Raw genomic sequence first — 43,807 nt, 5'->3', positions numbered from 1 at the left:
GGGCGGGGATAATCCGCCCCCATCATGTCTGCCGTGTTCAACCAGCCCTCCCTGGCGCGTCGCATTGCGCCCATCTTCCAGGGCTTCGACGGCTTCCTGGCCTTTGCCGTGATGCTGCTCGCCTTTGCCGGGCTGCTCACCATGTATTCCTCCGGCTACGACCATGGCACGCGCTTTCTCGACCATGGCCGCAACATGCTGCTGGCCGGCGGCATCATGTTCGTGGTGGCGCAGGTGCCGCCGCAGCGGCTCATGGCCTTCGCCGTGCCGCTGTATGCGGCCGGGGTGGCGCTGCTGATCGCGGTGGCGCTGTTCGGCATCACCAAGAAGGGCGCCCAGCGCTGGATCAACGTGGGCGTGGTGATCCAGCCCAGCGAAATCCTCAAGATCGCGATGCCGCTGATGCTGGCCTGGTGGTTCCAGCGCCGCGAAGGCCAGTTGCGCCCGCTCGACTTCGTGGTGGCGACGCTGCTGCTGGCGGTGCCCGTCGGGCTCATCATGAAGCAGCCCGACCTGGGCACCTCGCTGCTGGTGCTGGCGGCCGGGCTGGCGGTGATCTTCTTTGCCGGGCTGCCGTGGAAGCTGATCGTGCCGCCGGTGGTGCTCGGCGCGGTGGCCATCACGCTGATCGTGGGTTTCGAGTCGCAGCTGTGCGTCGACGGCGTCGACTGGCGCGTGCTGCACGACTACCAGAAGCAGCGCGTGTGCACGCTGCTCGACCCCAGCAAGGACCCGCTGGGCAAGGGCTTCCACATCATCCAGGGGATGATCGCCATCGGCTCGGGCGGCGTGGGCGGCAAGGGCTTCATGCAGGGCACGCAGACGCACCTCGAGTTCATTCCCGAGCGCACCACCGACTTCATCTTCGCGGCGTACTCCGAGGAATTCGGCCTGATCGGCAACCTGGCGCTGATCGCGGCCTTCATCCTGCTGATCTTCCGCGGGCTGACCATCGCGCTGAACGCGCCCACGCTGTTCTCGCGCCTGCTGGCCGGGGCGGTGACCATGATCTTCTTCACCTACGCCTTCGTGAACATGGGCATGGTCAGCGGCATCCTGCCGGTGGTGGGCGTGCCGCTGCCGTTCATCAGCTACGGCGGCACCGCCATGGTCACGCTGGGGCTGGGGCTGGGCATCCTGATGTCGATCGCGCGGGCCCGCAAACTCGCCCAGAACTAGAGTCCCCCGGGGCGGCACGGACGGGGGCGGCTGCCTAGAATGGCAGCCATGATCTCTCGCGAACCCACCATCGAGCGCTTGGCTATAGCGCAACAGCTCCTGCTCACGCCGTTCGGCCTGGACGAATCGCACCTGAGCAAGGCCCTGGCCGAGATCACCGCGCACCGCGTGGACGATGCCGACCTGTACTTCCAGTACACCCGCAGCGAGGGCTGGAGCCTCGAGGAAGGCATCGTCAAGACCGGCAGCTTCAGCATCGACCAGGGCGTCGGCGTGCGCGCCGTGAGCGGCGAGAAGACCGCCTTTGCCTACTCGGACGACATCTCCGAGGCCTCGTTGCTCGACGCGGCGCGCACGGTGCGCTCCATTTCCTCCGCCGGGCGCACCGCGCGCGTGAAGACGGTGCCGCGCAAGATCGCCTCCAGCCGCTCGCTCTACGGCGGCATCGACCCCATTGCCACGCTCGACAGCACGGCCAAGGTGAAGCTGCTCGAGAAGGTCGAGCAGCTCGCCCGCTCGCGCGACCCGCGCGTGGCGCAGGTCATGGCCGGCCTGGCCAGCGAATACGACGTGGTGATGGTGGCGCGCGCCGACGGCACGCTGGCGGCCGACGTGCGGCCGTTGGTGCGGCTGTCGGTCACCGTGATCGCCGAGCAGAACGGGCGCCGCGAGGTCGGCTCGGGCGGCGGCGGCGGGCGTTTCGGCCTGGCCTACTTCACCGACGCGCAGATCGCCGAGTACGTCGACCACGCCGTGAAGGCCGCGCTGACCAACCTCGACGCCCGTCCGGCCCCGGCCGGCGAGATGACCGTGGTGCTCGGCTCGGGCTGGCCCGGCATCCTGCTGCACGAAGCCATCGGCCACGGCCTGGAGGGCGACTTCAACCGCAAGGGCTCGAGCGCGTTCTCGGGCCGCATCGGCCAGCGCGTGGCGGCCAAGGGCGTCACGGTGCTCGACGACGGCACCATCGCCGACCGCCGCGGCTCGCTCAACGTGGACGACGAAGGCCACGCCAGCCAGCGCAACGTGCTGATCGAGGACGGCATCCTCAAGGGCTACATCCAGGACTCGATGAACGCCCGCCTCATGAAGGTCAAGCCCACGGGCAACGGCCGCCGCGAGAGCTACGCCCACGTGCCGATGCCGCGCATGACCAACACCTACATGCTCGGCGGCGACAAGGACCCGCAGGAAATCGTCGCCAGCATCAAGAAGGGCCTGTACGCCACCAACTTCGGCGGCGGGCAGGTCGACATCACGAGCGGCAAGTTCGTGTTCTCGGCCAGCGAGGCCTTCTGGGTCGAGAACGGCAAGATCCAGTACCCGGTGAAGGGCGCGACCATCGTAGGCAACGGCCCCGACGCGCTCACCCGCGTGACCATGATCGGCAACGACATGGCGCTCGATTCGGGCGTCGGCACCTGCGGCAAGGAAGGCCAGAGCGTGCCTGTGGGCGTCGGCCAACCGACCCTTCGCATCGACGGCCTGACGGTAGGTGGAACGGCTTAGGACTTTCGGCACTTGCCGGTTGTTTCATTCGGTTGCTAAGCTGCGCTCCTTTTTGCGAACGACGAATCAAGGAGCATTTCAATGGGGAACAGGATCAATTCGCCCGCCGTGCTGTGGGCCGCGACCGCCGTGGTCGCGCTGGCCACAGCCGGTTGCGCATCGCGCGGCGGTTCGGGCAGCCAGCCCGCCGCCGCACCGGCACCCGCCCCGGCCGCCGCCGCGCCTGCGGCGCCCAGCGGTTCGAAGGCCGGCATGGACGCACGCGGCAACGTGGTGGATTCTTCCAAGGTCGAGGCCGGCAGCGGCCGCACGGTCAAGGGCCTGAACGGTTTCGAAGGCGAGATCACCGGCAACCCGGCGCGCAACAGCAAGTTCACGCGCCTGCAGATCGGCATGAGCACCAAGCAGGTCACCGACCTCGCCGGCCAGCCCACCGACCAGGGCGCCTACATCACCGGCAAGGCCTGGATTCCCTTCTACTTCGGCAGCGACCGCCATCGCTTCGAGATGACCTACAAGGGCCAGGGCCGCCTGATCTTCGCAGGCGGCGGCATGGGCGATTTCAGCAGCGGCAACCTGATCTGGATCATTCACAACGCCAACGAATCGGGCTACAGGTAAAAACAACACCGACCCGGCCGCCTGGCCGGTTTTTTGTTTTCCGTGCTACATTCCGCCCACATGTCCGCCCTCCGCGCTTACTTTTTTGCCTACTTTTGGTTCCCGGTTTCCGGCGGACGAGAGGCGAGCGCGTAAAGCAAACGAACACCCTCCCAGAACCGCCGGTGGCTTCCAGCCCCCGGCGGTTTTTTTATGCCCTGACGATTTTTCATTCACACCAACAAGGAAGAGAACCATGAGCACGAACACCCCTCCCGCCGGCGACAGCTGGTATGCGAGCGTCGAAAAAACCAGCAAGACCGACGACGAACGCATCAAGGACATCAACGTGCTCCCCCCTCCCGAACATCTGATCCGCTTCTTCCCGATCCGCGGCACGCCGATCGAAACGCTGATCACCGGCACCCGCCGCGGCATCCACAACATCATGGCCGGCAAGGACGACCGGCTGCTGGTGATCATGGGCCCGTGTTCGATCCACGACCCGGCCGCAGCCCTCGAATACGCCCGCCGCCTCAAGGCCGAGCGCGACAAGTACGCCGGCACGCTGGAAATCGTGATGCGCGTGTACTTCGAGAAGCCGCGCACCACGGTCGGCTGGAAGGGGCTCATCAACGATCCGTACCTGGACGAGAGCTACCGCATCGACGAAGGCCTTCGCATCGCGCGCCAGCTCTTGATCGACATCAACCGCCTGGGCCTGCCGGCGGGCAGCGAGTTCCTCGACGTGATCTCGCCGCAGTACATCGGCGACCTGATCGCCTGGGGCGCCATCGGTGCGCGCACCACCGAAAGCCAGGTGCACCGCGAGCTGGCCTCGGGCCTGTCGGCGCCCATCGGCTTCAAGAACGGCACCGACGGCAACATCCGCATCGCCACCGACGCCATCCAGGCGGCGGCGCGCGGCCACCACTTCCTGTCGGTGCACAAGAACGGCCAGGTCGCGATCGTGCAGACCAACGGCAACCGCGACTGCCACGTGATCCTGCGCGGCGGCAAGACGCCGAACTACGACGCCGCCAGCGTCGAAGCGGCCTGCAAGGACCTCGAAGCCGCCAAGCTGCCGCCCACGCTCATGGTCGACTGCAGCCACGCCAACAGCTCCAAGCAGCACCAGAAGCAGATCGACGTGGCCAAGGACATCGCCGGCCAGATCGCCGGCGGTTCGAAGCGCGTGTTCGGCGTGATGATCGAAAGCCACCTGCAGCCGGGCGCCCAGAAGTTCACGCCGGGCAAGGACCAGCTCGCGGGCCTGGAGTACGGCAAGAGCATCACCGATGCCTGCATCGGCTGGGACGATTCGGTGCAGGTGCTCGAGACCCTGTCTCAAGCCGTCAAGCAGCGCCGGGGCTGAAGCGTAGTTAGTTAGAGCATGCTGGCCAGGTCGGGCCAGTGGTGCCGCATCGACGCCGCTTCGTCGCTGTCGGGCGGCACCAGCGAGAAATCGCTGAAGTCGAAGCCCGGCCCGACCATGCAGGCGGCCAGCGTGTAGTCGCCGCTCGCGTGGCCCTGGATCGGGCGCGCGGCCTGCCACTGGCCGGCAGGCACCACGTGCTGCGGCCGGGTGCCGTGCACATCGACCGGGCCCAGCTTCACGTGGGCCGGCGCGGTCCGCATCGTGGCATCGCAGGTCCACAGCGCCAGCGGCACGCCTTCCAGGTGCACCCAGACTTCGTCCGACAGCACCCGGTGCCAGCGCGAATGCTGGTGGGCTTCGAGCAGGAAATAGATGCTGGTCAGCGCGCTGCGCGGCGCGCGGCCGTCGGCGGGCGTCACGCTCGCGGCCGACCGGAATACCTCGGCATACCAGCCGCCCTCGGGGTGGGGCTGGAGCTTCAGGGTATCGATCAGCTCACGCGCGCGCATGCCGTTCATCATCCGTGGGCGGCGCGCAGGGCGTCCAGCAGTTTCTCGTGCACGCCGCCGAAGCCGCCGTTGCTCATGCAGACGATGTGATCGCCGGGCCGCGCCGCGGCCACGACCTGCTGCACCAGCGGCTCGATGGCGCCGGCGACCTGGGCGCGCGCGCCCATCGGCGCCAGCGCAGCGGCCGCGTCCCAGTCGAGACCGGCGGTGTGGCAGAACGACAGGTCGGCCGACTCCAGGCTCCACGGCAGCTGCGCGGCCATCACGCCCAGTTTCATCGTGTTGCTGCGCGGCTCGAAGGCTGCGAGGATGCGCTCACTTTGCTTGCCGGCGTCGTCGAGCTTCTTGCGCAGTCCGTCGAGCGTGGTGCGGATCGCGGTGGGATGGTGCGCGAAGTCGTCGTAGACGGTGATCGCGCCGCCCTGGCCCTCGACCGTGCCGCGCAGCTCCATGCGGCGGCGCACGTTGCGAAAGCGTCCGAGCGCGCGGGCCGCATCGGCCGGCGGCACGCCCACGTGGTCGGCCGCCGCGATGGCGGCCAGCGCGTTCATCTGGTTGTGCAGGCCCGAGAGTTCCCACTCGACCCGGCCGACCACCTCGCCGCGGTGCAGCACGTCGAAGGCGTCGTGCGTGCCGCGCGCCTGCCACTCCGTGGCCGGACCGCCATCGCCGAAGCGGGCGAGTTCGCTCCAGCAGCCCTGGGCCAGCACGCGCTGCAGGCTCTCTTCGGTGGCGTTCACCACCAGGCGCCCGGTGCCGGGCACGGTGCGCACGAGGTGATGGAACTGGCGCTCGATGGCGGCCAGATCGTCGAAGATGTCGGCGTGATCGAACTCCAGGTTGTTCAGCACCGCGGTGCGCGGCCGGTAGTGAACGAACTTGCTGCGCTTGTCGAAGAAGGCGGTGTCGTACTCGTCGGCCTCGATCACGAAGGCCGGGCCGTCGCCGAGGCGGGCCGAAACGCCGAAGTCCAGCGGCACGCCGCCGACCAGGAAGCCGGGTGCCTTGCCGCCCTGTTCGAGCACCCAGGCGAGCATCGAGGTGGTGGTCGTCTTGCCGTGCGTGCCGGCCACCGCCAGCACATGGCGGCCCTGCAGCACGTGCTCGGCCAGCCACTGCGGGCCGCTGGTGTAGGGCTTGCCGGCGTCGAGGATGGCTTCCATCAGCGGGAACTTGGGGCTGCCGTCGGGCAGCCGGGCCCGCGAGACCACGTTGCCGACCACGAACATGTCGGGGGCGAGGGCCAGCTGGTCGGCGCCGAAGCCTTCGATCAGGTCGATGCCGAGCGCGCGCAGCTGGTCGCTCATCGGGGGGTACACGCCGGCGTCGCAGCCCGTGACCCGGTGGCCTGCTTCGCGTGCGAGGGCGGCCACACCACCCATGAACGTGCCGCAGATACCCAGAATATGAATGTGCATCGGCCAATTCTAGGGAGGCGCTGCGGGTGCCCCGGCGGCTTCGCCCCGGGCGCCGTACTGATGTTCATGTGAGGGACGTCCGCAGCGGGCAAAATGCCCCGATGGACACGTCCAAGCGTGAAATCGCCGCCGTTGCCGCCCGACTCGTCGTCGAGGAGGGGCTTGAGTACGGCCCGGCCAAGCGTCGGGCGCTGCGCGAACTCGGCCTCCCGACGCGCACCGCGCTGCCCAACAACGACGAGGTCGAGGCCGAGGTGCGCGACTACATCGCGGTCTTCTGCGCCGACACCCAGCCCCAGGAACTGCACGCGCTGCGCCTGCTCGCGCTCGAGTGGATGGAGCGCATGGCCGTGTTCCGGCCGCATGTGGGCGGCGCCGTCTGGCACGGCACGGCCACACGTTTGTCAGACATTTATATTCAATTGTTCTGCGATGATTCCAAGTCGGCCGAAATCGCCCTGATCGATCACCACGTGGACTACGAGCCGCGCATGGTGACCGGCTTCCATGGCGAGCAGGTCGAAGCCCTCAGCGTCCACGCGCCGAGCCGGGCGCTGGGCGAGGAAATCGGGGTCCACCTGCTGGTGTACGACCTCGACGACCTGCGCGGCGCCCTCAAGCCCGACGCCCAGGGGCGCGCGCCGCGCGGCGACCTGAACGCGCTGCGCCGACGCATTGAACAAGAAAAGGACCAGTAATGACTTCAACGCCCACACGACGCGGCATGCTGTATGCCGGCGTGGCGGCAGTCGCTGCCGCGGCCGGCATTGCCGGCGCCTGGTGGCGGGAGCGCAATGACAGCGGCGTCGCGGCCACCGGCGGCGAAAAGCTCGATGCCGCCATGTTCTGGGACCAGCGCTTCGAGCGCCCCGAGGGCGGCGAGCTGGCCCTGTCGAGTCTGCGCGGCAAGCCCGTGCTGCTCAACTTCTGGGCCACCTGGTGCCCGCCCTGCGTCGAAGAAATGCCGATGATCGACGCCTTTTTCCGCGAACATAGCGTCAACGGCTGGCAAGTGGTGGGATTGGCCATCGACCAGCCCAGTGCGGTGCGCAAGTTCATGCAGCGCACGCCGGTCACCTACCCGACCGCATTGGCCGGTTTGCAAGGCATGGAACTGGTGAAGAATCTAGGCAACACCGGGGGCGGCCTGCCGTTCACCTTGGTGCTCCATGCCGACGGTTCGGTGCTGGCTCGTAAAATGGGCAAGCTTGAAACGACCGACCTGGACGCTTGGCGACGCCAACTTGTTCACGGTTAGAATTTAAATACACAAGCTGGCGTTAGACGCCAAACGCCGAAAATCGACGGTTTTCGGTCAAGTTCTTTCCTAAAGACCGGCAAAGCTGGCACTGGAGTCCCATGGATCTGCGCAAACTCAAGACACTGATCGATCTGGTGTCCGAATCGAATATTTCCGAACTGGAAATCACCGAGACCGAAGGCAAGGTCCGCATCGTCAAGGGTGGCGGTGCCGCCCCCGTGCAGTACGTGCAGACCCTGGCCGCCGCGCCCGCCGTGGCAGCGCCCGCCGTGGCCGGTGCCGCCGCTCCGGCTGCCGCGGCCCCCGCCGTCGAAGCCGCACCGAGCGGCCATGCCGTGAAGTCGCCGATGGTCGGCACCTTCTACCGTTCGTCCAGCCCGGGCGCTGCGGCTTTCGTCGAAGTCGGCAGCAAGGTGAACGAGGGCGACACGCTCTGCATCATCGAGGCGATGAAGATCCTCAACGAAATCGAGGCCGACAAGGCCGGCACGGTCACGCAGATCCTCGGCGAAAACGGCCAGGCGGTCGAATACGGCCAGCCGCTGTTCATCATCGAGTAAGCATGTTCAAGAAGATTCTGGTTGCAAACCGGGGGGAGATCGCCCTTCGGATCCAGCGCGCTTGCAGCGAAATGGGCATCAAGGCCGTGATGGTCTATTCCGAAGCCGATCGCGAAGCCAAGTACGTCAAGCTGGCGCAGGAAGCCGTGTGCATCGGCCCGGCGCCTTCGGGCCTGAGCTACCTCAACATGCCGGCCATCATCTCGGCCGCCGAGGTGACCGATGCCGAAGCCATCCACCCCGGCTATGGTTTCCTGAGCGAGAACGCCAATTTCGCCGAACGCGTGGAGCAAAGCGGCTTCCAGTTCATCGGCCCGACGCCCGACAACATCCGCACGATGGGTGACAAGGTCTCGGCCAAGCAGGCCATGATCAAGGCCGGCGTGCCCTGCGTGCCCGGCTCGGAAGGCGAACTGTCCGACGACGCCGCCACCAACAAGCGCATCGCCCGCGCGATCGGCTACCCGGTCATCATCAAGGCGGCAGGCGGCGGCGGTGGCCGCGGCATGCGCGTGGTGCACACCGAGGCGGCGCTGGTCAACGCGATCCAGATGACCAAGGCGGAAGCCGCCGCGGCCTTCAACAATCCGGCCGTGTACATGGAGAAGTTTCTCCAGAACCCGCGCCACATCGAAATCCAGATCCTCGCGGACAAGCACAAGAACGCCGTCTACCTGGGCGAGCGCGACTGCTCCATGCAGCGGCGTCACCAGAAGGTGATCGAGGAATCGCCGGCCCCCGGCATTCCGCGCAAGCTGATCGAGAAGATCGGCGAACGCTGCGCCACCGCCTGCAAGAAGATCGGCTACCGCGGCGCCGGCACCTTCGAGTTCCTGTACGAGAACGGCGAGTTCTACTTCATCGAGATGAACACGCGCGTGCAGGTGGAGCATCCGGTCACGGAGTTCACCACCGGCATCGACATCGTGAAGACGCAGATCATGGTCGCCGCCGGCGAGAAGCTGCCGTTCACGCAGCGCCAGATCGAGATGCGCGGCCACGCCATCGAGGTGCGCATCAACGCCGAAGACCCGTGGAAGTTCACGCCGTCGCCGGGCCGCATCACCATGTGGCACCCGCCGGGCGGCCCGGGCGTTCGCGTCGACTCGCACGTGTACACCAACTACTTCGTGCCCCCGAACTACGACTCGATGATCGGCAAGATCATCGTGTACGGCGACACCCGCGAACAGGCCATGGCGCGCATGCGCACGGCCCTGAACGAGACGGTGATCGAAGGCATCCAGACCAACATGCCGCTGCACCGCGAGCTGATGGTCGACGCCAAGTTCATGAGCGGCGGCACGAACATCCACTACCTGGAAGAGTGGCTCGCGGCGCATAAGCGTTGAACACCCCCAGGCTGTGCGCACTTCGTGTCGCGACGCCAACCCCCTTGCAGGGGGCAACACCAGAGGCCCGGCAAAGCCGGTTCCTCGGTGTTCCTGATGAAGAGGGACCTTTGTAATGTTTGAACTCCGCCTCATGGCGCCGGAAGACCGGGTCGAAATGCTCGGCGATGCGCTCGACGCACTCGATGCGTTGAGCGTGTCGGTCGAAGACGCCGATGCGCAGACCGATGCCGAGCAGGCCCTGTTCGGCGAGCCCGGCATGCCGCCGCCCAAGGAGGGCTGGCAGCGTTCGCGCGTGATCGCGCTGTTCCCCGACGAAGCGGCCGCCCACGAGGCGGCCTCGGTGCTCGCGCTGCAGGACTTCTTCGAAGGCTGCGCGGTGCTCGGCGTGGCGCCGGTGCCGGACCAGGACTGGGTGCGGCTCACGCAATCGCAGTTCGCGCCGGTCGAGATCACGCCCGAATTCTGGATCGTGCCCACCTGGCACGAGCCGCCCGCGCAGGCCAAGCAGGTGATCCGGCTCGACCCGGGCCTGGCCTTCGGCACGGGCACGCACCCGACCACGCGCATGTGCCTGCGCTGGATCGCGACGCAAGGCGAGGGCGCTTTTGCCGACCAGCGCGTGCTCGATTACGGCTGCGGTTCCGGCATCCTGGCCATCGGCGCGGCCAAGTTCGGTGCGCGCAACATCGACGCCGTCGACATCGACGAAGCCGCGGTCTCCTCGACCCGGCTCAACGCCGAGGCCAACGGCGTGCAGCTGAACGCCGGCCTGCCCGAAGCAGCGAAGGGCGAGTACCAGACGGTGCTCGCCAACATCCTCGCGACGCCGCTCAAGGTGCTGGCGCCGCTGCTGCGCAGCCATGTGGCCGCTGGCGGTTCGCTGGTGCTGGCCGGCATCCTCGAGCGCCAGGCCGACGAGCTCAAGGCGGCCTACGCGCCGTACGCCGCGCTCGAAGTCAGCGACACCGAGGACGGCTGGATCCTCATGACCGCGCGCTGCTGAAGCGCGCGGCCGGGCGCTCGCACCGCGGGCGCCCCGGGCGCCTGCCTGCACGGCGGGGGCCCAACCCTACAATCGCCCGGTCATGAGCCTCGTCACGCGTTGCCCCGCCTGCACCACCACCTTCAAGGTGGTGCGCGACCAGCTTCGCATCTCGGACGGCTGGGTGCGCTGCGGCCGCTGCAGCCATGTGTTCGATGCCACGCTCGACCTGCAGGAGGCGCCCGACGGTGCGGTGTCCGCACCCGCCGCGCCGGCGCCCGCACCCACGTCGGCAGCTTCGCCGATGTCTTCGATGGCCGCACTGGTGGCGTCTTTCGACGACGCACGCCTCGACCTGGCGGCCGCACGGCCGGCGGTCGAGGAGGCCGACTTTCTCGACGACGAGTCCGAGCCGCAGGCACCACCGCCTGCCCCGCAAGACGAAGCCGGACTGTCGACCGCTGCCACCAACGTCGCGCCGGCTGCGTCCCCGCTGCCTTTCGAGCTGACGCTGCCCGCACACGGCCTCGCCGCGGACGAGCCCTGGTCCGACCTCGACGCCACCGAACCCGCATGGCGTCCGCCCGCGAGTTCGCTGCCGCCGTTTCCGAACATCGACCTGAACCTCGGCGCACCGCCGCTCGCATCACCGCCGCCTGCGCCGCCCTTGCCCGACCTGCCGCGCAGCTCGGCGCTGCGCGGGCTGGTTGCAGCGACCGGCGAGAACGACGACGGCGCGGCCGCGGAGCGCGAGCAGGAAGAGAAGGACCACGACCAGCTCCTGATCCAGAAGGCGCTGCGCCGTGCGCGCGCCAAGTCGGCCAAGATCGCGAACGCCAAGGCCCGCGATGCGCAACACGAAGAGGCTGCCGCACCGCTGCCGGGTCCCGGCGTGCGGGCCGAAGGCGAGCCGGACTTCTCGCTCTCCGCGACCTTCGAGGCGCCTGAAGAGCATCCCTTCGCCGAAGAAGACGAGCCGACCGAAAAGGCTGTCGGCTTCTGGCAGCGCAAGGGCGTGCGTCGTCTGCTCGTGCTGCTGGCCGTGCTCGCGGCGTTGGCCCTCATCGTGCAGATCGTTCGCCACGAGCGCGACGGCATCGTGGCGCGCCAGCCGAACCTGCGGCCCGCGCTGTCGGCGCTGTGTCAGTACACCGGTTGCGAGCTCGCGGCGCTGCGCCAGATCGGCGACATCGTGATCGAGGGCGCGGCCTTCGCGCGCGAGAAGAGCGGCGGCAACGACTACCGTCTGAGCTTCACCTTGCGCAATGCGGCGACCGTGCCGCTCGCGATGCCGGCCATCGAGCTGTCGCTGCTCGACACGCAGGAACAAGCTGTCGTGCGGCGCGTGCTGACGCCCACCGACTACGGCGCGCCGGGCGTGCTGGCGGCGCGTGCCGACCGCGCGGCCTCGCTGCCACTGACCCTGTCGGCCAGCGAAGCGGCGGCACTGCCGCCGATCGCGGGCTACCGCGTCGAAGCTTTCTATCCCTGAGCGGAGCGCCGACACGCGCGCCGTTCGTTTCCTTTCTCATCCAACCTACGGTCCACCCATGGCAGCAGTGATTTGCGGTTCCCTCGCGTTCGACACCATCATGACTTTCGAAGGCCGGTTCGCCGACCAGATCCTGCCGGACCAGCTGCACATCCTGAATGTGTCGTTCCTGGTGCCGGGCCTGCGCCGTGACTTCGGCGGCTGCGCCGGCAACATCGCCTACAGCCTCAACGCCCTGGGCGGCACGGCGCTGCCGATGGCCACGCTGGGCAGCGATGGCGCCGACTACGCCGAGCGCATGCGCACGCTGGGCATCAGCACGGAGTTCGTGCGTCAGCTCGACGACACCTTCACCGCGCAGGCGATGATCATGAACGACACGGACAACAACCAGATCACGGCGTTCCATCCCGGCGCGATGCAGCAGGCGCACATCACGAAGGTGGTGCCGCGCGAGGACATCAAGCTCGGCATCATCGCGCCCGACGGCCGCGAGGCGATGCTGCAGCACGCCGAGCAGTTCGCCGCCGCCGGCATTCCCTTCGTGTTCGATCCGGGCCAGGGCCTGCCGATGTTCGACGGCGACGCGCTGCGCCACTTCATCGAGCTCGCGAGCTGGGTCGTCGTCAACGACTACGAAGGCAAGATGCTGTCGCAGCGCACCGGCTGGAGCCTGGCCGAGATCTCGCAGCGCGTGCGCGGCCTCGTGGTCACGCTGGCGGCCGAGGGCTGCGAGGTGTGGACCGGTGGCGAGCGCGAGCACGTGCCCGGCGTGACGCCCACGGCCGTGGTCGAGCCCACGGGCTGCGGCGATGCATGGCGCGGTGGCCTGCTGTACGGCCTGGAAAAGGAATGGCCGCTGGCGCGCTGCGCCGCGCTTGGCAACCGCATCGGTGCGCTCAAGATCGCGCAGCGCGGACCGCAGAACTACCAGATCGATCGCGCGACGCTCGACCTGTGATTCGCTGACGACCCGCCCACATCGCTTCGGCGATTCGGCGACAGCGGGCGCCCATGAAAAAAGCCCGGCACCTTGCGGTGCCGGGCTTCGTGCCTTTCAAGGCCGCTGAGAATTCACTCAGGGCTTGCTGGCCGTCGGAAACGGCCAGGCTGCCTGGGGATTCAGCGTCGTTTGCGCCGCAGGGGCAGGCGCTACGGCAGCCTTCGCAGGCGCGGCGGCCTTCTTGGCAGCAGGCTTCTTGGCAGCAGCGGCAGGCTTGGCAGCGGGCTTTTTCGCGGCTTTCTTGGCCGCGGCCTTCTTGGCAGGGGCCTTCTTGGCGGCAGCCTTCTTCGCAGGGGCCTTCTTGGCAGCAGCCTTCTTGGCAGGCGCCTTCTTCGCTACGGCCTTCTTGGCAGGCGCCTTCTTGGCGGCGGCCTTCTTTGCCGGAGCCTTCTTGGCAGCGGCCTTCTTCGCCGGTGCAGCCTTCTTCGCTACGACCTTCTTGGCTGCAACCTTCTTGGCCGCGACCTTCTTTGCCGGAGCCTTCTTCGCTACGACCTTCTTGGCGACAGCCTTCTTAGCCGGAGCCTTCTTGGCCGCGACCTTCTTGGCCGGAGCCTTCTTCGCGGCGACAGCCTTCTTAGCCGGAGCCTTCTTTGCAGCGGCCTTCTTGGCCGGCGCTTTCTTTGCAGTTGCCATTTCTATTTCTCCTTGATCAAGTTGAAAAAATCAACCTATTGAAGCACTCCACGCGCGTTGGGAGCGTGAAGCGATTCATGGCGTTGGAATCTGAGCCCCAGCACCATGAACACCTGAGCCCTCGTCCATGCCGCGCTCTTTGGCGCAGTCGGTGGCAAGGGCAATTCTTGAATTCATGAATTGTTGTGTATCGAAAAATTCAATCCCAGGAGAGCGCACCACCCGACTGGTACTCGATCACGCGGGTTTCGAAAAAGTTGCGCTCTTTCTTCAGGTCAATCATTTCGCTCATCCAGGGGAACGGGTTTTCCTCGTTCGGGAAGAGCGTTTCGAGGCCGATCTGCTGCGCGCGCCGGTTGGCGATGTAGCGCAGGTAGCCCTTGAACATGGAGGCGTTCATGCCGAGCACGCCACGCGGCATGGTGTCTTCGGCGTATTTGTATTCGAGCTCGACGGCCTTCATGAAGAGGTCCTTGATCTCGGCCTTGAACTCTGCGGTCCACAGGCCAGGATTCTCGAGCTTGAGCTGGTTGATCAGGTCGATGCCGAAATTGCAGTGCATCGACTCGTCGCGCAGGATGTACTGGTACTGCTCGGCAGCGCCGGTCATCTTGTTCTGGCGGCCCAGCGCGAGGATCTGCGTGAAGCCGACGTAGAAGAAGAGACCTTCCATCAGGCAGGCGAACACGATGAGCGACTTGAGCAGCGTCTGGTCGGTCTCGTGCGTGCCGGTCTTGAAGTTCGGGTCGCTGATGGCGTCGATGAACGGGATCAGGAACTGGTCCTTCTCGCGGATCGACGGCACTTCGTTGTAGGCGTTGAAGATCTCGCTCTCGTCCAGGCCGAGCGACTCGACGATGTACTGGTACGCGTGCGTGTGGATCGCTTCCTCGAAGGCCTGGCGCAGCAGGAACTGGCGGCACTCGGGAGCCGTGATGTGGCGGTAGGTGCCCAGCACGATGTTGTTGGCGGCCAGCGAGTCGGCGGTCACGAAGAAGCCGAGGTTGCGCTTGACGATGCGGCGCTCGTCTTCGGTCAGGCCGTTCGGGTCTTTCCACAGCGCGATGTCGCGCGTCATGTTCACTTCCTGCGGCATCCAGTGGTTGGCGCAGGTGGCGAGGTACTTTTCCCAGGCCCACTTGTACTTGAACGGCACCAACTGGTTGACGTCGGTCTGGCCGTTGATGATCCGCTTGTCGGAAGCCTTGACGCGCTGGCCTGCAGCGGCGGCCACCGGTGCGGTGGCAGTGGCGGGTTGTGCAAGCGACGAAGTCGGAGCGGCGACCGCGCGGCCAGCGGAAAGACCGCCGGTCGATGCGTGGTGCTGCTGCAATCCTTGTTGCATATCCTTTGGTAAGGAGGGCTTGACTTCTTCGTCCCAGGTCAACATAGAAAAATCCAATGCGCAATTATCGGAGCAACGATGTGAGTTGCAAAGTGCTCGTTCACATCGTGCGCCATTTATGGGGTTGTTATGTTGCTCGCATGCATCGCGCGACGTCAGTCAATGCCTTGATTGATTGAACGTCGCGCGCTTTTCACTTGTGCGAGCACCTCGCTGATCGATCGAAGCGTCTTGTGTGTTGACGCTTCACTTGCACATCACTGGCAGGCTTCGCAGGTCGGATCGTCGACACCGCAGAACGCGATGTCGGTGGCGGGCATCGCGCTCATCTGTGCCTTCGCTGCAGCAGCGGCGGCTTCGAGTGCGCTCATGCCCGAGGGTGCGTCGTTGCCCGACGACACCGCGTTGAGACGGCCCGATTGCACCGTCGACTTTTCAGCGTGCGTCGCGCTCTGCGTGCGCAGGTAGTACGTGGTCTTCAGGCCGCGCAGCCAGGCGAGCTTGTAGGTGTCGTCGAGCTTCTTGCCCGAGGCGCCGGCCATGTAGATGTTCAGCGACTGCGCCTGGTCGATCCACTTCTGGCGACGCGCGGCGGCTTCCACCAGCCACGTGGTTTCGACTTCGAACGCGGTGGCGTACAGCGCCTTCACGTCCTGCGGCACGCGGTCGATGGGACGCAGCGAACCGTCGAAGTGCTTCAGGTCCATGACCATCACGTCGTCCCACAGGCCCAGGCGCTTCAGGTCGCGCACCAGGTAGTGGTTGATGACGGTGAATTCGCCCGACAGGTTCGACTTGACCGACAGGTTGCCGAAGCAGGGTTCGATCGAGGCGTCCACGCCGATGATGTTCGAGATGGTCGCCGTGGGGGCGATGGCCACGCAGTTCGAATTGCGCATGCCGTCGGCCTTGATCTTGGCGCGCAGCGAATCCCAGTCGAGGGTGGCCGAGCGGTCCACTTCGACGTAGCCGCCGCGGGCCTTCTCGAGCAGGTCGAGCGAGTCGATCGGCAGGATGCCCTTGTCCCACAGCGAGCCCTTGTAGCTGGAGTACTTGCCGCGTTCCTTGGCCAGCTCGGTCGAGGCCCAGTAGGCGTGGTAGCAGATGGCTTCCATCGACTCGTCGGCGAACTGCACGGCTTCTTGCGAGGCGTAGGGAATGCGCAGTTCGTACAGCGCGTCCTGGAAGCCCATCAGGCCCAGGCCGACCGGACGGTGGCGCAGGTTCGAGTCGCGCGCCTTCTTCACGGCGTAGTAGTTGATGTCGATCACGTTGTCGAGCATGCGCATCGCGGTCGAGATGGTGCGCTTGAGCTTTTCCTGGTCGACCTTGCCGTCCTTCAGGTGCTGCAGCAGGTTCACGGAACCCAGGTTGCACACGGCGGTTTCGGTGTCGCTGGTGTTCAGCGTGATCTCGGTGCACAGGTTCGACGAGTGCACCACGCCGGCGTGCTGCTGCGGCGAGCGCACGTTGCAGGCGTCCTTGAACGTGATCCAGGGGTGGCCGGTCTCGAACAGCATCGTGAGCATCTTGCGCCACAGGTCCGAGGCCTGGAGGGTGCGCGCGGGCTTGATCTCGCCGCGGGCGGCCTTTTCTTCGTAGGCGACGTAGGCCTTCTCGAAGTCGGCGCCGAACAGGTCGTGCAGGTCAGGCACGTTGGAGGGCGAGAACAGCGTCCAGGTGCCCTTTTCCATCACGCGGCGCATGAACAGGTCGGGGATCCAGTTGGCGGTGTTCATGTCGTGCGTGCGGCGGCGGTCGTCGCCGGTGTTCTTGCGCAGCTCCAGGAACTCCTCGATGTCGAGGTGCCAGGTTTCCAGGTACGTGCAGACGGCGCCCTTGCGCTTGCCGCCCTGGTTCACGGCCACGGCCGTGTCGTTCACCACCTTCAGGAACGGCACCACGCCTTGCGATTCGCCGTTGGTGCCCTTGATGTGGCTGCCCAGTGCGCGCACGCGGGTCCAGTCGTTGCCCAGGCCGCCGGCGAACTTCGACAGCAGCGCGTTTTCCTTGATCGACTCGTAGATGCCGTCCAGGTCGTCGGGCACGGTGGTCAGGTAGCAGCTCGAGAGTTGCGAGCGCAGCGTGCCGGCGTTGAACAGGGTGGGCGTGCTCGACATGAAGTCGAACGAAGACAGCACTTCGTAGAACTCGATGGCGCGGGCTTCGCGGTCGATTTCGTTCAGCGACAGGCCCATGGCCACGCGCATGAAGAACGCCTGCGGCAGCTCGATGCGGGTCTTGCGCACGTGCAGGAAGTAGCGGTCGTACAGGGTCTGCAGGCCCAGGTAGTCGAACTGGTTGTCGCGCTCGGCCTTCAGGGCGGCGCCCAGGCGGGGCAGGTCGTACTGCAGCAGCTTCTCGTCGAGCAGCTCGTTCTCGACGCCCTTCTTGATGAACTGCGGGAAGTAGTCGGCGTAGGCGGTGGCGCGCTCGACCGGCATCACTTCGCGGCCGATGATTTCCTTGAAGATCGTGTGCAGCAGCAGGCGCGCGGTGGCGAAGGTGTAGTCGGGGTCCTTCTCGATCAGCGTGCGGGCGGCCAGGATGGAGGCCTTGTAGACCTCGTCCAGCGGCACGCCGTCGTACAGGTTGCGCATCGTCTCGGCGACGATGGGGGCGGCGGTGATGCTGTCGCCCAGGCCCTGGCAGGCCGATTCGATCAGGCCCTTGAGCTCGTTCAGGTCCAGCGCCACGCGCTCGCCGTTGTCGAGCACGTGCAGCGCCGGTGCGGCGGGCACGTCCTGCTCGCCTTGCTTCGAACGTTCCTGGGTGCGGCGTTCGCGGTACAGCACGTAGGCGCGCGCGATTTCATGGTGGCCGCCGCGCATCAGGCCGAGCTCGACCTGGTCCTGCACGTCTTCGATGTGGAAGGTGCCGCCGCCCGGACGCGAGCGGACCATGGCGCGGATCACGCCTTGCGTCAGCGTGTCGACGGTCTCGCGCACGCTGGCGGAAGCCGCGCCTTGGGTGCCGTGCACCGCCAGGAAGGCCTTCATCATGGCGATGGCGATCTTGTTCGGTTCGAAGGGAACGACGGCGCCGTTGCGGCGGATGATCTGGTAGTGCGCGAGGTTCTGACCGGTGGGCGAGCCCGCAGTGTCTTGTTGCTGCTGCGGCGTCGCGGGGACGGCGCGGGGGGTCGACGGGGTGTTCAGTGCAGTTTGCATTCGCTTCCTCTCGGTTGTGCAATTCTTGTTGGTTGGCAAGGCCTCGCGGGCCTTGCGTCGGCGTTGTTGCCGAACGGGAAGACACTATATCTAGGGTGTCTGTGCCCTACAAGCCACTACAGGTAGTGTTTTCCTATGGACGCAACCCTTACAGGAATTGCGCCGCATCCAGCGCATCGCCAGCGATGCCGCGTGAATACTGGCCCATGGTGGCGCAACCCGCACGGGGCGCGGCTTGCAAGGCGATTTGGGCCTGCAGGCCGCATGGTTGCTACGTCGCGTGCCTGCGCTTGCGAGATTGCTGCGCTGCGAGAGCGGCGCATCGCGGGCCACGGAGCGATTGAAAAAATTAGCGCGCGACCACCTGCTCGGGAAACATCTGTGGATTCCAGCCGAGCTGTTCGCGCAGCAGGCGCCAGTCGAAACCGGTGCCGGGGTCCTGCTTGCGACCGGGTGCGATGTGCTCGTGGCCGGCGATGTGGGCGATGGCGTAGTGCTGCGCGAGCGCGGCGCAGAGGCTGGCCAGCGTCTCGTACTGCGCCTCCTCGAAGCGTTCGCCCTCGAGGCCTTCGAGCTCGATGCCGACCGAGTCGTCGTTGCAGTTGCTGCGCCCGCGCCACGACGACACGCCGGCGTGCCAGGCGCGGTCCTCGCAGCTCACGAACTGCCAGAGCTCGCCGTTGCGGCGCACATAGAAATGCGACGACACCTCAAGCCCGCGGATCGACTGGAAGTACGGGTGCGCGTCCCAGTCGAGCCGGTTGGTGAAGAGCTGCTGCACCGCGTCGCCGCCGTATTCGCCCGGCGGCAGGCTGATGGAATGCAGCACGATCAGGTCGGTCTGCGCGCCGACGGGGCGCGGGCCGAAGTTGGGCGAGGGCAGGGCCTTGGCGAAGCGGTACCAGCCGGCGCGCCAGAGTCCGTCGTCGCCGGCCGGTGGGGTGACGGGGTCGTCAGTCGTCGGCATGCGCGGTGGTGCCGTCGTCGCCGTTGGGCGTGGAGATGCCCAGGCGCGCGATGCGGTAGCGGATCTGGCGCAGGCTCATGCCCAGCCGCGCGGCGGCGGCCGTGCGGTTGAAGCCGCTCTCGTGCAGCGCGCGCACGAGGATCTCGCGCTCCTGCTGGTCGAGCCAGGCTTGCAGATCGGAAGGCAGCGGCGGCGGCGCGGGCTTGGGTTCGGCCGCCGGCGCGGGGGCCGCAGCCACCGCAACGGCGGCTGGCGCTTCAGCGGATTCGCCGCGCGGCGCGGCCGGCATCGGCGTCATCGCGCCCATCAGGTCGATGTGCAGCTCGTCGCCGTCGTTCAGCGCCACCGCGCGGTGCAGCAGGTTCTCGAGCTCGCGCACGTTGCCGTCGAGCGGGTGCTGGGCCAGGCGCTGCAGCAGCGCGTCGGACAGGCGCGGCACGGGCAGGCCGCCGTCCTGGGCGATGCGCGCGAGCAGCGCGGTGCACAGCGCGGGCAGGTCTTCGCGGCGCTCGCGCAGCGCGGGCACGGCGATCTCGATCACGTTGAGGCGGTAGAACAGGTCCTGCCGGAAGCGGCCGGCCAGCACCTCGGCGTGCAGGTCCTTGTGGGTGGCGCTCACGATGCGCACGTCGACCGCGTCTTCCTGCGTCGAGCCGATGGCGCGCACGCTGCGCTCTTGAATGGCGCGCAGCAGCTTCGACTGCATGGCCAGCGGCAGGTCGCCGATTTCGTCGAGGAACAGCGTGCCGTCGCGCGCCGCCTGGAAGTAGCCGTCGCGGTCTTGCGAGGAGCCGGTGTACGAGCCCTTCTTGGCGCCGAAGAACTCGGCCTCGAGCAGGTTCTCGGGGATCGCGCCGCAGTTCACCGCGACGAAGGGGCCTTCGCTGCGCTGGCTGCAGCCGTGCACGGCGCGCGCGACCAGCTCCTTGCCGGTGCCCGATTCGCCGCGCACCAGCACCGGCGCCATGCCGCGCGCCACCTTGGCGATGCGCGACTTGACCAGGCGCATCGGGTCGGAGTCGCCGACCAGCCGGTCGAGCGCGGTGGCGCCGCTGCGCGTCACCGACAGCACATCGGGGCGTTCGCCGCCGTGACCCGCGGCCTGCGGCGCCGGCTTCTGCGGCACGACCACCGCGGCGCGGTTGGCCTGCACGGCCGACGCCACCACGGCGCGGAACTGCTTCAGGTCGACCGGCTTCGTGAGGTAGTCGAAGGCGCCGGCCTTCAGCGCCTCGACCGCGTTCTCGGCCGAGCCGTAGGCGGTCATGACCACGCAGCGCTCGCTGCGCTGGTCTTTCTGGATGCGGTGGATGATCTCCATGCCTTCGCCGTCGGGCAGCCGCATGTCGGTGATCACGGCGTCGAAGCGGCCGGCTTCGAGGTGCTGCCAGGCTTCGGACACGCTGCCCGCCGCTTCCACCCGGTAGCCTTCACGCAGCAGCGTGAGTTCGTAGAGCGTGCGCAGGTCGGGTTCGTCGTCGATGACGAGGATCTGCGCGGGGCGCGCGGCGGCGGCGGAAGACGGGAGGGAGCTCACGGCCGCTATTGTGTCAGCCGGTTTTCGCTCGGTGCGAAGCTGACGAAGAATTCGTTGCCCTCGGGCCCGCCCGGCACCAGCGCGCGCCGTTCGTAGCCGATGGTGGCGCCGTGGCGCCGGCACAGCTCGCGGCACAGGAACAGGCCCAGGCCGCTGGAGCGGCTCTCGGACGAGAAGAAGGGTTCGAACAGGTGGCGCTGAACCGCCGGTTCCAGCGGCGCACCGTCGCTCCACACCAGCAACGCGGCGCGCTGCACGCCGGCCCGCTGCAAGGTGGTGATGACCTGGATCGCGCCCTCGCGCTGGCTGGCGTAGCGCGCCGCGTTGTCCAGCAGGTTCACCAGCAGGCGGCGCAGGTGCTCGGCCTCGAAGCGCACCTCGCTGCCCGGCGCGTCGAGCGCCACGCGCACGCCCTTGCGTTGGGTCTGGCGTATCCATTCCTCGGCCAGGATCTGCGCGGCCGGGTCGAGCACCAGCTGTTCGCCCAGTGACAGCACGCGCTGCTGGCGCGCGCGCGAGACGTCGAGCACGTCGTCCACGATGCGCGCCAGGCGCTGCGCGTTGTGCTGCACCATGTCGGTCAGCTTGCGGTGCGCGGGGTCGGTCAGGTCTTCGCTGAGCAGCGCGCTGGCCTGCGCGATGGCGGCCAGCGGGTTGCGGATTTCATGCGCCACCGCGGCCGACATGCGGCCCATCGCGGCGAGCTTTTCGGTGCGGATGCGGGCCTCGAGCTCGCGCAGGTCCTGCAGGAACATCACGCACAGGCTGTCGGCGCGGCGGTCGTCGGTGGGCGTGAGCCGGGTCCGCACGCGCACCTCGCGCGCCGCGCCGCGGGCCTGCGCCACCGGGATCTCTTCGGTCTGCGGCGCGCGGCGCGCGAAGGTCTGGCGCGCCAGCGCGGCCAGGGCATGCCAGGCCGGCTGGGTGTGCAGCGGGAACGGCAGCGGCAGCTGCGCCAGGCCCTGGCCGAGGATTGCGTCCGCCGCCGGGTTGGCCGCGTGCACCAGGCCGTCGGTGTCGATCACCAGCACGCCTTCGCTCAGGGTTTCGATCACCAGGTCGTTGACCTGCGCCTGCATCTGCGCATGGCTGCGGCTGCGTTGTGCCACCGCCTCCTCGCGTGCCAGCCGGCGCGCGAGTTCGTGCGCGAGCAGCGCCACCACGAACAGGCCAGTGCCGGTGAGGGCGGCCTGCACGAAGCGCGCCGAAGGATCGCCGGGTTGCTGCAGCCAGTGCCAGCCGGCGTCGGCCAGCAGCAGCAGCGTCACGGTGGCCGTGGTGCCCAGGCCCACGAGCAGCGTGCCGAGCACCGCGCTCATCAGCACGGGCAACGCGAACAGCGGCGTGTAGTTGACGCTGCCGCCCTGCAGCACCTGCAAGGCGCTGAAGATGCCCAGGTCGACCCCGATGGTCAGCAGCCAGAGGGTGGAGAAGCCGCGGATCGGCGGCTCGAAGTGCGCGTAGCGCATCTCCAGCCAGGCCAGCACGAGGTAGCCGCCCGACAGCACGATCGGCAGCGGCTGCACGGCCTGTCCGATGGCGAAGGCTACGCCCTGCAGCAGCACCAGCACCACCGCCACGAAGCAGCGCGCCGCCATGAAGCCGCGCCACAACCGCAGCAGCGCCGTGCTGTCGCCGGCGCCCAGGTCGAGCACGTCCCAGTCGGTGGCCGGCTCGCCGCGCGACCGGCGCAACGAACTCATGCGGAGGTGCCGGCCTGGCGATGGGCGGCGCTGCAGAACACCGCGCCGTCCGGCCCGGGGAGTGCGTCGGCCGCAGGCAGGTGCAGCCCGCAGTGGGCGCAGCGCACCATCGCCTGCGGCGGGCCGACGGCCGGCGTGCGCTGTTGCGCTTTTTTGGCGCGTTCCTGCTGCGCGTCGCGCATCTCTTCGCGCCGGTTCTTGCGCCAGAGCCAGATCGCGACCCACACCACCGCGAGGACGAGCAGGTACTTCATGCGGGCAGGCGCGTCAGCACCACTTCGAGCACGAAGCGCGAGCCCACGTACGCCAGCAGCAGCAGTGCCGCGCCCGCATACAGCACGCGCCGCGCGGTGCGCCCGCGCCAGCCGAAGCGCGCGCGGCCGGTCAGCAGGACCGCGAAGCTGAGCCAGGCGAGCACCGAGAAGATGGTCTTGTGGTCCCATTTCCAGGCACGGCCGGCGGCGCCGTAGAGCTGCTCGCTGAACAGCAGGCCGGCCAGCAGCGTGGCCGACAGCAGCACGAAGCCCGCCGTGACGAAGCGGAAGGTGAGCCGTTCCAATGTGAGCAGCGGCACGCCGGCCTGCGCATCGGCGCTGGCGAGGCGGATCTGCTTTTCGGCCCGCGTGATCAGCCAGGCGTGCACCACGGCGGCGCCGAACAGGCCGTACGAGGCGATGCCCAGTGCGAGGTGCAGCGGCAGCCAGGGCGAGGCGCTGACATGCAGCGGCGTGCCCGGGAACAGCAGCGCCAGCAGCACGGCGGCCGCGCCCAGCCAGGCCAGCGCACGGCGTGCCTTCAGTTGCGGGTACAGGCGGCTTTCGACCGCGTAGACCGTGAGCACCAGCCACGCCGTGACCGACAGCGCCGGCGCAAAACCGAAGCGAGGGTCGCCGCCGATCAGCCCGTGGCCGAGCACCGCAGCGTGCAGCAGCCATGCGATGCCGAGCGCCCATTGGGTGGTCTGGCGGCTGAGCCGCGCACCGGCGGCAGCGGCAAAACCGTAGGCTGCCGCGGTGGCGATGCCCAGCGCCACGCCGAGTGGGGAGGGGATCGCTAAAATCATCGGTGGAGTGTATAGGCTCGCCCCCCGGCTTCGCGCACGTCGCGTCGCTTCGCCCACCCCGCCGGGGGCGCCCCCCGCGAGAGAGCGGGCCCACGTACCGCTTCCAGGTTTTCACGACTTTCCATCGGTCCGCTGCCGCGGACAACAAGGTATTTCCTTCATGGCCACCGCCCTCACCGAAAAGTTCTCCCGCCTCGTCAAGACGATGAGCGGCCAGGCGCGCATCACCGAAAGCAACGTGCAGGACATGCTGCGCGAGGTGCGCATGGCGCTGCTGGAGGCCGACGTGGCGCTGCCCGTGGTGCGCGACTTCGTCGCCCGCGTGAAGGAGAAGGCGCTCGGCCAGGAGGTGCTGGGCTCGCTCAAGCCGGGCCAGGCGCTGGTGGGCATCGTCAACCGCGAACTCGCCGCCACCATGGGCGAGGGCGTGTCCGACATCAACCTCGCGGCCCAGCCGCCGGCGGTGATCCTCATGGCCGGCCTGCAGGGCGCCGGCAAGACCACCACCACCGCCAAGCTGGCCAAGCACCTGATCGAGAAGCGCAAGAAGAAGGTGCTCACGGTGTCGGGCGACGTGTACCGCCCGGCCGCCATCGAGCAGCTCAAGACCGTCACCAAGCAGGCCGGTGCCGAGTGGTTCCCGAGCACGCCCGATCAGAAGCCACTGGACATCGCGCGCGCCGCGCTCGACCACGCCAGGCGCCACTACTTCGACGTGCTGCTGGTCGACACGGCCGGCCGCCTCGCGATCGACGAAGTGCTGATGACCGAGATCAAGCAGCTGCACGCCGAGCTCGATCCGGTCGAAACCCTGTTCGTGGTCGATGCCATGCAGGGCCAGGACGCGATCAACACCGCCAAGGCTTTCAAGGAAGCGCTGCCCCTCACCGGCATCATCCTGACCAAGACCGACGGCGATTCGCGCGGCGGTGCGGCGCTGTCGGTGCGCCAGGTCACGGGCGTGCCGATCAAGTTCGCCGGCGTGAGCGAGAAGATCGACGGCCTCGAGGTGTTCGATGCCGAGCGCCACGCGGGCCGCATCCTGGGCATGGGCGACATCGTCGCGCTGGTCGAGCAGGTCACGGCCGGCGTCGACGTGGCGGCGGCGCAGAAGCTGGCCGCCAAGGTCAAGAGCGGCGCGGGCTTCGACCTGAACGACTTCCTCGGCCAGCTGCAGCAGATGAAGCAGATGGGCGGCCTCTCCAGCCTGATGGACAAGCTGCCGCAGCAGATGGCCGCCAAGGCCACCGAGGCCGACATGACCCGCGCCGAGCGCGACATCCGCCGCAAGGAAGGGATCATCCAGAGCATGACCCCGCTGGAGCGCCGCAAGCCCGAGCTGCTCAAGGCCACGCGCAAGCGCCGCATCGCGGCCGGCGCCGGCGTGCAGGTTCAGGAAGTGAACCGCCTGCTCAACGAGTTCGAGCAGATGCAGGGCATGATGAAGAAGATGAAGGGCGGCGGCCTCATGAAGATGATGAAAAAGATGGGCGGCATGAAGGGCATGGGCGGGATGCCCGGCATGGGCGGAGGCGGCGGCAAGCTGCCGTTCTGACCCGGCCGCTCGACGCATACATATATAGAGAGGCGCGCAGCCCCGCGATGTCCGCAGGCGACTGGAAAGAGCTCTACCAGGGCGCGCTGACCGGCGACCTCGACCTGGTGCGCTATCACATCGGCGCCGGCGTGAATCCGAACTACCAGCACCCCGAGATCCTGTGCACGCCGCTGGTGGCCAGCCTGGTCCAGGGGCACGGCGAGATCGCCAGCTACCTGCTGGACCACGGCGCCGATCCGAACCTGCTGTCTGAATTCGACGGGCTCACGCCGCTGCAGGCCGCCCGCAAGCACGGCCGCGAGGCGCTCGTCGCGGCGTTGGTGGCGCGCGGCGCCCACGCACCCCGTCCGCCGTTCTGGCGCCGCTGGCTGCCCTTCTGACAGATCGATGCGCATCGCGCACCGCCCAGCAAAAAGCCCGCCGAAGCGGGCTTTTTCTTTGGAGCGATCAGCCGCAGGGCTGAGATCGCATCAGGCCGTGGCCAGCGCCGCCGGGCGCGCCAGGCGCAGCGCATGCATCCAGGCGCGGCGCAGCACGGCGGGCGAACGCGATTCCTCGGGAATCAGCAGGAAGCCGCGGTCGCGCAGCGTGGTGCCCAGCGCGATCTGGCTGGTCAGCACGGTCAGCGGAATCGCCAGCAGCAGCGGCAGGCCGACAGGCATGAGCCAGATCAGCGCGCTCGGGTCGATCATGGCGACACCGACGGCCAGCATGGCGATCACCAGCGTCATGGGGGCCAGCTGCGAGGCAGCGACCTTCCACGGCACGGCGTTGGCTTCACGCGGGGGCGACTTCCAGTCGAGCTTGATGCCGGTGAGGGCGACGAGCACGAACAGCGAGTGGGCCAGCATGCGCACCGGGGCTTGCACGATGGCCAGGCCGGCTTCGAGCACCGAGCTCTTCACCAGGCCCCACACACCGCCGTACTGGCGTTGCTCGCCGCGCATCAGCACGGCGGCGATGCCCAGCACGCGCGGCAGGAACAGCAGGCACAGGGTCCAGACCCACAGGCCGGCCAGTTCGGCGGGCAGCACGTTCCAGCTCGACACGAGGCTCGAGCCGCTCAGCCACAGGGCGGTGCCCAGCGTCAGGAAGGCGAGCCACAGCGGGGCCGAGACATACGCCATGGTGCCGGTCACGAACATCGCGCGGTGCACCGGGTGGATGCCGGGCTCGGCCATCAGGCGGGCGTTCTGCAGGTTGCCCTGGCACCAGCGGCGGTCGCGTTGCAGCTCGGCCAGCAGGTCCGGCGGTTGCTGTTCGTAGCTGCCGACCAGGTCGGACACCAGCCACACGTGGTAGCCGGCGCGGCGCATCAGCGCGGCTTCGACGAAGTCGTGCGACATGATGCCGCCCGACATGCCGCCGGTGCCCTTGATCGGGGCCAGCGCGCAGTGCTTCATGAAGGCTTCGACGCGGATGATCGCGTTGTGACCCCAGTAGTGCGACTCGCCGAGCTGCCAGAACTGCATGCCCAGCGTGAACAGGCGACCCGTCACGCGCGAAGCGAACTGCTGGGCGCGGGCGTGCAGCGTGACGTGGCCGATGGCCTGCGTCGCGGTCTGGATGATGCCGGCGGTGGGGTTGGCTTCCATCAGCTTGACCATCGAGGCCAGGCAGTCGCCGCTCATCACGGAGTCGGCGTCGAGCACGACCATGTAGCGGTAGTCCTTGCCCCAGCGGCGGCAGAAGTCGGCCACGTTGCCGGCCTTGCGGTGCGTGCGGCGGGTGCGCAGGCGGTAGTACACCTCGACCTGCGGCTGGTTCGGGCTCTCGGCCAGTGCGGCGCGCAGGTCTTCCCAGGCGGCGCGCTCGGCGGCGGCGGTCTCGGGGTTGTAGCTGTCGGACAGCACGAACACGTCGAACTGCTTCGCGTGGCCCGTGGAGGCGACCGATTCGCAGGTGGCGCGCAGGCCGGCGAACACGGTGGCCACGTCCTCGTTGCAGATCGGCATGATGATCGCGGTGCGTGCCTCGGGGTTCATCGGGTGGTGGGCCACCTGTTTCGCCGAGAGGGCGTGCTTGTCACCGCGCACGGACACATAGAAGCCCATGAGCGCGGTCACGAAACCGGTCACGACCCAGCCCGAGAGCAGGCCGTACAGGCCGATCTGGCCGTATTCGAGCCAGACGTTGTCGTAGTCGGGTTGCACGCTGGCGAACAGCGACGACGCGATCACGGTGCTCAGCAGCGTGAGCAGCATGAAGGCGAGGCGGCGCTGGCCGGCGGCGCGTTCCCAGGCCTGCGGGGCCGGGGCGGCCTGCTTGGCGGCGGGGGCGCTGTCGGCGTTGCGGCCGGCGCCCAGGCGCACGAGCAGCGCGGTGCCGAGGCTGTTCCAGAAACCACGCCAGGGGCGCGGTGCCATGGAACCGCGGTTCAACGGCGGTGCGGTGACGGCGTTGGGGTGGCGTTCCTCGCGCAGCGCGCTGCGGCGTGCGAAATCGGATTCGGCGAGGACGTTGAGGTGGGAGAAGTCGTTCGGCTTCATCGGTTCATTCACCAACGTTGCTTGTCGAGGGGGGTGTCGCCAATGGCCGGAAGGCGCTTGAAGACGCAGTCCGTGGCGGCGCCGCCGACGCCGGAGAGCGCGGTCAGCGAATGGCCCGCGGCACGGGGCCGCGAGGAGGAAAACTGCTTTTGACGCAGGCCGTCGCGCTGCGGACGCAGTGCGAAAGATGGGCTGGTAAGTGCTGTCATGCCAGTACAGGGGCAAACCCTGTGCCAGCCTGGAAAAACGCTTTCAAATCAACGACTTGGCGCGATTTGAAACCGTTTTCCGTGGGGGAGGGGCCTGCCGGGCCCCCGAAACCCCCATTTTTGTCGCCGAATCCCGACAAGCCGGGGAGGCCCTCGGGAAACAGCCTTTCAAATCAACGACTTAGGCCTGTCGCTACTCGGCGACAGGGTCGCCACCGGGAGCGACAACGTCGGCCTTGAAGTTGCCCGGCGTGAGCTCGTGCTTCTGCAGCAGGCGGTAGAACTCGGTGCGGTTGCGGTCGGCCAGCCGGGCCGCGTCGGCCACGTTGCCGTCGGTCAGCTTGAGCAGGCCGACGAGGTAGTCGCGCTCGAAACGCTGCTTGGCCTCGGCGTAGGTGAGCACCTCCACGCTGGGCACGCGCAGCGCGCGCTGCACCAGCGCCAGCGGGATCAGCGGCGAGCCCGACAGCGCGCAGACCTGCTCCACCACGTTGTAGAGCTGGCGCACGTTGCCCGGCCACGCGGCGGTGGTGAGCGCCTTCAGCGCCTCGGGCGCGAAGCCCGACAGCCGCTTGCCGTACTTGGTCGACAGCTTCTGCAGGAAGTGGTTGGCCAGCAGCGGAATGTCTTCGCGCCGCGCCGACAGCGGCGGCAGCGTGAGCGTCACCACGTTCAGGCGGTAATAGAGGTCTTCGCGGAACTGGCCGGCTTCCATCGCGGCGTCCAGGTCGCGGTGGGTGGCCGAGACGATGCGCACGTCGACCTCGATCGACTGGCTCGCGCCCAGCGGGCGCACCGCGCGCTCCTGCAGCACGCGCAGCAGCTTGACCTGCAGCGCGGGCGGCATGTCCCCGATTTCGTCGAGCAGCAGCGTGCCGCCGTCGGCCTGCTGGAACAGGCCCTTGTGGTTGGCGTGGGCGTCGGTGAAGGCGCCCTTCATGTGGCCGAACAGCTCGGACTCGAGCAGCGCCTCGGGAATGGCGCCGCAGTTGACCGCCACGAAGGGCTTGTCGGCGCGCGCGCTGGCCTTGTGGATAGCGCGCGCCAGCAGTTCCTTGCCGGCGCCGGAGTCGCCGCGCAGCAGCACGGAGGCGTCCGACTTGGCGACCATGCGCGCCTCGGCCAGCAGCTCGGCCATGCGGTTGCTGCGGCTCACGATTTCCGAGCGCCAGCTGTCGTCGCCGGTCTTGCTCGGCGTGGTGGTGGGCGCGCCGAGCGCCAATGCCTGCGCGATCTTCTCGAGCAGCTCGCGTGCGTCGTAGGGCTTGGTGAGGTAGGTGAACACGCCGCGCGCCGTGGCTTCGACCGCGTCGGGAATCGTGCCGTGCGCGGTCAGCAGGATCACCGGCAGCGTCGGGTGGCGCTTGCGGATCTCGTCGAACAGCTGCAGGCCGTCGCGCCCGGGCAGGCGCACGTCGCTGAGCACCAGCTGCGGGTGCTCGATCTCGAGCTGCGTGAGCGCGGTCTCGGCCGAGGTGACGGCCGTGACCTGGTAGCCCGCCGACACCAGCCGCATCGAGAGCAGCCGCAGCATGTCCGGGTCGTCATCGACCACGAGGAGGCGGGCACCAGTGGTACTCATGGATTCGTTCGGCTTCCGTTGGAGGGCGTGGGGGCCGGCGTGTTGGGCCGGGCGAAGCTGCGCTCGATGGCGCGCAGCGCCTCGATGCGGTCGTTGAGCTGGTCGATGCGGCGCTGGCTGTCGCGCAGCTGCTGCACCTGTTTGTCGCGGTCGTCCTCGACGCGGCGCTGCTCGACATAGCGCGCGGCCAGCGCCCGTGCGAGCGGATGCAGCGGCTGGGCTTCGGGCGCGGGGTTGGCGATCACGCGCTGCAGCAGGCCCAGCGCGCGCGCCAGGTCGGCCGGCACGCGGGTCTGCGCGAGCAGGAGCGCGAGCTGCATCTGCGCCGCGGGCGTTTCGCCCTGTTCGCTGACGCGCGCAATTTCGGCGCTCAGGTCGGCGCCGCCCAGCGGGCGCACCTTGTCGGCATAGGCCAGCATGGCCGCGAGGGGCCCCTGCGTGAGCTGCGTGAACAGCGACGCCGGCTGCGTGGCCGGCGCGCGGGGCTCGGCCTCGACCGGCACCACGCGCGGCGCGGCCACGGGCGGCGGCAGCGCGTCGGCTTCGGCCGGTGGCTTGGGCTGGGAGGCGCAGGCTGCCAGCAACAGGGCGCATGGCACGGCCATGGCCCCGGCGAAGGTGGATCTGCGGACGAACGAAAGGAACATGGGTCGAAAAAGCGCGGGGCGGTGTTGGAGGGGGTGTCCGGGGTCAGGTCGTGCGCGGCAGTTCGATGCGAAAGCGTGCACCGGGGCCGTCCGGCAGCAGGGCGATGCGGCCCCCATGGGCTGCAATGTACTCCTGCACGATGGAAAGTCCGATGCCGGTGCCTTTCACCGTGTGCTCGGGCTGGCGCTCGCCGCGGAAGAAGGGTTCGAAGATGCGGTCGCGGTCGTTCACGGCAATGCCGGGGCCGGCGTCGCACACGTCGATGTGCACCGCCTCGGGCGTGCCCGACACGGCCAGCGTGATCACGCCGCCCGCGGCCGAGAAACGGATCGCGTTCGACAGCAGGTTGGCGATGGCGGTGCCGAGCTTGGTGCGGTCGACCGTGAGGACGATCGGCTCGCCCTCGGCGCGCACGCGCAGGCCGTGCGCCTGCCACTGCAGGCGCTGGGCCTCGATCTGCTCCTCGATCAGCGGCAGCAGCTCGGTGCGCTCGCGGCGCAGCTCGCGCGCCTCGAAGGCGGCGGCGTTGAAGCGCAGCAGCGCCTCGATCTGGTTCTGCAGCGACACGGTGTTCTGCTGCAGGATCTGCGCGACTTCGAGCTGCGCCGGATTCAGCGGGCCGGTCACGCCGTCTTCGAGCAGCGACACGCCTTCGCGCAGCGCCGCCAGCGGCGTCTTCAGCTCGTGCGACACGTGGCGCAGGAAGCGCGCCTTGTCGGCGTCGAGCTCGGTCAGGCGCAGGCGCAGCCATTCGAGCTGCTGCGACACGCGCCGCACGTCGGCCGGGCCGCGGATGTCGATCGGCTCGTCGAGCCGGTTCTGGCCCAGGCCCACGATGGCGTTCTCGAGCCGCTTGAAGGGGCGCGCCAGCCAGATGCCGAAGGCCAGCGCCAGCAGCACGGCCAGCACGCTGGCGGCCACCACCTCGCGCATCAGCCGGCGGCGCGCGTTCTCGATGCGCTTGGCCAGCGCGTCGTTCTGCGTTTCGATCAGGAACTGCGCCTGCTGGGCGATGTTGGTGTTCAGGGCGTCGAGTTCGCGGAACTGCATCGCCATCGTGCTTTCGCGCGCCAGGGCGCTGTCGGGGCTGCCGCCGAGCAGCCCTTCGATCACGCCGAGCTGGCTGCGCCACATGTCGATGCCGGCGGCCGGCAGGCCGTTGCGTTCCAGGCGCTCCAGCACCTGGTGGGCTTCACGCGCCGCTTCGTCGAAGCGGCGGCGCAGCACGGCGTCGTTGAGCACCAGCGACTGGCGTCCCGCGCGCTCCATGGCCGCGCTGCGTTCGGCCAGCGACTGCGAGGCGCCCGACAGGCGCAGCGCGCGCGCGGCGGCGTCGCGGCTTTGCGTGACGAGCGCGTCGTACTGCAGCACCGAGCGCAGCGCCACGCCCACCAGCAGCGCGGTGATCAGCAGGAAGGCAAACAGCAGGAGCTGCTGGAACGAGCCCCGGACGGACGGACGTTTCGCCATCAGTGGGCGAGCGCCGTGGCGGCGGCAGCCAGGGCCGATTCGCGCGTGACCACTTCGCCGCGCAGCGTGTAGGCCAGCGAGCGGGTGATGCGCAGGTCGGCCATTTGGCCCACGAGGCGGGCGTCGCCTTCGAAGTTGACGACGCGGTTGCAGGCGGTGCGGCCCATGAGTTCGTTCGCGTCCTTGCGCGAGGCGCCCTCGACCAGCACGCGCTGCGTGCTGCCCACCAGCGCGTCGCCGAAGCGGCGCACGTTGCCGTCGATCACGCGCTGCAGCGTCTGCAGGCGTGCCAGCTTCACCTCGTGCGGCGTGTCGTCCTGCAGCGCGGCGGCGGGCGTGCCGGGGCGCGGGCTGAAGATGAAGCTGAAGCTGTTGTCGAACTGGCAGTCGTCGATGAGCTTCATCATCTTGTCGAAGTCGGCATCGGTCTCGCCGGGGAAGCCGACGATGAAGTCGCTGGACAGGGCCAGGTCGGGGCGGATGGCGCGCAGCTTGCGCACCGTGCTCTTGTATTCCATGGCCGTGTAGCCGCGCTTCATGGCCATCAGGATGCGGTCGCTGCCGTGCTGCACCGGCAGGTGCAGATGCGAGACGAGCTGCGGCACCTTGGCGTAGGCCTCGATGAGCCGGGGCGTGAACTCGTTCGGGTGGCTGGTGGTGTAGCGGATGCGCTCGATGCCGGGGATCTCGGCGACGTATTCAATCAGGAGCGCGAAGTCGGCGATTTCTGCCGTGTCGCCCATCTTGCCGCGGTAGGCGTTCACGTTCTGGCCCAGCAGGGTGATCTCGCGCACGCCCTGGTCGGCCAGGCCGGCGATCTCGACCAGCACGTCGTCCAGGGGGCGGTTCACTTCCTCGCCGCGGGTGTAGGGCACCACGCAGTAGCTGCAGTACTTGGAGCAGCCTTCCATGATCGACACGAAGGCGGTCGCGCCTTCGACGCGCGCGGGCGGCAGGTGGTCGAACTTCTCGATCTCGGGGAAGCTGATGTCCACCTGCGGGCGGTCCAGGCGCTCGCGGTCGTTCAGCATCTCGGGCAGGCGGTGCAGCGTCTGCGGGCCGAACACGATGTCGACGTACGGTGCGCGCGCGATGATGGCCTGGCCTTCCTGGCTCGCCACGCAGCCGCCCACGCCGATCTTCACGCCCTTGGCCTTCAGGTGCTTCACGCGGCCGAGGTCGGAGAACACCTTCTCCTGCGCCTTCTCGCGCACCGAGCAGGTGTTGAACAGGATGAGGTCGGCCTCGTCCACGTTCTGCGTGGGCTCGTAGCCCTGCGCGGCGTGGAGCACGTCGGCCATCTTGTCCGAGTCGTACTCGTTCATCTGGCAGCCGAAGGTCTTGATGAATACTTTTTTCATGGGGAGCTCTCTGTGCCCTTCGCAAAGAGGAAGGGCTGCGAGGCGCGCGTGGCGCCCGCGGATTTTTGCTTGCTTGCGGCCCGGCCGCGTTACTGCGTGTTCAGCGTGTCGTTCGAGGTGAACGGCCAGATGTTCAGGAACGGCTTGTTCAGCGATTCGCGGCTGGCCAGGGCCTCGTCGGGCGTCAGAATCCAGACCTCGCGCAGCAGCCCGGCGGCGTCGCGCGTGTAGTTCACGAGGTACTTCTGGCCGATGATCGCGCCGGGCATCACCAGCATGTTCTGCGGGCTGCGGATGCGCGCGCCGGCGCCCAGGCGGTCGGCCCGGCCGTCGAGCTCGACGTCGGGGGTGCTGGTCACCATGAACTTGCCGCGCAGCGTGCCGATGGGGAAGTTGCGCCCGCCATTGAGCGACTCGTTCTGGGTCTGCGGACGGGGCACCTCGTCCTGGGCGCTGGCGTGGAGGGAGAAAAGACCTGCGGCACCGGCAAGGGCTGCGCAAAGGGCGAGGGAGGTGAGTGTTTTCGTGGGTGTCTTGCAGCGGTTCATGGGGTATATCCAGAGGCTGTGGACCGGCGATTTTAGCGAGGGGGTGTTTTCCCTCATACCGGGTGCAGCGGGTGGTGCGGGGGCTTTGCGTCGGCCTGCTTTACATTTCTTTACGGCGCCCGTGAACACCGTGCGTCGGCCACTGCTCCAATAGCTGCTGTCAGCCCAAAGTGCACAAGAACCCATGAAGAAATCTGCCGCCTTCGCCCTCGCGGGCGTGTTGATCGTAGCCGTCGCGGGCGGCTGGTGGCGCATGTCGGGCGATCGGTCGGCCGCGAAGGACGCCAAGCCCGCGAACGCCGGGCCTCCCGCCGCGCTGGTCACGCTGGCCACGGCCGAGAAGCAGGACGTGCCGGTGACGGTGCAGGTCAACGGCAGCGTGGTTTCGCTCAACAGCGTCGACCTGCGTCCGCAGGTCACCAACACCGTGAGCGCGGTGCACGTCAAGGAAGGCCAGTTCGTCAAGGAAGGGCAATTGCTCTTCACGCTCGACGACCGCAACGACCAGGCCAACCTGGCCCGCGCCCGGGCCCAGCAGCAGAAGGACGAGGCCACCATGGCCGACCTGGAGCGCCAGTACAAGCGCAGCCAGGACCTGGTGGCGCAGAACTTCATCGCCAAGAGCGCGGCCGACGCCACGCTGTCGCAGCTCCAGGCGCAGCGCGCCGCCGTGGCGGCCGACCGCGCGGCCGTGCAGTCGGCGCAGGTGGCGCTGGGCTACGCCACGCTGCGCGCGCCCATCGCGGGGCGCATCGGCGCCGTGAACATCTACCCGGGCACGCTGGTGCAGCCCACGCTGTCGCTGGTCACGATCACCCAGCTCGACCCCATCGCCGTGAGCTTCCCGGTGCCCGAAGGCAACCTGCAGGACCTGCTGGCCGCGGCGCGCACGCGCGCCAAGGTCGAGGCGCTGGTCACGGGCCGGCGCGAGCCGCTGTTCGGCACGCTCGACTTCGTCGACAACACGGTCGATCCGCAGATTGGCACCGTGCGCGCCAAGGCCGTGTTCGCCAACGCCGACCAGAGCCTGTGGCCCGGCCAGTTCGTCAACACGCGCATCACGGTGCGCATGCTTGACGGCGTCACCGTGGTGCCGGCCGCGGCGCTCATGATGCTGTCCGATGGCGCCACGCTGTACGTGGTCGATGCCGAGCGCAACGCGGCGCGCCGCCAGGTCAAGGTGCTGCACACCTTCGGCACCAAGGTGGCCGTGAGCGGCGTGACGCCCGGCGAGCAGGTCGTGATCGAAGGCAGCCAGAACGTGCGCCCGGGCGGCAAGGTGCGCATCGACGTGAAGGCACCGGCCGGACCAGGCGGTGCACCTGCCAACGGCACCACGGGCGTCACGCCCGGCAGCGCGGCTTCGTCGGACATGAAGCCCGTGCGGGAACGCGCATGAACATCTCCGAGCTCTGCATCCGCCGTCCGGCGATGACGGTGCTGCTGTCGGCGGCCGTCGTGGTCATCGGCATCTTTGCGTACTTCAGCATCCCGGTCGCGGCGCTGCCGAGCTACAACACGCCGGTCATCAACGTCAACGCGCAGCTGCCGGGCGCCAGCCCCGACACCATGGCGAGCTCGGTCGCGCTGCCGCTCGAAAAGCAGTTCTCGACCATCCCCGGCCTGCAGACCATCAGCTCGGTGAACACCCAGGGCGTGACCTCGCTCACGCTCGAATTCGTCAGCAGCCGCGACATCGATGCCGCCGCGGTCGACGTGCAGGCCGCACTGCTGCGCGCCCAGCGCCAGCTGCCGCAGGAACTCACGCAGCTGCCCTCGTACCGCAAGGTGAACCCGGCCGACGCGCCGGTGCTGTTCATCGCGTTGATCTCGCCGTCGATGAACCCGTCGGAGCTCAACGACTATGCCGAGAACCTCATTTCGCCCACGCTCTCGACCATCGACGGCGTGGCGCAGGTGGGCGTGTACGGGCGCAAGGCCTTCGCGGTGCGCATCAAGGCCAACGCCGACCTGCTCAACGCGCGCAACATCACGCTCGACGAGCTGGCCAAGGCGGTGAACTCGGCCAACGCCAACACGCCGGTCGGCACGCTCGACGGCCCGCGCCAGACGCTCACCATCCAGGCCAACCGCCAGCTCATGAAGGCGGCCGACTTCGCCAAGCTGATCATCGCGCAGCGCAACGGCGCGCCGGTGCGGCTGGACGAAGTGGCCACGCTCGAAGACAGCTTCGAGTCGGTCAAGACCGCCAGCAGCTTCAACGGGCAAGACTCCATCTCGCTGGCCGTGCAGCGCCAGCCCAACGCCAACACCGTGCAGGTGGTGGACGCGGTGCGCGCGCTCATCCCGCGCTTCAAGGCCGAGCTGCCGCAGTCGGTCGAGATCCAGATGGTCAACGACCGCTCGATCTCCATCCGCGAGGCGGTGCACGACGTGCAGCTCACGCTGCTGGGCACCATCGCGCTGGTGGTGCTGGTGATCTTCCTGTTCCTGCACCGGCTGGTGGCCACGCTGATCCCGGCGGCCACCATCCCGATCTCGCTGATCGGCGCGGTGGCGCTGCTGTACGCCTTCGGCTACAGCCTGGACAACGTCTCGCTGCTGGGCATCACGCTGGCCGTGGGACTGGTGGTGGACGACGCCATCGTGGTGCTCGAAAACATCATGCGCTACGTCGAGAAGGGCATGGAGCCGATGGCCGCCGCCCTGCGCGGCGCGCGCGAGGTGGGCTTCACCATCGTGTCGATCTCGATCTCGCTGGTGGCCGTGTTCATCCCGATCTTCTTCATGCCGGGCGTGATCGGCCTGCTGTTCCACGAGTTCGCCGTGGTGGTGGCGCTGGCGGTGCTGGTGTCGGCCGTGGTGTCGCTCACGCTCGTGCCCATGCTCGCGAGCCGGCTGCTCAAGCACGTGCCGCGCAAGGCCGGCGCGCTCGACCACGAGGAAGAGCACCCCGAGCCCGGCACGGCGATCGGCCGTGCCTTCGAGCGCGGCTACCGCGCCGTGCACGGCGGCTACATGCGCACGCTCGACTGGACGCTCGGGCACCGCGCGCTGATGCTGGTCATGGCGGGGCTGACCTTCGTGGTCACGGCCTGGCTCTTCGTCAGCATTCCCAAGGGCTTCTTCCCCGAGGAAGACATCGGCCAGATCCAGATCACCACCGAGGCGGCCGAAGACATTTCGTTCACCGCCATGAAGGCGCTGCAGGACCGCGTGGCCGCCGCGCTCAAGGCCGATCCGAGCGTGGACTACGTGAGCTCCTTCGTCGGCGTGGGCGGCCCGACCGCTACGCAGAACTCGGGCCGGCTGTTCGCGGTGCTCAAGCCGCGCAGCGAGCGCCCCAAGATGGCCAAGGTGCTCGAGTCGCTGCGCCAGCGCTTCCGCGAGATCCCGGGCATTGCCGTCTACATGCAGCCGGTGCAGAACCTGCGCCTGGGCGGGCGCCAGAGCAAGGCGCGCTTCCAGTACACGCTGCAGAGCGTGAACGCCGGCGAGATGGTGCCGTGGTCGACCAAACTCATGGAGCGCATGCGCGCCGACCCCGACTTTCGTGACGTGACCAGCGACTCGCAGAACCGCGGCCTGCAGGCCACGCTGGAGATCGACCGCGACAAGGCCGGCGTGCTCGGCGTGGCTGTGGGCGACCTGCGCACCGCGCTGTACAACGCGTACGGCGACCGCCAGATCGGCAGCATCTACGGCGCCAGCAACACCTACCAGGTGATCCTGTCGGCGGCTGACAGCGACCGCCAGTTCGAGGAAGACGTGGCGCGCCTGTCGGTGCGCAGCACCACCGGCAAGCTGGTGCCGCTGTCGGCGTTCTCGACCGTCAAGCGCACCGTGGGGCCGACCTCGGTCAACCACCAGGGCCAGCTGCAGGCGGTGACGGTGTCGTTCAACCTCGGCCCCGACGTGCCGCTGGGCAACGCGACCGCGAAGATCGACCGCTTCAAGGACGAGCTGAAGATGCCGCAGTCGATCATCACGACCTACGGCGGCGACGCGGCGGTGTTCCAGAGTTCGCAGGGCAGCCAGGCCGTGCTGCTGGTGCTTGCGGTGCTGGTCATCTATGTGCTGCTGGGCGTGCTGTACGAGAGCTACATTCACCCCCTCACCATCCTGGCGGGCCTGCCCTCGGCGGCGGTGGGGGCGCTCATTTCGCTGAAGCTCTTCGGCTTCGACCTCACGCTGATCGCGACCATCGGCATCCTGCTGCTGATCGGCATCGTGAAGAAGAACGCGATCATGATGATCGACTTCGCGCTCGACGCGCAGCGCACCGAGGGCATGAAGCCGGTCGACGCGATCCGCGAAGCCTGCCGGCTGCGCTTCCGCCCGATTCTCATGACCACGCTGGCCGCGCTGATGGGCGCGCTGCCGCTCGCGCTGGGCCTGGGCGCCGGCGCCGAGCTGCGCCAGCCGCTGGGCGTGGCGGTGGTGGGCGGGCTGATCTTCTCGCAGGTGATCACGCTGTACATCACGCCCGCGATCTACCTGGCGCTCGACCGCTACAGCGGCAGCGGGCCGATGGTGGAGCTGCCGGGCGAGGCGAAGGCCGAGGCTGCGGCGGGGCACGCGGCCTCGCACGCTTGACGGCGATTCAAAAGATGCCGGATGGCCATGAGCGTGAGCCACCCGGCCAGGAAGGACTTGTGCAGTCCCGCGTGACGCCACACCCGGACCATCGCCCATTGAAGGCGCTCCGGCCTCTCTCCTCAACGGCTCTCTCCATTCCCTCCGCCGTTGCTCTTCCCATGTGTGTGACGGGATGAATGATCGCGAGGGGGTGAGGGTGTCGACGGTATCCAGCGATACAGGAAGCGGGCTTTTTCCTTACGGTGTCGCGTCGCGGAAACGATGCAGGGCCGGCGCATTCGGGATGCTGACCTGCCGGGCCCGCGTTTCAATGAGCCCTTCTCTTGCCAGCGCATTCAGCGTGCGCGTGACGGTGACGCGGCTCAAGGCCGTCATGGCGCCGATCTGCTCGTGCGTCAGATCGACGGTGAGTTGTTTCGGTGCCTGCGCCGATGGCGGGCGTGCCACCCGCAGCAGCAAGTCGATGACCCGCTCCTTGGGCGCCGCCGAGGCCACCCCGGCGAGCTTGGCGACGATCATGTGGTTCTTGAAGCCGAGCAGCTGGATCAACGAGGTCGCGAGCTCGGGCAGCGCCGAAAACTGCTGCGCGACATCCGCCGGTCGATAGCGGCTGAGAACGGCCGGTGCGACCGCCCGGGTCGTCGTCGGCCGGGGGCTGTCGGCAAACGCCGGGCCTTCGCCGAAGATCGCACCCGGCCCGAAGATCTCGAGCAGGAACTCCGAGCCGTTGCTTCGGTGGATCGTGGAATGCACGAAGCCCGATCGCAAGAGATAGAAGTAATCGTGCCGTTCGCCTTCGCGCGCAATGGTGTCGCCGGCCTCCAGGGTGACGAAGCTTCCCAGGTGCGTGGCGTCGATCCACGGCGCGGACAGCGACTGGGAGGCGTCCCAGCTGGCGTACGCCGAGGGCGTGGAATTCGTTCTTTTCATGGGAGCGTCTTGCCCGGGGCGAAGAAAGGCAAGCGGCTCACCCCACTAGGTCGTGGTCTCGTCCAGCGGCGCGTCCGTCGCCAGGTGGGCGATGTCGCTCCAGCCGACGAGGCTGAAGCCCTCGGGCGTCCACAGCATGCGGTTGATCGCCGCGTTGCCGAGCTGCCAGGTGCGCGGCGCCTGCAGCTCCTGGCGCGTGGCGGCGCGGTAGAGCACGTCCATCACGCCGCCGTGGGCCACCAGCACCACGAGCTGGCCCGGGTGGCGCGCGGCGATGGCCGAGGCGGTGCCGGTCACGCGGTCGCGAAAGGTCAGCAGGCTCTCGCCGCCGCCTTCGGGCTCGAACTCGGGGTCGCGCTCGCGCCAGCGGCGCGCGTCCTCGGGCAGCGTGGCCTCGATCTCGGCGAAGCTCATGCCCTCGAAGCGGCCGAAGGCGCGCTCGCGCAGGCCCAGGTCGGGTTGCACCTGGAGGCCGTGGGGCTCGGCGATGGCCTGGGCGGTCTGCCAGGCGCGCGAGAGGTCGCTGGCGTAGACCGCCGCGATCGGCTCGTCGGCCAGCGCCTGTCCGGCGCGCTGCGCCTGCCAGAGGCCGGTGGCATTGAGGCCGATGTCGAGGTGGCCCTGGATGCGGGTGTCGACGTTCCAGGCGGTCTCGCCGTGGCGCACGGCGATCAGGCGGGTGAGATTGGCTTCCATCCGTCCGAATTCTAGAAGTGCGTCATTTCTTGGCGGCCGGCGTGAGCTCGATGTTCACGCGGCGCTCGCCCGGCGGCGGGTTCGGAAAGCCCTGCAGCGCGGCCTCGAACATCACCGGCAGGATCGCCGCGCTCGCGCTGTAGGGGCCGTCGTTGCGCGCGCGGGTCTCGTACACCACGCGGTGGCTGCCGCCCGCCTCGCGCAGCACGAGGCTCACCTCGCGCTGGTACCAGGGGTTGGCCGGCGGCGTGAACATCGGGCCGCCGTACCAGCCGCTGCCATACCAGCGATGGCCGTAGTAGCCGCCATAACCGTAGCCCCAGGGGCCGGGCCCGTACAGCCACGGATCGGCCCAGGGCGACAGCGCCGCTGTGACGCGCGCGCCGATCTGCGCCGTGTACTGCGGCCTTGTGTCGTCGCGGCGCAGGCCGACCTTGTCGAGCGCGGCCGCGGCCATGGCCTCCAGGCCTTCCTGGCGCGCCGTGTCGGCCTGCTGCGAAGGCAGGCGCTCGAAGCGGTAGGTGGCACCGGGCGGCACGGTCGTGCCCGGCGTGGCAAAGCTCTTGACGTTGCTGTCGACCACCCAGGAGGTGGCGCAACCGCTCAGGGTTGCTACCAAAAATAGAGCTGAAAACGCACGATACATAAGGGTCTCCGGGCCTGCGGCCCTCAAAGTCCCCTGGGTTGCCCGAGTCAGCCCTGGACGATGCGCAGGGCCGAGGGTGCCTGGGAGAGCAGGTCGAAAGCGGGCGTGTCGAAGGCCTTGTCGCCGTTCTCGTCGGCCACGCCCGTCGCTTTCAGACCCTGGAAGTCGTGCAGCGTTCCGTCCAGCAGGTGCGAAGGCACGACGTTCTGCAGCGCGGTGAACATGTTTTCCACGCGGCCGGGGTACTTCTTGTCCCACTCGCGCAGCATCTCGCCGACCTGCTTGCGCTGCAGGTTTTCCTGGCTGCCGCACAGCGTGCAGGGAATGATCGGGAACTCGCGGTGCTGCGCCCAGCGCACCGTGTCTTTCTCGGCCACGTAGGCCAGCGGACGGATCACGATGTGCTTGCCGTCGTCGCTCACCAGCTTGGGCGGCATGCTCTTGAGCTTGCCGCCGAAGAACATGTTGAGGAAGAAGGTCTGCAGCATGTCGTCGCGGTGGTGGCCCAGCGCGACCTTGGTGGCGCCCAGCTCGTCGGCCACGCGGTACAGGATGCCGCGGCGCAGCCGGCTGCACAGGCCGCAGGTGGTCTTGCCCTCGGGGATCACGCGCTTGACGATGCTGTAGGTGTCCTGGTTCTCGATGTGGAAGGCCACGCCGAGCTCGCTCAGGTACTTGGGCAGCACCTCTTCGGGGAAGCCGGGCTGCTTCTGGTCGAGGTTGACCGCGACGATGTCGAAGTGGATGGGCGCGCGCGCCTTCATCTTGAGCAGGATGTCGAGCAGCGCGTAGCTGTCCTTGCCGCCCGAGACGCACACCATGACCTTGTCGCCCTCTTCGATCATGTTGTAGTCGACGATGGCCTGGCCGACCTGGCGGCACAGGCGCTTCTCGAGCTTGTGCGTCTCGCGTTCGATCTTCAGCGAGTTGGAGGGCGCACCGGCTTCGGGCGTATCGTCGATCCAGACGGCGTTCATTGGGGGGCTACTTCGGGCAAATCAGGGGAAAGACCCCCGATTTTGCCTTGGATCACCATTCCCCGGCTTCGATGCGGATGGCGACTTCGCAGTCGTCGAAGATTTCGAGCTTGGCGATCTTCACGCGCACGCCCCGCACGCCGGGCAGTTGCAGCAGGCGCTGCGCGAGCTTGCCGATCAGGCTTTCGAGCAGGTTGACGTGCTCGGCGGTGCACTCGTCGATGATGATGCGGCGCACCTTGCGGTAGTCCAGCACGTGGAAGATGTCGTCGTCCTGCGGCAGCAGCGGCTGCGGGCCGAGGTTGAGCTCGGCGTCCACCAGGATCGGCTGCGGCGCGGTCTTTTCCTGCTCGAGGATGCCCAGGTTGGCGTCGAAGCGCAGGCCCTGGAGGGTGAGTGTCTGGTGGCCGTGCGGTGTGTTCGTGGACATGGTGGTGGTGCTCGTCACATGAGCGAGAAGTCGCGCTCGAATTTCATGAGGTGCTGGCCGCCGTCGACGAGCAGCGTGGTGCCGGTGATCGAGCTGTTTTCCAGCGCGAACTTCACGGTGGCGGCCACGTCTTCCGATGTGGACGAGCGGCCCAGCGGCGACAGCTTGTGCAGCTGCGCGAACTTGTCGTCATCGAGCATGTGGCTCGCCAGCGTGAGGCCGGGCGCCACGCCCACCACGCGCACGCGCGGCGCCAGCGCCAGCGCGAGCATGGGGGTGGCGGCTTCGAGCGCGGCCTTGGAGAGCGTGTAGCTCAGGAAGTCGGGGTTCGGGTTCCACAGCTTCTGGTCGAGCAGGTGCACCACGGCGCCGCCGTGCGCGTCGCGCCGGGCCAGGTGGTCGTGCAGCGCTTGCGCCAGCAGGATGGCCGCGCCGGTGTTGCTGCGCGCGTGGCGCTCCATGAGCGCGTAGCTGAAGCTGGCGGCGTCGTCGTGTTCGAAGAGGGCGGCGCTGTGCACCACGGCATCCACGGCACGAAAGCGTGCCGCCACGCGCGGCAGCAGGGCGCGCGTGGCCTGCTCGTCGGCCAGGTCGGCCTCGAACAGCGCCGAGTCGCCCGAGCGCGCGGCGCAGTCGGCCACGGTCTGCTCGGCCTCGGCGCGCGAGCTGCGGTAGTGCACCGCCACCTGCCAGCCGCCCGCGGCGAGCGCCAGCGCGATCTCGCGACCCAGCCGGCGGCCCGCGCCCGTGACGAGGACGGTGCGGCGGCGATCGGGGGAGGAGGGTGGGATGGCGCTCATTCGGAGGAGGAGGACAGAAGACAGGAAGAGGACAATGGCGCCGTGACGACGCCAACGACAAACAGTTTACCCATCGCCCTCGACCATCTGATTGCCCGCTCCGTCGAGCGCGCGGGCGGATGGATCGGCTTCGACCGCTTCATGGCCCTGGCCCTGTATGCGCCGGGGCTCGGCTATTACGCCAACACCTCGGCCAAGTTCGGCCACATGCCCTCGTCCGGCAGCGACTTCGTGACCGCGCCCGAGCTGACGCCGATGTTCGGCCACACGCTCGCGGTGCAGGTGCTCGAGGCGCTGGAGAAGACCGGCACCGACACGGTGTGGGAGTTCGGCGCGGGCTCGGGGGCGCTGGCGGTGCAGCTGCTGCATGCGCTGGGCGAGATGGGGCGTAGCGACGTGCGCTACCGCATCGTCGATCTGTCGGGCACCTTGCGCGAGCGGCAGCAGCAGGCGCTGGCGGGGTATGCGGGGCGGGTCGAGTGGCTCGGGGAGCTGCCTGAGTCCATGGCGGGCGTGGTGGTCGGTAATGAGGTGCTCGACGCGATGCCGGTGCAGTTGCTGGCGCGGGTGAAGGGGGCCTGGTTCGAGCGGGGGGTGGTGCGGAATTTGGCGGGGGATGGGTGGACGTGGGCGGACCGGGCTACCGAGTTGCGGCCGCCGGTCGAGGTGCCTGGAGTGCACGACTACCTCACGGAGGTGCATCCGCAGGCGCAGGCGTTCATTGCGACGCTGGCGGATCGGCTCGGGAAGGGGGCGGCTTTTCTCATCGACTACGGGTTTCCCGAGGGCGAGTACTACCACCCGCAGCGGCACATGGGGACGGTGATGTGCCATCGGGGGCATCAGGCGGATGGCGATCCTCTGTCGGAGGTGGGGTACAAGGACATCACGGCGCATGTGGACTTCACGGGGATTGCTGTGGCGGGGCAGGAGGCGGGGCTTTCTGTGCTCGGCTACACGAGCCAGGCGCGGTTTCTTTTGAACTGCGGGATGTTGGGGTTGATGGAGCGAGGGACTGTGGCGCAGCGGGGGATGGCGGCTCGGTTGATTCATGAGCATGAGATGGGGGAGTTGTTCAAGGTGGTGGGGTTTGCTGTCGGTGAACCTTGGGACGCTGTCGGGTTCGCTGAGGGGGATCGGAGTCACACCCTCTGAGGGGTTGCTTCCCGGGGCCGGGAGTTCCGCCCGGCGGCGGACTCACTTTCTTTTGCTTCGCCAAAAGAAAGTAAGCAAAGA

Annotated in this window: 39 protein-coding genes; 16 read left to right on the top strand and 23 right to left on the bottom strand. The window is 68.1% G+C overall.

Annotated elements, in window-relative coordinates; genetic code table 11:
• The first annotated feature begins 24 nt into the window (after positions 1-24).
• The 4 genes from rodA (at position 25) to AC3WQR_RS25290 (ending at position 4,663) form a co-directional block, all read left to right on the top strand.
• Complete coding sequence (rodA, locus tag AC3WQR_RS25305) at positions 25-1,179, top strand: rod shape-determining protein RodA (protein WP_062481224.1); 1,155 nt, start codon at positions 25-27, stop codon at positions 1,177-1,179.
• 48 nt (positions 1,180-1,227) lie between these two features.
• Complete coding sequence (tldD, locus tag AC3WQR_RS25300; protein WP_070060116.1) at positions 1,228-2,688, top strand: metalloprotease TldD; 1,461 nt, start codon at positions 1,228-1,230, stop codon at positions 2,686-2,688.
• Positions 2,689-2,769: 81 nt separating this feature from the next.
• Positions 2,770-3,309 carry a hypothetical protein gene (locus tag AC3WQR_RS25295; RefSeq protein WP_062481228.1) on the top strand — a complete coding sequence of 180 codons (540 nt, stop codon included), beginning with the start codon at positions 2,770-2,772 and terminating at the stop codon, positions 3,307-3,309.
• A gap of 235 nt (positions 3,310-3,544) precedes the next feature.
• Positions 3,545-4,663, top strand: coding sequence for a 3-deoxy-7-phosphoheptulonate synthase (locus AC3WQR_RS25290; protein WP_492744432.1), 1,119 nt, complete (start codon positions 3,545-3,547; stop codon positions 4,661-4,663).
• A gap of 11 nt (positions 4,664-4,674) precedes the next feature.
• Here the strand turns inward: AC3WQR_RS25290 and AC3WQR_RS25285 are convergent, their stop codons facing one another.
• On the bottom strand, positions 4,675-5,184 hold the full coding sequence (locus AC3WQR_RS25285) for a cupin domain-containing protein (protein ID WP_159274066.1): 510 nt from the start codon (positions 5,182-5,184) through the stop codon (positions 4,675-4,677).
• A complete protein-coding gene (gene mpl, locus AC3WQR_RS25280; protein ID WP_139703019.1) occupies positions 5,184-6,593 on the bottom strand; it encodes a UDP-N-acetylmuramate:L-alanyl-gamma-D-glutamyl-meso-diaminopimelate ligase in 1,410 nt (469 codons plus the stop codon). Before mpl ends, AC3WQR_RS25285 begins: the two co-directional genes overlap by 1 nt.
• 101 nt (positions 6,594-6,694) lie before the next feature.
• Between mpl and AC3WQR_RS25275 the strand changes: the two genes are divergently transcribed.
• The 7 genes from AC3WQR_RS25275 (at position 6,695) to AC3WQR_RS25245 (ending at position 13,204) form a co-directional block, all read left to right on the top strand.
• Positions 6,695-7,291, top strand: coding sequence for a hypothetical protein (locus AC3WQR_RS25275; protein ID WP_062481235.1), 597 nt, complete (start codon positions 6,695-6,697; stop codon positions 7,289-7,291).
• Complete coding sequence (locus tag AC3WQR_RS25270) at positions 7,291-7,851, top strand: TlpA family protein disulfide reductase (RefSeq protein ID WP_492744428.1); 561 nt, start codon at positions 7,291-7,293, stop codon at positions 7,849-7,851. Before AC3WQR_RS25275 ends, AC3WQR_RS25270 begins: the two co-directional genes overlap by 1 nt.
• Positions 7,852-7,952: 101 nt before the next feature.
• Complete coding sequence (gene accB / locus AC3WQR_RS25265) at positions 7,953-8,414, top strand: acetyl-CoA carboxylase biotin carboxyl carrier protein (RefSeq protein ID WP_070060113.1); 462 nt, start codon at positions 7,953-7,955, stop codon at positions 8,412-8,414.
• A gap of 2 nt (positions 8,415-8,416) precedes the next feature.
• Entirely contained in the window at positions 8,417-9,766 is a 1,350-nt protein-coding gene (gene accC, locus AC3WQR_RS25260; protein WP_062480332.1) for an acetyl-CoA carboxylase biotin carboxylase subunit, read from the top strand.
• Between the two features lie 115 nt (positions 9,767-9,881).
• A complete protein-coding gene (gene prmA / locus AC3WQR_RS25255) occupies positions 9,882-10,772 on the top strand; it encodes a 50S ribosomal protein L11 methyltransferase (protein WP_062480334.1) in 891 nt (296 codons plus the stop codon).
• Between the two features lie 82 nt (positions 10,773-10,854).
• On the top strand, positions 10,855-12,243 hold the full coding sequence (locus tag AC3WQR_RS25250) for a zinc-ribbon and DUF3426 domain-containing protein (protein ID WP_492744423.1): 1,389 nt from the start codon (positions 10,855-10,857) through the stop codon (positions 12,241-12,243).
• Positions 12,244-12,301: 58 nt separating this feature from the next.
• Positions 12,302-13,204, top strand: coding sequence for a carbohydrate kinase family protein (locus tag AC3WQR_RS25245; protein ID WP_095743623.1), 903 nt, complete (start codon positions 12,302-12,304; stop codon positions 13,202-13,204).
• Between the two features lie 117 nt (positions 13,205-13,321).
• Here AC3WQR_RS25245 and AC3WQR_RS25240 read toward each other — a convergent pair whose 3' ends face one another.
• The 8 genes from AC3WQR_RS25240 to AC3WQR_RS25205 all read right to left on the bottom strand — a co-directional run bounded on the left by AC3WQR_RS25240 (position 13,322) and on the right by AC3WQR_RS25205 (position 23,667).
• Entirely contained in the window at positions 13,322-13,882 is a 561-nt protein-coding gene (locus AC3WQR_RS25240; RefSeq protein ID WP_056575601.1) for a histone H1-like DNA-binding protein, read from the bottom strand.
• 199 nt (positions 13,883-14,081) lie between these two features.
• A complete protein-coding gene (locus AC3WQR_RS25235) occupies positions 14,082-15,272 on the bottom strand; it encodes a ribonucleotide-diphosphate reductase subunit beta (RefSeq protein WP_062480340.1) in 1,191 nt (396 codons plus the stop codon).
• A gap of 212 nt (positions 15,273-15,484) precedes the next feature.
• A complete protein-coding gene (locus tag AC3WQR_RS25230) occupies positions 15,485-18,397 on the bottom strand; it encodes a ribonucleoside-diphosphate reductase subunit alpha (protein ID WP_062480342.1) in 2,913 nt (970 codons plus the stop codon).
• A 349-nt stretch (positions 18,398-18,746) separates the two neighbouring features.
• Positions 18,747-19,364, bottom strand: coding sequence for a 1,6-anhydro-N-acetylmuramyl-L-alanine amidase AmpD (ampD, locus tag AC3WQR_RS25225; RefSeq protein ID WP_492744420.1), 618 nt, complete (start codon positions 19,362-19,364; stop codon positions 18,747-18,749).
• On the bottom strand, positions 19,351-20,901 hold the full coding sequence (locus tag AC3WQR_RS25220) for a sigma-54-dependent transcriptional regulator (RefSeq protein WP_492744417.1): 1,551 nt from the start codon (positions 20,899-20,901) through the stop codon (positions 19,351-19,353). Before AC3WQR_RS25220 ends, ampD begins: the two co-directional genes overlap by 14 nt.
• A gap of 5 nt (positions 20,902-20,906) precedes the next feature.
• Entirely contained in the window at positions 20,907-22,604 is a 1,698-nt protein-coding gene (locus tag AC3WQR_RS25215; RefSeq protein ID WP_492744414.1) for a two-component system sensor histidine kinase NtrB, read from the bottom strand.
• On the bottom strand, positions 22,601-22,858 hold the full coding sequence (locus AC3WQR_RS25210; protein ID WP_062480350.1) for a PP0621 family protein: 258 nt from the start codon (positions 22,856-22,858) through the stop codon (positions 22,601-22,603). The genes AC3WQR_RS25215 and AC3WQR_RS25210 overlap by 4 nt, the downstream gene beginning before the upstream one ends.
• Complete coding sequence (locus AC3WQR_RS25205; RefSeq protein WP_056575582.1) at positions 22,855-23,667, bottom strand: cytochrome C assembly family protein; 813 nt, start codon at positions 23,665-23,667, stop codon at positions 22,855-22,857. The genes AC3WQR_RS25210 and AC3WQR_RS25205 overlap by 4 nt, the downstream gene beginning before the upstream one ends.
• 160 nt (positions 23,668-23,827) lie before the next feature.
• On the opposite strand from AC3WQR_RS25205, the gene ffh reads away from it, so the two are divergent.
• The gene (gene ffh, locus AC3WQR_RS25200) at positions 23,828-25,222 is read left to right on the top strand and encodes a signal recognition particle protein (protein ID WP_095743629.1); all 1,395 of its coding nucleotides are present in this window, start codon (positions 23,828-23,830) and stop codon (positions 25,220-25,222) included.
• 47 nt (positions 25,223-25,269) lie between these two features.
• A complete protein-coding gene (locus tag AC3WQR_RS25195; protein ID WP_492744412.1) occupies positions 25,270-25,605 on the top strand; it encodes an ankyrin repeat domain-containing protein in 336 nt (111 codons plus the stop codon).
• 90 nt (positions 25,606-25,695) lie between these two features.
• Here the strand turns inward: AC3WQR_RS25195 and mdoH are convergent, their stop codons facing one another.
• The 7 genes from mdoH to AC3WQR_RS25160 form a co-directional block, all read right to left on the bottom strand.
• Positions 25,696-27,714 carry a glucans biosynthesis glucosyltransferase MdoH gene (mdoH, locus tag AC3WQR_RS25190; RefSeq protein ID WP_159273892.1) on the bottom strand — a complete coding sequence of 673 codons (2,019 nt, stop codon included), beginning with the start codon at positions 27,712-27,714 and terminating at the stop codon, positions 25,696-25,698.
• A gap of 8 nt (positions 27,715-27,722) precedes the next feature.
• Positions 27,723-27,923: a hypothetical protein gene (locus AC3WQR_RS25185; RefSeq protein WP_082818265.1), complete on the bottom strand. Its 201-nt coding sequence runs from the start codon at positions 27,921-27,923 to the stop codon at positions 27,723-27,725.
• Between the two features lie 193 nt (positions 27,924-28,116).
• Positions 28,117-29,505, bottom strand: a complete 1,389-nt coding sequence (locus AC3WQR_RS25180) for a sigma 54-interacting transcriptional regulator (protein ID WP_095948204.1) — start codon at positions 29,503-29,505, stop codon at positions 28,117-28,119.
• Positions 29,502-30,110 carry a hypothetical protein gene (locus AC3WQR_RS25175; RefSeq protein ID WP_492744410.1) on the bottom strand — a complete coding sequence of 203 codons (609 nt, stop codon included), beginning with the start codon at positions 30,108-30,110 and terminating at the stop codon, positions 29,502-29,504. The genes AC3WQR_RS25180 and AC3WQR_RS25175 overlap by 4 nt, the downstream gene beginning before the upstream one ends.
• An 85-nt stretch (positions 30,111-30,195) precedes the next feature.
• Positions 30,196-31,623, bottom strand: a complete 1,428-nt coding sequence (locus AC3WQR_RS25170) for a sensor histidine kinase (protein WP_492744408.1) — start codon at positions 31,621-31,623, stop codon at positions 30,196-30,198.
• Entirely contained in the window at positions 31,623-32,984 is a 1,362-nt protein-coding gene (miaB, locus tag AC3WQR_RS25165) for a tRNA (N6-isopentenyl adenosine(37)-C2)-methylthiotransferase MiaB (protein ID WP_159273894.1), read from the bottom strand. Before miaB ends, AC3WQR_RS25170 begins: the two co-directional genes overlap by 1 nt.
• A gap of 89 nt (positions 32,985-33,073) precedes the next feature.
• Positions 33,074-33,532 (bottom strand): hypothetical protein, encoded by a 459-nt coding sequence (locus AC3WQR_RS25160; RefSeq protein ID WP_492744405.1) that lies wholly within the window; start codon positions 33,530-33,532, stop codon positions 33,074-33,076.
• Positions 33,533-33,785: 253 nt separating this feature from the next.
• Here AC3WQR_RS25160 and AC3WQR_RS25155 point away from each other — a divergent pair, with 253 nt between their 5' ends.
• On the top strand, positions 33,786-34,931 hold the full coding sequence (locus AC3WQR_RS25155) for an efflux RND transporter periplasmic adaptor subunit (protein WP_492744434.1): 1,146 nt from the start codon (positions 33,786-33,788) through the stop codon (positions 34,929-34,931).
• The gene (locus AC3WQR_RS25150; protein ID WP_492744403.1) at positions 34,928-38,089 is read left to right on the top strand and encodes an efflux RND transporter permease subunit; all 3,162 of its coding nucleotides are present in this window, start codon (positions 34,928-34,930) and stop codon (positions 38,087-38,089) included. Before AC3WQR_RS25155 ends, AC3WQR_RS25150 begins: the two co-directional genes overlap by 4 nt.
• Positions 38,090-38,329: 240 nt before the next feature.
• Here the strand turns inward: AC3WQR_RS25150 and AC3WQR_RS25145 are convergent, their stop codons facing one another.
• From AC3WQR_RS25145 to AC3WQR_RS25120, 6 genes are all read right to left on the bottom strand, one after another.
• Positions 38,330-39,022: a Crp/Fnr family transcriptional regulator gene (locus AC3WQR_RS25145; RefSeq protein WP_492744401.1), complete on the bottom strand. Its 693-nt coding sequence runs from the start codon at positions 39,020-39,022 to the stop codon at positions 38,330-38,332.
• Between the two features lie 45 nt (positions 39,023-39,067).
• Positions 39,068-39,718, bottom strand: a complete 651-nt coding sequence (locus AC3WQR_RS25140) for a histidine phosphatase family protein (RefSeq protein WP_062477889.1) — start codon at positions 39,716-39,718, stop codon at positions 39,068-39,070.
• A gap of 22 nt (positions 39,719-39,740) precedes the next feature.
• Positions 39,741-40,337, bottom strand: coding sequence for a DUF4136 domain-containing protein (locus AC3WQR_RS25135; RefSeq protein WP_492744398.1), 597 nt, complete (start codon positions 40,335-40,337; stop codon positions 39,741-39,743).
• A 74-nt stretch (positions 40,338-40,411) separates the two neighbouring features.
• Positions 40,412-41,341: a tRNA 2-thiocytidine(32) synthetase TtcA gene (gene ttcA / locus AC3WQR_RS25130; protein ID WP_062477895.1), complete on the bottom strand. Its 930-nt coding sequence runs from the start codon at positions 41,339-41,341 to the stop codon at positions 40,412-40,414.
• Positions 41,342-41,393: 52 nt separating this feature from the next.
• Positions 41,394-41,771, bottom strand: coding sequence for a dihydroneopterin aldolase (locus AC3WQR_RS25125; RefSeq protein ID WP_056576172.1), 378 nt, complete (start codon positions 41,769-41,771; stop codon positions 41,394-41,396).
• A gap of 14 nt (positions 41,772-41,785) precedes the next feature.
• Positions 41,786-42,571, bottom strand: coding sequence for an SDR family oxidoreductase (locus tag AC3WQR_RS25120; protein WP_062477898.1), 786 nt, complete (start codon positions 42,569-42,571; stop codon positions 41,786-41,788).
• Positions 42,572-42,613: 42 nt separating this feature from the next.
• Between AC3WQR_RS25120 and AC3WQR_RS25115 the strand changes: the two genes are divergently transcribed.
• A complete protein-coding gene (locus AC3WQR_RS25115; protein WP_492744395.1) occupies positions 42,614-43,726 on the top strand; it encodes a class I SAM-dependent methyltransferase in 1,113 nt (370 codons plus the stop codon).
• Positions 43,727-43,807 lie beyond the last annotated feature (81 nt).

The organism is Variovorax sp. FW305-3-2-15-B-LB1 (assembly GCF_058787635.1).
This window is presented reverse-complemented; position numbering and strand designations above follow the sequence as displayed.

Excerpts from the sequence above, each read along its gene's own strand:
- rodA (WP_062481224.1), top strand. The coding sequence starts at position 25 with ATGTCTGCCGTGTTCAACCAGCCCTCCCTGGCGCGTCGCATTGCGCCC.
- tldD (WP_070060116.1), top strand. The coding sequence starts at position 1,228 with ATGATCTCTCGCGAACCCACCATCGAGCGCTTGGCTATAGCGCAACAG.
- AC3WQR_RS25295 (WP_062481228.1), top strand. The coding sequence starts at position 2,770 with ATGGGGAACAGGATCAATTCGCCCGCCGTGCTGTGGGCCGCGACCGCC.
- AC3WQR_RS25290 (WP_492744432.1), top strand. The coding sequence starts at position 3,545 with ATGAGCACGAACACCCCTCCCGCCGGCGACAGCTGGTATGCGAGCGTC.
- AC3WQR_RS25285 (WP_159274066.1), bottom strand. The coding sequence starts at position 5,184 with ATGAACGGCATGCGCGCGCGTGAGCTGATCGATACCCTGAAGCTCCAG.
- mpl (WP_139703019.1), bottom strand. The coding sequence starts at position 6,593 with ATGCACATTCATATTCTGGGTATCTGCGGCACGTTCATGGGTGGTGTG.
- AC3WQR_RS25275 (WP_062481235.1), top strand. The coding sequence starts at position 6,695 with ATGGACACGTCCAAGCGTGAAATCGCCGCCGTTGCCGCCCGACTCGTC.
- AC3WQR_RS25270 (WP_492744428.1), top strand. The coding sequence starts at position 7,291 with ATGACTTCAACGCCCACACGACGCGGCATGCTGTATGCCGGCGTGGCG.
- accB (WP_070060113.1), top strand. The coding sequence starts at position 7,953 with ATGGATCTGCGCAAACTCAAGACACTGATCGATCTGGTGTCCGAATCG.
- accC (WP_062480332.1), top strand. The coding sequence starts at position 8,417 with ATGTTCAAGAAGATTCTGGTTGCAAACCGGGGGGAGATCGCCCTTCGG.
- prmA (WP_062480334.1), top strand. The coding sequence starts at position 9,882 with ATGTTTGAACTCCGCCTCATGGCGCCGGAAGACCGGGTCGAAATGCTC.
- AC3WQR_RS25250 (WP_492744423.1), top strand. The coding sequence starts at position 10,855 with ATGAGCCTCGTCACGCGTTGCCCCGCCTGCACCACCACCTTCAAGGTG.
- AC3WQR_RS25245 (WP_095743623.1), top strand. The coding sequence starts at position 12,302 with ATGGCAGCAGTGATTTGCGGTTCCCTCGCGTTCGACACCATCATGACT.
- AC3WQR_RS25240 (WP_056575601.1), bottom strand. The coding sequence starts at position 13,882 with ATGGCAACTGCAAAGAAAGCGCCGGCCAAGAAGGCCGCTGCAAAGAAG.
- AC3WQR_RS25235 (WP_062480340.1), bottom strand. The coding sequence starts at position 15,272 with ATGTTGACCTGGGACGAAGAAGTCAAGCCCTCCTTACCAAAGGATATG.
- AC3WQR_RS25230 (WP_062480342.1), bottom strand. The coding sequence starts at position 18,397 with ATGCAAACTGCACTGAACACCCCGTCGACCCCCCGCGCCGTCCCCGCG.
- ampD (WP_492744420.1), bottom strand. The coding sequence starts at position 19,364 with ATGCCGACGACTGACGACCCCGTCACCCCACCGGCCGGCGACGACGGA.
- AC3WQR_RS25215 (WP_492744414.1), bottom strand. The coding sequence starts at position 22,604 with ATGAGTTCGTTGCGCCGGTCGCGCGGCGAGCCGGCCACCGACTGGGAC.
- AC3WQR_RS25210 (WP_062480350.1), bottom strand. The coding sequence starts at position 22,858 with ATGAAGTACCTGCTCGTCCTCGCGGTGGTGTGGGTCGCGATCTGGCTC.
- AC3WQR_RS25205 (WP_056575582.1), bottom strand. The coding sequence starts at position 23,667 with ATGATTTTAGCGATCCCCTCCCCACTCGGCGTGGCGCTGGGCATCGCC.
- ffh (WP_095743629.1), top strand. The coding sequence starts at position 23,828 with ATGGCCACCGCCCTCACCGAAAAGTTCTCCCGCCTCGTCAAGACGATG.
- AC3WQR_RS25195 (WP_492744412.1), top strand. The coding sequence starts at position 25,270 with ATGTCCGCAGGCGACTGGAAAGAGCTCTACCAGGGCGCGCTGACCGGC.
- mdoH (WP_159273892.1), bottom strand. The coding sequence starts at position 27,714 with ATGAAGCCGAACGACTTCTCCCACCTCAACGTCCTCGCCGAATCCGAT.
- AC3WQR_RS25185 (WP_082818265.1), bottom strand. The coding sequence starts at position 27,923 with ATGACAGCACTTACCAGCCCATCTTTCGCACTGCGTCCGCAGCGCGAC.
- AC3WQR_RS25180 (WP_095948204.1), bottom strand. The coding sequence starts at position 29,505 with ATGAGTACCACTGGTGCCCGCCTCCTCGTGGTCGATGACGACCCGGAC.
- AC3WQR_RS25175 (WP_492744410.1), bottom strand. The coding sequence starts at position 30,110 with ATGGCCGTGCCATGCGCCCTGTTGCTGGCAGCCTGCGCCTCCCAGCCC.
- AC3WQR_RS25170 (WP_492744408.1), bottom strand. The coding sequence starts at position 31,623 with ATGGCGAAACGTCCGTCCGTCCGGGGCTCGTTCCAGCAGCTCCTGCTG.
- miaB (WP_159273894.1), bottom strand. The coding sequence starts at position 32,984 with ATGAAAAAAGTATTCATCAAGACCTTCGGCTGCCAGATGAACGAGTAC.
- AC3WQR_RS25160 (WP_492744405.1), bottom strand. The coding sequence starts at position 33,532 with ATGAACCGCTGCAAGACACCCACGAAAACACTCACCTCCCTCGCCCTT.
- AC3WQR_RS25155 (WP_492744434.1), top strand. The coding sequence starts at position 33,786 with ATGTCGGGCGATCGGTCGGCCGCGAAGGACGCCAAGCCCGCGAACGCC.
- AC3WQR_RS25150 (WP_492744403.1), top strand. The coding sequence starts at position 34,928 with ATGAACATCTCCGAGCTCTGCATCCGCCGTCCGGCGATGACGGTGCTG.
- AC3WQR_RS25145 (WP_492744401.1), bottom strand. The coding sequence starts at position 39,022 with ATGAAAAGAACGAATTCCACGCCCTCGGCGTACGCCAGCTGGGACGCC.
- AC3WQR_RS25140 (WP_062477889.1), bottom strand. The coding sequence starts at position 39,718 with ATGGAAGCCAATCTCACCCGCCTGATCGCCGTGCGCCACGGCGAGACC.
- ttcA (WP_062477895.1), bottom strand. The coding sequence starts at position 41,341 with ATGAACGCCGTCTGGATCGACGATACGCCCGAAGCCGGTGCGCCCTCC.
- AC3WQR_RS25125 (WP_056576172.1), bottom strand. The coding sequence starts at position 41,771 with ATGTCCACGAACACACCGCACGGCCACCAGACACTCACCCTCCAGGGC.
- AC3WQR_RS25120 (WP_062477898.1), bottom strand. The coding sequence starts at position 42,571 with ATGAGCGCCATCCCACCCTCCTCCCCCGATCGCCGCCGCACCGTCCTC.